The 57,671-nt window shown below is 50.7% G+C and carries 53 protein-coding genes and 2 tRNA genes (2 of these 55 only partly in view); 16 read left to right on the forward strand and 39 right to left on the reverse strand.

All coding sequences use genetic code 11. The annotated features are described in order from the left end of the window. The 5 genes from hrpA to ABWW03_RS09415 form a co-directional block, all read right to left on the reverse strand. Nucleotides 1-3,092, reverse strand: the 5' portion of a protein-coding gene (hrpA, locus tag ABWW03_RS09395; protein WP_353407875.1) for an ATP-dependent RNA helicase HrpA. Its footprint begins 841 nt before the window's first position; only the first 3,092 of its 3,933 coding nucleotides appear in the window; it begins with the start codon at nt 3,090-3,092; the stop codon falls past the left edge of the window. Nucleotides 3,093-3,212: 120 nt separating this feature from the next. Continuing rightward, on the reverse strand, nt 3,213-5,342 hold the full coding sequence (locus ABWW03_RS09400) for a TonB-dependent receptor (protein ID WP_353407876.1): 2,130 nt from the start codon (nt 5,340-5,342) through the stop codon (nt 3,213-3,215). 101 nt (nt 5,343-5,443) lie between these two features. Continuing rightward, nucleotides 5,444-6,646, reverse strand: coding sequence for a formate-dependent phosphoribosylglycinamide formyltransferase (gene purT, locus ABWW03_RS09405; RefSeq protein ID WP_353407877.1), 1,203 nt, complete (start codon nt 6,644-6,646; stop codon nt 5,444-5,446). 24 nt (nt 6,647-6,670) lie between these two features. Then, a complete protein-coding gene (locus ABWW03_RS09410) occupies nt 6,671-6,874 on the reverse strand; it encodes a DUF1289 domain-containing protein (protein ID WP_353407878.1) in 204 nt (67 codons plus the stop codon). Further along, complete coding sequence (locus tag ABWW03_RS09415; RefSeq protein WP_353407879.1) at nt 6,874-7,398, reverse strand: gamma carbonic anhydrase family protein; 525 nt, start codon at nt 7,396-7,398, stop codon at nt 6,874-6,876. The genes ABWW03_RS09410 and ABWW03_RS09415 overlap by 1 nt, the downstream gene beginning before the upstream one ends. A 200-nt stretch (nt 7,399-7,598) precedes the next feature. Here ABWW03_RS09415 and ABWW03_RS09420 point away from each other — a divergent pair, with 200 nt between their 5' ends. Then, a complete protein-coding gene (locus tag ABWW03_RS09420; RefSeq protein WP_353407880.1) occupies nt 7,599-8,345 on the forward strand; it encodes a hypothetical protein in 747 nt (248 codons plus the stop codon). Nucleotides 8,346-8,417: 72 nt separating this feature from the next. On the opposite strand, the gene ABWW03_RS09425 is transcribed toward ABWW03_RS09420, so the two are convergent. Further along, complete coding sequence (locus ABWW03_RS09425; protein WP_353407881.1) at nt 8,418-9,020, reverse strand: CoA pyrophosphatase; 603 nt, start codon at nt 9,018-9,020, stop codon at nt 8,418-8,420. A gap of 354 nt (nt 9,021-9,374) precedes the next feature. On the opposite strand from ABWW03_RS09425, the gene ABWW03_RS09430 reads away from it, so the two are divergent. Together ABWW03_RS09430 and ABWW03_RS09435 are read left to right on the forward strand one after the other, a co-directional pair. Then, nucleotides 9,375-9,722 carry a DUF3135 domain-containing protein gene (locus tag ABWW03_RS09430; protein ID WP_353407882.1) on the forward strand — a complete coding sequence of 116 codons (348 nt, stop codon included), beginning with the start codon at nt 9,375-9,377 and terminating at the stop codon, nt 9,720-9,722. 139 nt (nt 9,723-9,861) lie between these two features. Then, the gene (locus ABWW03_RS09435) at nt 9,862-10,464 is read left to right on the forward strand and encodes an NUDIX hydrolase (RefSeq protein WP_353407884.1); all 603 of its coding nucleotides are present in this window, start codon (nt 9,862-9,864) and stop codon (nt 10,462-10,464) included. Here ABWW03_RS09435 and ABWW03_RS09440 read toward each other — a convergent pair whose 3' ends face one another. Further along, nucleotides 10,465-10,785 carry an NGG1p interacting factor NIF3 gene (locus ABWW03_RS09440; protein WP_353407885.1) on the reverse strand — a complete coding sequence of 107 codons (321 nt, stop codon included), beginning with the start codon at nt 10,783-10,785 and terminating at the stop codon, nt 10,465-10,467. Between the two features lie 99 nt (nt 10,786-10,884). On the opposite strand from ABWW03_RS09440, the gene ABWW03_RS09445 reads away from it, so the two are divergent. The 4 genes from ABWW03_RS09445 (at nt 10,885) to ABWW03_RS09460 (ending at nt 15,085) form a co-directional block, all read left to right on the forward strand. Beyond that, entirely contained in the window at nt 10,885-11,721 is an 837-nt protein-coding gene (locus tag ABWW03_RS09445; protein WP_353407886.1) for a 6-carboxytetrahydropterin synthase, read from the forward strand. Nucleotides 11,722-11,799: 78 nt separating this feature from the next. Next, a complete protein-coding gene (nhaC, locus tag ABWW03_RS09450; RefSeq protein ID WP_353407888.1) occupies nt 11,800-13,296 on the forward strand; it encodes a Na+/H+ antiporter NhaC in 1,497 nt (498 codons plus the stop codon). Nucleotides 13,297-13,505: 209 nt separating this feature from the next. Then, on the forward strand, nt 13,506-13,745 hold the full coding sequence (locus ABWW03_RS09455) for a YdcH family protein (RefSeq protein WP_353407889.1): 240 nt from the start codon (nt 13,506-13,508) through the stop codon (nt 13,743-13,745). Between the two features lie 233 nt (nt 13,746-13,978). Beyond that, a complete protein-coding gene (locus ABWW03_RS09460) occupies nt 13,979-15,085 on the forward strand; it encodes a phosphoribosylaminoimidazolesuccinocarboxamide synthase (RefSeq protein ID WP_353407890.1) in 1,107 nt (368 codons plus the stop codon). A gap of 140 nt (nt 15,086-15,225) precedes the next feature. Here ABWW03_RS09460 and ABWW03_RS09465 read toward each other — a convergent pair whose 3' ends face one another. Further along, entirely contained in the window at nt 15,226-15,621 is a 396-nt protein-coding gene (locus ABWW03_RS09465) for a hypothetical protein (RefSeq protein WP_353407891.1), read from the reverse strand. Between the two features lie 157 nt (nt 15,622-15,778). Here ABWW03_RS09465 and ABWW03_RS09470 point away from each other — a divergent pair, with 157 nt between their 5' ends. Beyond that, nucleotides 15,779-16,204 carry a BlaI/MecI/CopY family transcriptional regulator gene (locus tag ABWW03_RS09470; protein WP_353407892.1) on the forward strand — a complete coding sequence of 142 codons (426 nt, stop codon included), beginning with the start codon at nt 15,779-15,781 and terminating at the stop codon, nt 16,202-16,204. Continuing rightward, on the forward strand, nt 16,194-17,750 hold the full coding sequence (locus ABWW03_RS09475; RefSeq protein ID WP_353407893.1) for a transglycosylase domain-containing protein: 1,557 nt from the start codon (nt 16,194-16,196) through the stop codon (nt 17,748-17,750). Before ABWW03_RS09470 ends, ABWW03_RS09475 begins: the two co-directional genes overlap by 11 nt. 28 nt (nt 17,751-17,778) lie before the next feature. Here ABWW03_RS09475 and ABWW03_RS09480 read toward each other — a convergent pair whose 3' ends face one another. The 6 genes from ABWW03_RS09480 to ABWW03_RS09505 form a co-directional block, all read right to left on the reverse strand. Further along, nucleotides 17,779-18,948, reverse strand: a complete 1,170-nt coding sequence (locus ABWW03_RS09480; protein WP_353407894.1) for an RDD family protein — start codon at nt 18,946-18,948, stop codon at nt 17,779-17,781. A gap of 58 nt (nt 18,949-19,006) precedes the next feature. Then, entirely contained in the window at nt 19,007-19,423 is a 417-nt protein-coding gene (locus ABWW03_RS09485) for a helix-turn-helix transcriptional regulator (protein ID WP_353407895.1), read from the reverse strand. A gap of 133 nt (nt 19,424-19,556) precedes the next feature. Next, nucleotides 19,557-19,916 carry an MmcQ/YjbR family DNA-binding protein gene (locus ABWW03_RS09490; RefSeq protein ID WP_353407897.1) on the reverse strand — a complete coding sequence of 120 codons (360 nt, stop codon included), beginning with the start codon at nt 19,914-19,916 and terminating at the stop codon, nt 19,557-19,559. Between the two features lie 19 nt (nt 19,917-19,935). Beyond that, complete coding sequence (locus ABWW03_RS09495; RefSeq protein WP_435372749.1) at nt 19,936-20,337, reverse strand: GFA family protein; 402 nt, start codon at nt 20,335-20,337, stop codon at nt 19,936-19,938. A 116-nt stretch (nt 20,338-20,453) separates the two neighbouring features. Then, complete coding sequence (locus tag ABWW03_RS09500; RefSeq protein WP_353407900.1) at nt 20,454-22,013, reverse strand: alanine/glycine:cation symporter family protein; 1,560 nt, start codon at nt 22,011-22,013, stop codon at nt 20,454-20,456. 206 nt (nt 22,014-22,219) lie between these two features. After that, a complete protein-coding gene (locus ABWW03_RS09505; protein ID WP_353407901.1) occupies nt 22,220-24,766 on the reverse strand; it encodes a TonB-dependent receptor in 2,547 nt (848 codons plus the stop codon). A 370-nt stretch (nt 24,767-25,136) separates the two neighbouring features. Between ABWW03_RS09505 and ABWW03_RS09510 the strand changes: the two genes are divergently transcribed. The 4 genes from ABWW03_RS09510 (at nt 25,137) to ABWW03_RS09525 (ending at nt 29,667) form a co-directional block, all read left to right on the forward strand. Further along, nucleotides 25,137-26,219: a helix-turn-helix domain-containing protein gene (locus ABWW03_RS09510; protein ID WP_353407902.1), complete on the forward strand. Its 1,083-nt coding sequence runs from the start codon at nt 25,137-25,139 to the stop codon at nt 26,217-26,219. A gap of 134 nt (nt 26,220-26,353) precedes the next feature. Next, complete coding sequence (locus ABWW03_RS09515; RefSeq protein WP_353407903.1) at nt 26,354-26,980, forward strand: c-type cytochrome; 627 nt, start codon at nt 26,354-26,356, stop codon at nt 26,978-26,980. 15 nt (nt 26,981-26,995) lie between these two features. Then, nucleotides 26,996-28,159, forward strand: a complete 1,164-nt coding sequence (locus ABWW03_RS09520; protein ID WP_353407904.1) for a cytochrome-c peroxidase — start codon at nt 26,996-26,998, stop codon at nt 28,157-28,159. 2 nt (nt 28,160-28,161) lie between these two features. Then, nucleotides 28,162-29,667, forward strand: a complete 1,506-nt coding sequence (locus ABWW03_RS09525; RefSeq protein WP_353407905.1) for a parallel beta-helix domain-containing protein — start codon at nt 28,162-28,164, stop codon at nt 29,665-29,667. A gap of 75 nt (nt 29,668-29,742) precedes the next feature. On the opposite strand, the gene minE is transcribed toward ABWW03_RS09525, so the two are convergent. The 6 genes from minE to dnaE all read right to left on the reverse strand — a co-directional run bounded on the left by minE (nt 29,743) and on the right by dnaE (nt 37,427). Continuing rightward, nucleotides 29,743-29,994, reverse strand: coding sequence for a cell division topological specificity factor MinE (minE, locus tag ABWW03_RS09530; RefSeq protein WP_353407906.1), 252 nt, complete (start codon nt 29,992-29,994; stop codon nt 29,743-29,745). Between the two features lies 1 nt (nt 29,995). Beyond that, nucleotides 29,996-30,802 carry a septum site-determining protein MinD gene (minD, locus tag ABWW03_RS09535; protein ID WP_353407907.1) on the reverse strand — a complete coding sequence of 269 codons (807 nt, stop codon included), beginning with the start codon at nt 30,800-30,802 and terminating at the stop codon, nt 29,996-29,998. An 8-nt stretch (nt 30,803-30,810) separates the two neighbouring features. Then, nucleotides 30,811-31,659 (reverse strand): septum site-determining protein MinC, encoded by an 849-nt coding sequence (gene minC, locus ABWW03_RS09540; RefSeq protein WP_353407908.1) that lies wholly within the window; start codon nt 31,657-31,659, stop codon nt 30,811-30,813. A 136-nt stretch (nt 31,660-31,795) separates the two neighbouring features. Further along, nucleotides 31,796-32,527: a glucose 1-dehydrogenase gene (locus ABWW03_RS09545; RefSeq protein ID WP_353407909.1), complete on the reverse strand. Its 732-nt coding sequence runs from the start codon at nt 32,525-32,527 to the stop codon at nt 31,796-31,798. Nucleotides 32,528-32,595: 68 nt separating this feature from the next. After that, the gene (locus ABWW03_RS09550) at nt 32,596-33,552 is read right to left on the reverse strand and encodes an acetyl-CoA carboxylase carboxyltransferase subunit alpha (protein WP_353407911.1); all 957 of its coding nucleotides are present in this window, start codon (nt 33,550-33,552) and stop codon (nt 32,596-32,598) included. 251 nt (nt 33,553-33,803) lie between these two features. Then, on the reverse strand, nt 33,804-37,427 hold the full coding sequence (gene dnaE, locus ABWW03_RS09555; protein ID WP_353407912.1) for a DNA polymerase III subunit alpha: 3,624 nt from the start codon (nt 37,425-37,427) through the stop codon (nt 33,804-33,806). A 222-nt stretch (nt 37,428-37,649) separates the two neighbouring features. Between dnaE and ABWW03_RS09560 the strand changes: the two genes are divergently transcribed. The 3 genes from ABWW03_RS09560 to ABWW03_RS09570 all read left to right on the forward strand — a co-directional run bounded on the left by ABWW03_RS09560 (nt 37,650) and on the right by ABWW03_RS09570 (nt 42,024). After that, nucleotides 37,650-38,762, forward strand: coding sequence for a helix-turn-helix transcriptional regulator (locus ABWW03_RS09560; protein ID WP_353407913.1), 1,113 nt, complete (start codon nt 37,650-37,652; stop codon nt 38,760-38,762). A gap of 89 nt (nt 38,763-38,851) precedes the next feature. After that, the gene (locus ABWW03_RS09565; protein ID WP_353407914.1) at nt 38,852-41,176 is read left to right on the forward strand and encodes a TonB-dependent receptor; all 2,325 of its coding nucleotides are present in this window, start codon (nt 38,852-38,854) and stop codon (nt 41,174-41,176) included. Between the two features lie 2 nt (nt 41,177-41,178). Then, the gene (locus ABWW03_RS09570; protein WP_353407915.1) at nt 41,179-42,024 is read left to right on the forward strand and encodes an alpha/beta fold hydrolase; all 846 of its coding nucleotides are present in this window, start codon (nt 41,179-41,181) and stop codon (nt 42,022-42,024) included. A 59-nt stretch (nt 42,025-42,083) separates the two neighbouring features. Here the strand turns inward: ABWW03_RS09570 and nadA are convergent, their stop codons facing one another. From nadA to aspS, 19 genes are all read right to left on the reverse strand, one after another. Next, nucleotides 42,084-43,142, reverse strand: coding sequence for a quinolinate synthase NadA (gene nadA / locus ABWW03_RS09575; RefSeq protein WP_353407916.1), 1,059 nt, complete (start codon nt 43,140-43,142; stop codon nt 42,084-42,086). 146 nt (nt 43,143-43,288) lie between these two features. Continuing rightward, entirely contained in the window at nt 43,289-44,221 is a 933-nt protein-coding gene (locus ABWW03_RS09580) for an alpha/beta fold hydrolase (protein WP_353407917.1), read from the reverse strand. Nucleotides 44,222-44,523: 302 nt separating this feature from the next. Continuing rightward, nucleotides 44,524-44,599 (reverse strand) — tRNA-Lys (locus ABWW03_RS09585). A 66-nt stretch (nt 44,600-44,665) separates the two neighbouring features. Continuing rightward, a tRNA-Lys gene (locus tag ABWW03_RS09590) sits at nt 44,666-44,741 on the reverse strand. Nucleotides 44,742-44,848: 107 nt separating this feature from the next. Then, nucleotides 44,849-45,526 carry a 7-cyano-7-deazaguanine synthase QueC gene (gene queC / locus ABWW03_RS09595; protein WP_353407918.1) on the reverse strand — a complete coding sequence of 226 codons (678 nt, stop codon included), beginning with the start codon at nt 45,524-45,526 and terminating at the stop codon, nt 44,849-44,851. Nucleotides 45,527-45,556: 30 nt separating this feature from the next. Continuing rightward, on the reverse strand, nt 45,557-46,369 hold the full coding sequence (locus ABWW03_RS09600) for a hypothetical protein (protein ID WP_353407919.1): 813 nt from the start codon (nt 46,367-46,369) through the stop codon (nt 45,557-45,559). 108 nt (nt 46,370-46,477) lie between these two features. Then, nucleotides 46,478-47,128, reverse strand: a complete 651-nt coding sequence (queE, locus tag ABWW03_RS09605; protein ID WP_353407920.1) for a 7-carboxy-7-deazaguanine synthase QueE — start codon at nt 47,126-47,128, stop codon at nt 46,478-46,480. A gap of 102 nt (nt 47,129-47,230) precedes the next feature. Further along, nucleotides 47,231-48,001, reverse strand: a complete 771-nt coding sequence (locus tag ABWW03_RS09610) for a YbgF trimerization domain-containing protein (protein WP_353407922.1) — start codon at nt 47,999-48,001, stop codon at nt 47,231-47,233. Nucleotides 48,002-48,010: 9 nt separating this feature from the next. Continuing rightward, nucleotides 48,011-48,529, reverse strand: a complete 519-nt coding sequence (locus ABWW03_RS09615) for an OmpA family protein (protein WP_353407924.1) — start codon at nt 48,527-48,529, stop codon at nt 48,011-48,013. Nucleotides 48,530-48,793: 264 nt separating this feature from the next. After that, on the reverse strand, nt 48,794-50,110 hold the full coding sequence (gene tolB / locus ABWW03_RS09620) for a Tol-Pal system beta propeller repeat protein TolB (protein ID WP_353407925.1): 1,317 nt from the start codon (nt 50,108-50,110) through the stop codon (nt 48,794-48,796). Continuing rightward, a complete protein-coding gene (gene tolA / locus ABWW03_RS09625; protein ID WP_353407927.1) occupies nt 50,110-50,943 on the reverse strand; it encodes a cell envelope integrity protein TolA in 834 nt (277 codons plus the stop codon). The genes tolB and tolA overlap by 1 nt, the downstream gene beginning before the upstream one ends. Then, nucleotides 50,933-51,373: a protein TolR gene (gene tolR / locus ABWW03_RS09630; protein ID WP_353407928.1), complete on the reverse strand. Its 441-nt coding sequence runs from the start codon at nt 51,371-51,373 to the stop codon at nt 50,933-50,935. The genes tolA and tolR overlap by 11 nt, the downstream gene beginning before the upstream one ends. Nucleotides 51,374-51,382: 9 nt before the next feature. Further along, a complete protein-coding gene (gene tolQ, locus ABWW03_RS09635) occupies nt 51,383-52,072 on the reverse strand; it encodes a protein TolQ (RefSeq protein ID WP_353407930.1) in 690 nt (229 codons plus the stop codon). 77 nt (nt 52,073-52,149) lie between these two features. Beyond that, complete coding sequence (gene ybgC / locus ABWW03_RS09640; protein ID WP_353407932.1) at nt 52,150-52,572, reverse strand: tol-pal system-associated acyl-CoA thioesterase; 423 nt, start codon at nt 52,570-52,572, stop codon at nt 52,150-52,152. A 154-nt stretch (nt 52,573-52,726) separates the two neighbouring features. Next, nucleotides 52,727-53,749: a Holliday junction branch migration DNA helicase RuvB gene (gene ruvB / locus ABWW03_RS09645; protein ID WP_353407934.1), complete on the reverse strand. Its 1,023-nt coding sequence runs from the start codon at nt 53,747-53,749 to the stop codon at nt 52,727-52,729. A 12-nt stretch (nt 53,750-53,761) separates the two neighbouring features. Continuing rightward, nucleotides 53,762-54,394 (reverse strand): Holliday junction branch migration protein RuvA, encoded by a 633-nt coding sequence (gene ruvA / locus ABWW03_RS09650; protein ID WP_353407936.1) that lies wholly within the window; start codon nt 54,392-54,394, stop codon nt 53,762-53,764. Nucleotides 54,395-54,491: 97 nt separating this feature from the next. Then, a complete protein-coding gene (gene ruvC / locus ABWW03_RS09655) occupies nt 54,492-55,022 on the reverse strand; it encodes a crossover junction endodeoxyribonuclease RuvC (RefSeq protein WP_353407939.1) in 531 nt (176 codons plus the stop codon). 93 nt (nt 55,023-55,115) lie between these two features. Then, the gene (locus ABWW03_RS09660; protein WP_353407941.1) at nt 55,116-55,859 is read right to left on the reverse strand and encodes a YebC/PmpR family DNA-binding transcriptional regulator; all 744 of its coding nucleotides are present in this window, start codon (nt 55,857-55,859) and stop codon (nt 55,116-55,118) included. Nucleotides 55,860-56,141: 282 nt separating this feature from the next. Beyond that, a protein-coding gene (aspS, locus tag ABWW03_RS09665) for an aspartate--tRNA ligase (RefSeq protein ID WP_353407942.1) crosses the window boundary here: on the reverse strand, nt 56,142-57,671 show its 3' portion. It continues 246 nt past the right edge of the window; 1,530 of the gene's 1,776 nt are visible here — the last part of the coding sequence; its start codon lies off the right edge, out of view; the stop codon is at nt 56,142-56,144.

Below are 57,671 nucleotides of genomic sequence, written 5' to 3' on the forward strand. Positions count from 1 at the left end.
AAATCCCACTGGCTAATGGATTCACGCTCGATGCTGCTACCGGCGTCGGCCAGGCGCTCTTGCACCTGATCCTTGTACCGTTCGCGTAACTCAAGCAGATCACGTCCCTGTTCAATCAGCTTGCCGCGCTCATCTTCCACCTTGATGTTCAGGCGGTAATAAGAATCGAGGGCCTCACTGTTCCAATCTTCTCTGGGGACCTCCACCGCCGTGTGGCGTTTCAGTTGCTCACCCAAAACCTCATACAAGGGACGATTCTGCGGTTCCATCCCCAATAACGCTTTATCGACAAAATTCGGAACCGGCACAAAGTGTTTACGCATTGCTTTGGGCAATGTTTTCACCAACGCAATGCATTTTTCGCGCAGCAATCCAGGGACCAACCATTCTAAGCGAGCCTCAGGGACCAGATGCAATGCCCCCACCGGCACGTGAACGCTGACGCCATCGTCCGGTGCTTTGGGGTCGAAATGATAGCTCAGTAAAAACCCCATGCCTTCCCAATTCAGCTCGTCCGGAAACTGTGCTTCGGTGATCCCTTCAGCACTGTGTCGCATGATGGTTTCTCGCACCAGAAACAAACACTCAGCCTGCTCTTTCTCAACGTCTTTACGCCAACGTTCAAATCCGGCGAGGTTTACCACGGCTTTGGGAATACGCTGTTGGTAGAAGTCGTTAATCACCTCGTCGTCTACCAGCAAATCCCGGCGACGACTTTTGGCTTCCAGATCGTGTAATTCGCTGATCAAACGTTGATTGTGTTGATAAAACCGGGCTTTATGCCCTGCTGCTTTCCGATTCTGGGGGTACTTCCCCTCGACAAGCGCTTCACGAATAAAGATATCGCGACTGAGTTCGGGGTCAATCTGGCTATAGTTGACACGCTGCTTTTCAACCAACACAAGACCATAGAGACTGACCTTCTCAAAGGCCATTACCTGGCCATTTCGTCCAACGTAATGTGGCTCAGAATGGCTGCGTTTTACCAAATGTTTGGCTGCCGCCAACACCCACTCCGGCTCAATTTTGGCAACGGTATGGGCAAATAATTGAGAGGTTTCAATCAACTCAGCAGCAAGCAACCATTTCGGGCGTTTTTTGTATTGCCCCGATCCAGGAAAAATACTGAAACGACGATTTCGAGCACCGAGGTAAACACGTTCTTCATCGTGAAAACCAACCCGCCCCAGCAAACCGCTGATCAATGCTCGGTGCACACTTTCATAGCTCGCGGCTTGCTCGCCATTACTCTTCAACTTCAGATCCTTCACCGCCAATCGCAATTGATGGTGAATATCCCGCCATTCTCGCAATCTCAAATAGGAAAGGAATTCCTTTTTACACTGCTTACGCCATTGGTTCTGCGACAACGCCTGGCGCTGCTCCTCGGCGTATTTCCAGAGATTAATGAGGCTGACGAAATCCGAATGTTCATCATGGAAGCGACGGTGCTTTTCATCGGATTGCTGTTTTTTCTCCGCCGGGCGCTCACGGGGATCTTGAATAGACAGAGCACTGACAATAATCAATACTTCTTCCAAACAATCCAATTTCCCAGCCGCCAAAACCATTCGGGCCAAACTGGGATCGACGTTAAGCTTGGCAATTTGACGTCCCATTGAATTCAAGTTGCCTTTTCCATCAATGGCCTGCAATTCCTGCAGAAGTTTAAAACCATCGTTGATCAAACGGGAATCGGGCTTGTCGACAAAGGGAAAGTGTCGAACGTCACCAATGCGCATTTGCAACATTTGCAGAATGACCGCAGCGAGATTGGTTCGCAGAATTTCGGCATCGGTAAATTCAGGACGCGACAGAAAATCTTCTTCACTGTACAAACGGATGCAGAGACCTTCACTGACACGACCGCAGCGCCCTTTGCGCTGGTTCGCACTGGCTTGCGACACCGCTTCTATCGGCAAACGCTGGACTTTGGTCTTGTAGCTGTAGCGGGAAATTCGCGCGGTTCCAGGGTCGATCACATACCGAATCCCGGGCACGGTAATCGACGTTTCTGCCACATTAGTGGCGAGCACAATTCGCCGGCCCTTATGGTTTTGAAAAACCTTATTCTGATCGGCCAGGCTCAAGCGCGCATAGAGAGGCAGTACATCAAAGTGAGGAATGTTCGCTTTTCGTATGGCCAGGGCGGCTTCCCGAATTTCCCGCTCACCACTCATGAAGACTAAAATGTCGCCACCGCGTTTTTCACCGCTGCGTTCCAGGATTTGAATCTCTTCAATGGCCTCAATTATCGCACTGTTTAAATCCTGGTCGTCGGCATCGCGCTCACCCATTGGGCGATATAGCACATCGACAGGAAAGGTGCGCCCCGAAACTTCTATAACCGGCGCATCATTAAAATGCTTACTGAATCTCTCAACATCAATCGTCGCCGAGGTGATGATCACTTTCAAATCCGGGCGTTTCGGCAAAATGGTTTTGATATAACCCAGCAAAAAATCAATGTTGAGGCTGCGCTCATGAGCCTCATCGATAATCAGCGTGTCGTATTTGTTTAAAAAGCGGTCATTCTGAATTTCGGCCAGCAGAATACCATCGGTCATCAGCTTGATGTAGGTTTCGGGCCCGGAGTGGTCATTAAAACGAACTTGATACCCCACCTTGTCACCCAGTGGGGTGTGAAGCTCTTCTGCGATACGATTCGCTACTGTTCGCGCAGCAATTCGGCGGGGTTGTGTGTGACCAATTAATCCTCCAATGCCGCGACCCAACTCAAGACAAATTTTCGGCAATTGGGTGGTTTTACCTGAACCGGTTTCACCGGCCACCACCACCACTTGATGCTCAGCAATGGCCTTGGCGATGTCGGCGCGTTTATCCGCAATGGGCAGGTTTTCAGGAAACTCGATCAACGGAACGGATGCTTGGCGTCGCTGACGCAATTCGCAGGATCCGATCAGCGCCTTCTGCAGTTTTTCCAAGCCCTGATCAATCGATTTTCCATCCCCCTGGCGCGATTGAAGATCGCGTATCTGTCGGCGCAGGCGATGCACATCTCGCCCCATGGCATTGGGTAACTGTTCAAATAGGGATTGCAGCTCAGAATTCTGGCTGGGGGACTGACTCATAGCGGAAACTGGCAAAACCGGAAGTATACTACAGCTGCGCCCGGCCGCGCAGCTCAATAGCATAACCGTCAAGTCGGCCCAAGTGACCCTTCAATCATAAAGTTTCCCGGGCTCACCGTTTTACCAACGATAGGCCGCACTCAGATACAAACCTCGGCCTTGGCCAACAAAGTAGCGATAGTTCCCAAAGGCAAAATCGGCGCGCTCGGCATAATCCCGATCCGTCAAATTGCTCATACGCGCCGCCAATCGCCAATGGTCTTGTTGCCAGGCAAGGCGCAAGTTAAGCAAAGAATGACCGCTGTATTTATGCAGGTTTTGTGGATCCAGATAATAGTCATCCAAATACTGCCACTCCAACTCAGCCAACCAGGGTTCACTTGGCTGCCAACGCAGGCGGGTATTTGCTTGTATATTCGGAGCGGTATCGATGTCATTGCCATCAATGTTCCCCAAACTCGGATCCGGATTATTGTCGTAAAGGTGCTCCGCCCAGGTTGCGGCCACCGCCAGCTGCCATTGTTCGTTGAATGTATAATTAGCGTCCAGCTCGATACCACGATGTTTGGTTTTGCCTTCATCAATGTAAAAGCCATCGCCATCGCGGAAAATAAAATCGTCCTTTTTCATTGCAAATGCAGCTAACTGAACACTGAACGATTCTGAGAAATAGCGCAGGCCAGCTTCGAGGCTTTGCAAAGATTCGGAATCCAAATCCGCCTGAACCTGCCCTTTTTGCAAACGGTATAACTCGGAGGTTTGCGGTGCGCGGAAACTGTTGGCCAGGCGCACATAGGCGCTGAGCTGTTCACTGAAACTGTGCTGTAAACCCAATTGATAGCTGACATTGTCGAAGCTGTCTTCGCGATCTGCCGGTCGGGCATGACGGCAGGTTCTAACATTGCCGAATAACGTACACGGAGTCCCATCGACCTGTAAGGTCCCATCTGTCGTCCGGTTATCATAGTCGTATTCCAGACGTTCATAGCGTAGACCCGCATCGACCAAGCTCGATTCACTCAACTGCCAACGCCACTGACTGAATAACGCCAGCATCGTGCTGTCGACTTGATAATCATAATGCAACCCCGCCGGAATAGTGGCTCTTAAAAAAGCACTGGGGCTATCAGTTTCATTTTCCTGAAACTCTCGCAGCTCCATATCAGCCACTTCCAACTCGCCCCCCATAGTCCACGCCAGGGTGTCACTGATTTTCTGCTGCCATTTACTTTGTACACCGAAGCTGCGTTGCTGGTTTTCCTCTAGCGCCTGCCCAGGTAAAAAGTGTTGAATAAAATCCATTTCGCTGTGGCGCGCATAAGGTGTGATGCTCAGCTTAGCGTCGCCTCCAAAATCCCGGCGCCATTCACTGCTCAAGCGCCAGGAACTGGCATCACGATAGGCTTCCGGGTTCGGGTTATGGCGTTTTAATGCAGAATCTTTAAAACTGTCTTTGCCCAGGATAAACCCAGCGGTCTCCTGATTGAGATTACTCGCCGAAAACAAGGTTTTTGATGACCACTGAACACCAGAGTAATCATGGCGCAATCCCAGCTTTTGCTGGTCATAGCCAGAATCATCTTTATACCCACCGTCATGGCTGCCACTCACACGCAATTCGGTTGCGTGCTGTTCAGAACGATGCCCAATACGCCACTGGGCCCGACTGAAATCATCTGGACCGGCTTCGAGCTTAAACTCTCCGCCCTGCCTCGGCTCGGGTGACAGCACATTGATTACACCGTGCAAGGCATTACCGCCGTAATAAACGCTACCTGGCCCCTTAATAACTTCGATGGCACCGGCTTGCTCAGTGTTCAACTCAAACAGCTGATTCACATTACAAAAGCCACTGGGCCGGCTCGCTATGCCATCTTCCGCAATAAAAAACTCACCGCAGCTTCCTGCGCCGGTTAGTACCGGAGAACGCAGTGACGTTAATTGTTCCTGTCCATTACCCCGGCTTATCCAGGCGCCAGGGACTCTCGCCAATGCTTCATTGAGGTGAACCGCATCAATAAGTTGCAATTGTTGCTGGTCCACCTGGCTGACCGTTAAAGGCAGTTCAGAAACCCGGCGAGGTGTCTTTTCAGCCGTCACAATAATCTGCTCAATGCTTTCATTATTGGCCTGGGCGTGAACAGCCACCGCAAGAGACAAACCCGAAAATGCGAAAACTCCCGTGGTTTTCAATGCGGTTAAAACATGGAGGGCTGAACAGCGTACTGAACGTTTGCAGGATATCGACATAGTATTAGGCTTAGGATAAATGTTTATTATGTTGGCAGGATTATTTGTATCCCCCTGCCAACATGCAAGAGACAAAAACAATCAGGCGTATTTAGTCAAATTTAAAGTTGAACATGAACCGCAGCACTGGCACGCAGTGCTTTCTCAACCGCCGTCTCGGTATCTTTATCACGGGCAAGCGCCACCCCCATACGGCGCTGCCCGGACACTTCAGGTTTACCAAACAAACGAAAATCCGTACCGGGTTCCGCCAAGGCTTGCTGCAGATTATGGAAACGACAGTTTTGCGACTCACCTTCGACCAGGAGAACTGCGGAGGCCGACGGCCCATAAAACTCGATCTCGGGAATCGGTAAGCCCAAAATAGCCCGGGCGTGCAGAGCAAACTCCGACAAATTTTGAGAGATCAAAGTCACCATGCCCGTATCATGAGGACGCGGGGACACTTCACTGAAATAGACCTCATCACCTTTAACAAATAACTCCACACCGAACAAACCCCAGCCTCCCAGAGCATCGGTCACAGCAGCTGCCACCTGTTTGGATTTGCTAAGCGCCACGTCTGACATAGATTGTGGCTGCCAGGACTCGCGATAATCGCCATCTTCCTGACGATGACCAATTGGCTGACAGAAACTGGTGCCGCCTCGATGGCGCACGGTCAGCAGCGTGATTTCATAATCGAAATCCACAAACCCTTCCACGATCACCCGACCGGCGCCAGCACGTCCGCCCTCTTGGGCATACTCCCAGGCATGGGTAATATCTGCTTCGGTTTTCACCAGGCTCTGTCCCTTGCCAGAAGAACTCATGATCGGTTTCACCACGCAAGGCAAGCCGACCTCTTCGACCGCGGCCTGGTAGGCTTCCAGAGTGTCAGCAAAGCGGAAACTCGATGTGGGAAGCCCCAAAGTCTCTGCCGCCAAGCAGCGAATGCCTTCACGATTCATCGTCAATTGAGCAGCTTTGGCTGTCGGCACAACCGTAAAACCTTCGCTTTCCAACTCAATGAGAGTCTCGGTAGCAATGGCTTCGATTTCGGGAACAATATAATCTGGCTTTTCCAACTCGATGACGCGGCGCAAAGCCACACTGTCCAACATTGAAAAGCAGTGGCTGCGATCGGCCACTTGCATGGCAGGCGCATTAGGATAGCGATCACAAGCAATCACTTCACAGCCCAAACGTTGCAATTCGATGGCGACTTCCTTGCCTAACTCGCCGCTGCCACACAATAACACCTTGGTGGCCGCACTGGAAAAAGGGGTTCCAAAAACCGTTGCTTGTTGATTCGTCGAACTCATACATGTACCCGGAGAAATAACAACTTATAAAAATGGGTTTAGCTTTTTGGCTCGCTCTTGCATAGCCTCATAAACGGCGCGTTTCTGCTCATTGTTGTAACGTCCCCAGCGGCTGATTTCGTCACCGCTGCGGTAACAGCCCACGCAGATATCATCGTCGTTCAATACACAGATAGAAACACACGGAGAAGGCAGTGGCGTTTCCGTTTCACTGATAATATTCACCATCAGTCAATCGGCTCCAGCTGTTCATTAAAACGCTCCAGATTATCGACATACACTTGCGCATTAAGCTTGAGGAACTCGGCGGTGGCATCATCAATCTGCTTAACCACTTTGGCCGGGGAACCCAAAACCATCGAGTTATCAGGGATAACCGTTCCTTCGGTTACCAGGGCATTGGCCCCGATAATGCAATTTTTACCGATAACCACGCGGTTCAGCACCACGGCACCAATACCAATCAAACTGTTGTCACCCACTTCACAGCCATGAAGCATAACGTTGTGTCCAACAATCACGCCATTCCCCAATGTCAATTTAACCCCAGGATCGGTGTGCAATACGGCACCATCCTGAACATTGCTGTTTTCCCCGATGGTAATCGTGTCGTTGTCACCACGCAGTACCGCGTTAAACCAAACACTGCTGTTGTTCTCTAAAATAACATCACCAATGACGTCGGCGCTGTGCGCAATAAAGTGCTTCTCGCCACGCAGCTGGGGGGCTTTATCACCTAATCGGTATTTCATTGTTTACTTATCCGCTGATTCACAGTCCATCACCTCGGTATTATGAGCCTTTCCAGATTTCAGCACCACAGATTGAGCGTATGTTGAACAAATAACCGCTATTCATAGACGAGATGGGCCAGCTTCTTTAAGCTGCGACGGTTTGCCACAGCCCCATAACAATAACGCTGTGATGTAATTGATCAAAACCGGGGGACAGGATGGGACAAAAAACGCTTCAAAGCTTTATGCGCCGCTGGCATCGACGGCTGGCTATAGTCATAGGCTTGCAGTTTCTGGCCTGGACATTGGGTGGTGCATACTTCGCCTGGTTCCATATCGACAATGTGCGTGGCCAATATGAACGCAACGTCTCCCCCGCCAAAGCCTCACTCCGCAGTGGTTCTTTGGCGGGCAAGTCACTGTTACCGATCGATGAACTGAGCAACAAAGTCCAACTCAAAGCAATTCATACGGTAGAGCTTATTCATTGGCGTGGCCAATGGGCGTATTGGTTCAAACAGGATCGTGACCAAAGCCGATTGATCAACGCCCAGACAGGGGCGCAACTGAGTCCTGTGAGCGAAGACACCGCTGTCGCCATTGCCCAAGACGATTTCGCCCATGCCAGCCCGGTACTGGCCGTAACTCGCCTGGAAGCACACAATAATGAGTACAAAGGCCCCCTGCCTGCCTACCAAGTTACCTTCGACCATCCGAAAAAGACCAACCTCTATGTGCACGAAAACAGCGGCCGGGTCACTGCGAGACGCAATTGGGTTTGGCGAGGTTTTGATTTTTTGTGGATGTTGCACATCCTGGATTTTAATGCGCGTGAAGACTTCAATAACTGGGCGCTGAGGATTCTGTCTATTCTGGGTTTGATTACCCTGTTCTCAGGCTATGGACTGTGGTTTTTAACCTCGATGCGCTGGCGAAATCTGCGCATGAAGATTTTGGGGCCATAGGGAACTGGACGGGCAGGGTGTCTATTCTTGGAAAGCGTTAGGGTGCAGCGTTATTGGAAACTCTGGCGGCTATCAGGCAAAAATTTTCACCGGCGCCTGACTCTCTTCTCCTAAACCCGCGTTCAAGGTTTGATTCAGGAAATTGGCCAGAATGCCCGCCGTGAAACCCCAGATTTCAAACCCTTCGTAATGCCAAACGGGGGCCCAAAAGCGGCCCATAGACCCTTCAAAAATATCCGTGCGACTGCGATTGTCATCGTCGAGAAAATAGCTCACTGGTACATTGAAAATCGCATCCAACTCATCGTAATTGGGTTCGAGCTGAAGATCTTTAGGAACCACTCCGACAAACGGAGTAACGTGGATGCCAAAGCGCGTCTCGGCCGACGGCAAACTGGCCAGTACTTCTACCCGCTCGGGAGGCAAACCGATTTCTTCGTGGCTTTCGCGCAATGCGGTTTCCATAAGACTTTTATCGGTTTCATCCCACTTACCACCGGGAAAGGCCACTTGGCCCGAGTGACTATTGAGATGCTCTGCACGCTTGGTCAACACGATTTCTGGCTCGCTGGGGTGGTCAGTGAGCGCCAACAAAACCGCCGCTTGTCGGTTAGTTGTCCCCGTTTCCTGGCTAATGGGGCTTTGTTGAAGGCCAGACCGCAGGCGCGTAAGCATAGTGTCCTCATGGATAAATCAGTGTCTTTGAGTATAAACCCATTTAACTGAATATGCTCTAAATCCGCGCCATTTCGGGCTTTGAGAGAAAAATCTGTGACATTACCGCAGGTCGGGACGAGGGATTTTTTCCTTACGCCTTAGTTCAAAATGACTGAAAATCAACTAAGAGAGGCATATTTTTATAAAAAGAAGATATAGGCGCCAGGCTACACAGCCCAAAATGGCCTTGTTACCATGCAGCCAGCGTCAAAAAAACAACAATATCAAAAACACCCAAGACCATTGGTTTGCAAACGCGATTTTTTGACGGAGTACGAGCGATCTGCAAACGCTTAGCACAGGAGTTAGCTTATGAGTAGTCAACCTAAAGCAACGAGCACGGAGCTCAGCTTCGACGAATTGAAAGATCTGGCTGTTAACGATCCTGCCGCGTTTGAGGCTTACCGCAGCCGTCAGATTGAAGCCACTATCAGCAATGCGCCGAGTCATATGCAGCGCCGCCTCCGAGGCATTCAGTTTCAGGTCGATGCACAGCGTGAACTGCACAGTAATCCAATGGGTTCCTGCGTGAAAGTGTACGAAATGATGCAAAAGTCCTTGGGTGAATTAAGCCAGGTCTTAAATGAGCAAACCGGCAAAGTGGATGTCAGCCCTGCACCGGCGGTTGAGAACGCCAAAGTCCTGAGCTTCACGCGCTAATTTCTGTTTTCCTCCGGTGATCGGGATTCCTCGATCACCGAACTCCATACGCCGCCCACCCAATAATCGCCCTTTTCAACCCTAAACTTGGTGCAACTCTTCGGTATAATCTCTCCATTCGAGTTATTGAGAGTCCCTTATGAACTATTGCAGCCACTGCGGCGAAAAAGTCACCTTGATCGTCCCACCCGGCGATGATCGCGAACGCTTTGTGTGCAACAGTTGTGAAACGATTCATTACAGCAACCCCAGAATTATTGCGGGCTGCCTCCCCATCCACGAAGACAAAGTCTTGCTGTGCCGCAGAGCCATTGAACCGCGCTACGACAAATGGACACTGCCAGCGGGTTTTATGGAAAACGGTGAAACCACCGAGGAAGGCGCCCTGCGTGAGGCCTGGGAAGAAGCCCGCGCGAATATCGCAGTCGATGGCCTGTACACCCTGTTTAGCCTGCCCCAGATCAATCAGGTCCACTTGTTTTATCGTGGCCACTTGAATTCACTGGATTTCGAACCTGGCCCCGAGTCACTGGAAGTGCGCCTGTTCCGTGAAGACGAAATCCCCTGGGATGATCTTGCCTTTATGGTGGTAGGCAAAACACTGAAGCACTATTTCGCGGATAGACAAAACGGAACCTTTCCAATGCGCAGCGAAGATCTGGTGCACCCTAAAGGCCGGGATTGGAAACCACCACGTCCCGCTCGTTATACCCTGGGCAACACCGGGCCAGTTGACAGCTGACTATATGTCGAGCAGGGAGATCACATCGTAGGCCGGCTCCTCATAAGGGTGAGCCGCCTTTAGTGCGGCAATAGCATTGGCTATACGCCCCGCTTCACACAACAGCTCAACCTTGTATTCCGCCACCTGACTGAGTTCATCAGCCAGGCCAATAAATGGGCGAGCCTCTTTGCTGGGGCGAAATTGCCCTTGCCCTCGGGTTTGCCAGCAACAATGCTCATAATCCCCCTGCCGTCCCGCACCGCTTGCAAACACCGCCGCTTTCACCGTATCGAGATGAGTTTCGGGCACATAAAAACTGAGTTTATAGTTCTCGCTCATAAAGATTCCATCAATTGTGCTGAACATCTGCCGGGCCATAGCTCACCCGCATCGGCTGTTATATCATAGGCGGCCTTTTGATCGAGCCCTAAACCCCTTATGTTGTTATTTGTCGACGAACTGACCAATGTAGATTTCAGTTTTCTTCACCCTGATCGCGGCCTGTTAGGCGAAACCTGGTTGGCCAGCACCGAGCTGGACGGCGCCCTGGATGAACAAGGCATGGTTTGCGACTTTGGCATCGTCAAGAAAACCCTGCGTAACTGGTTGGACGAGACTCTGGACCATTGCCTATTGGTGCCCCGTCACAGTCCAAACCTGACCTTGCTGGAAGAAGGCGATTACATCAGTTTGCGCTGGCGCTTTGGCGATCAGGAAATGAGCTGCCGTTCACCCGCCGAGGCCATTACCCTGATTGATGCCGAATACATTGATGCCGCCAGTGTGGCCCAATGGAGCATTGATCAATTGCGCGCCCTGCTGCCCGACACCATTGAGCGCCTGAGCCTGGACTTCAGCACGGAATCGCTTGGGGACGATGCCTTCTACCATTACAGTCACGGTCTGAAAAAGCATGCGGGCAATTGTCAGCGTATCGCCCATGGCCACCGTTCCCGTATTCAGATTTGGCGCGACGGAGAGCGCGATAAGGCCTTGGAACAACAGTGGGCCAAACGCTGGGGTGATATTTACCTGGGCAGTGATTTTGATTTGACAGAAAGCCATCAAGGGCAACTCAGCTTTGCCTACCAGAGCGCACAGGGGAGATTTGACATCAGCTTACCGGCGAGCGGCTGCGAGTTGCTGCCCACCGACACCACCGTCGAATGGATCGCCTGCTACATTGCCGGACAACTCAAAGAAATCCACCCGAATTCCCAGTTTAAGGTTCGTGCCTTTGAGGGCATCGGCAAGGGTGCCGTCTATCAAGTATAAGTCGCTGGGGCTCGCACCCAGGTTGACGGGCCTCAGCAATGACTGAGCCCACACAATAAAAACAAAGAGTTCCAAATTATGAGCGAATTGAGCGATTCTCGAGAAGAGACCATTATCAGCAGCGACGACAGTCGCACCCCAAGCTTGCTTGACGCCTTGATCCCCGCCGTAGTTCTGATGGGTTTGCTATCGGCCTCGGTGTATTTTTACGGCGACAGCTCTTCCAGTGGCGCCAACCAAATGGCGTTGGTTCTAACCGCCGCCGTCGCCGCCATCATTGGTATAAAAAACGGCTTTAGTTGGGATGAAATCGAGGAAGGGATTAAATCCGGTATTGTCATCGCCCTGAAAGCGATCATGATTTTATTTTCTGTGGGCAGTTTGATCGGCGCCTGGATCATGTCGGGCACCGTGCCATCGATGATCTATTACGCCGTGCAACTGCTCGATCCCTCCTGGTTCTATCCTGCGGCCTGTCTAATCTGCGCCATCGTTGCATTGTGTATCGGGAGCTCCTGGACAGTAGCAGGCACGATTGGTATCGGCTTTATCGGAGCCGCCACCGTTTTGGACCTGTCTCTGGCGGCGACCGCTGGCGCGGTGATTTCGGGGGCGTACTTCGGCGATAAAATGTCGCCCTTGTCAGATACCACCAATCTGGCCTCTGCGGCCGCCAACACCGACTTGTTCACCCATATTCGACATATGCTGTGGACCACGACGCCGAGCTTTATCATTGCCCTGATTCTGTTTACCTGGGTGGGCATTCAGCACAGCAGCAGCGGCGAACTCAATACCCTGAACAACACCCTGCACGCGCTGCAAGGTCAATTTGATATTGGTGTTTACCTGCTGCTGCCATTGGTGGTGGTGTTTGTCATGGCGTACAAACAGTTCCCGGTGCTGCCCAGCATTTGGGCGGGCATTATGCTCGGCCTGGTCTTCGCGGTTATCTTTCAACCCAATAGCGTTATCGGTATGGGTGCATCGGAAGATCTGGGCAGCGCCCTGCAAATGATCAAAGGCAGCTGGACAGTCTTGTTTGATGGCTATAAGTCCAGCACGGGGGACAGCAATATTGATGACCTGTTGTCCCGCGGTGGCATGAGCTCCATGCTCAATACCGTTTGGCTGATCATATGCGCCATGATCTTCTCCGCAATTATGGAGAAAACCGGCATCCTGGCGCGCTTGGTCGGCGGCCTAATCAATCTCGCGTCCAGCACAGGCAGCCTGATTTTCACCACGGTGTGTACAGGTATTGGGGTTAACCTGGTGTCTTCGGATCAATATATCGCGGTGGTGATTCCAGGGCGCATGTATCAACTGGAGTTTGAAAAGCGCGGACTGGCCCCGCAAAATCTGTCACGCGCTATCGAAGACAGCGCAACCATCACCTCTCCTCTGGTACCTTGGAATACCTGCGGTGTCTTTATGGCCGGAACATTGGGTGTCGCGACATTTGCCTATCTGCCGTTCTGCTTCTTCAACCTGATCACGCCACTGATGACCACCCTGTATGGTTTCACCAATTTCAAGATCACCCCGCTGGAAGACGCTCAACCCCAAGCCTGAAGCGCCTGATCTCGCCTTTTAAAAAAGCCGCTGTTTTTCAGCGGCTTTTCTGTTTTAGAGGTGGCCGCATTTCAGTGTTAACAACCCGAGTAACTTCTCGGTTTTATCCGTTTCACTTGTTGACCCACATCAATACCTCAGCGCCTGACAGACCGATAATAAAAACAAACAAAGCCTGTTCTTTTTTACCCACTAGCTGAGGAAATATCATGAATATTGAGAAGCACGACCTGGTCCACGAGCTGCCCGAATTTCGCGAACAGATTCATACCCTGAAGATGAACGATCGCCACTTCGCCAAACTGTTCAAGGAGTACCACGAGTTGGATCATAACGTTCGCAATCTTGAGCAAAATGATTCGCCCACAAGCGATGAACATATGGAAGAACTGAAGAAGCAACGTCTGCATTTGAAAGATGAAATGTTCGCCATGCTGCAAAAAGCCTGATTTCCCCTAGGGGCTTTCTGCTCCTGCAGTGAAGCTCCACCGGCCGGGATTACCCGGCCACCTCTTTTGACCTGCCTGGCGATCCCCAGCCTCCAGAAACTCTGGAAACTGCCTAAAGTTCTGGTAGAATCCCCTTTCTAGAAACCCCGCCCATTTGCCTTTGGCGCTTCTAGACCGGCAGCAGCCGACCATATGTTTAATTTGAATTCGCTAGCAAAGCACAGGACAACGCCATGAGTCTTGCCGATAAAGTATTGGCCGTAAATAACGACCTTCCTATCCGTACCGATGCCCCTGTACACAGCGGTAAAGTTCGCTCTGTATACTGGTTAACCGAAGCCGACAGCCGTCGCCTGATTGAAGAAAAAGGCTACGATGTCGCACCGGATTCTCCTCTGGCCATTATGGTCATCAGCGATCGCATCTCTGCATTTGAATGCGTATGGCATGGTGAAGGCGGCATGAACGGTGTACCTGGAAAGGGCGCGGCGTTGAATGCCATTTCCAATCACTGGTTTAAACTGTTTAAAGAACAAGGTCTGGCCGACAGCCATATCCTTGATATTCCTCACCCTTTCGTGTGGATTGTACAAAAAGCCAAGCCCGTCATGATTGAAGCCATTTGCCGTCAATATATTACAGGCTCCATGTGGCGCAGCTACGCCAAAGGCGAACGTGAATTCTGCGGCATTCAGATCGCCGACGATTTGCAGAAAGACAGCAAATTACCCGAATTGCTGATCACACCGTCAACCAAAGGTATTCTTAAAGGCATTCCAGGTGTCCCTGAGCAGGATGATGTGAACATCACTCGCCAGAACATCGATGACAATGTTGAAGCGTTTAACTTCAAGAGCAAAGATGACATCGATCTGTACGAAAAACTGTTGCGCGAAGGCTTTGATGTGATCAGTGCTGAACTGGAAAAGCTGGATCAAATCTTTGTCGACACCAAGTTTGAATTTGGCTATGTCACGGACAAAGAAGGCCAAGAAAAACTGATTTATATGGATGAAGTTGGCACACCAGATTCCTCTCGCATTTGGGACGGTCCTTCCTATCGCGACGGTAAAGTGGTCGAAAACTCAAAAGAAGAGTTTCGCCAGCTGTTGCTGAACCACTTCCCTAACCCAGACATTCTGCTGAACAAGGATCGCATGGACGAGCGCAACGCTTTGGCCCGCGACAACGCTCTGCCAGAAGCTATCTTGATGCAGGTATCAGAAACCTACTGTGGTATCGCTGAAAAAATTACGGGTGAAAAAATCGAACTGTCTGCCAACCCTAAGGCCGAGATTATCGACATCCTACGCGATAACTATGGTCTGATCGACGCGTAATCGCCGATCGACCCCATGCTGGCGCTGTGAATCATAGCGCCAGTATTCTTTTTATCTCTTGTTTTCAGCTCGATTTTTTTCAAGCTCTCAAGCCGCAACAATCTTCGAATTCCTCGAATCTTGCCCGTTAACTCCCCAATTTATTCAATGGCGCTTGGGTGCAAATAAGCATCCACAGGCTCACTTGCAGTGATAAAACCACTGTAGACCGATTCCCAGCCCATTACGGCGCTCAATAAAGCAAAAACAAACGCGGTAAGTGCAATCCACAACGCGGTATTGGATGCTGCCTGCCAACGCATTTCCCGCAAAGGGTGGCGACTCAACGCCGCCAACATATTGGCCGCTAACATGGCGCCCAAGCCCGCTAAACAAGCACCTGAAAATAAGGCGGTCAAGCCGGTGATCTGAATAAATCGGCCGTTCTCCACTCCGCTGAAAGTGGGCACAATCAGTTCGGCGGCCAGCATGGCAAACGCCCCATAGCCCACCAACCCAAGGGAAACGACGAATAAAACCAAACGCACTAACAACATAATTCAGTCACATATTTAAACCTATTCTATTACTGAGGGCGAAAAGAGGCTTTTCAAGGCTTGCTAATAACGAACAAAAACTTGATGTACGACAACTGTCGTACTAAGATTGGTGAAATACGACAATTATCGTAGTGAAACTCAAAGCACCGATACCATGAATGATGAAATTAAAGTGACCGAATTGGAGCTGCGCATTTTGCAATGCATTTGGCAGCTGGATAACTTATCCACAGTGAATAGTATTATTGAAAACTGGCCAGAACCTGACGCCCCGGGCTACACCACGGTCCTGAAAACCCTGCAAAAAATGGAAGGCAAATCCCTAGTGGACCACCAGAAGCAAGGCAAGCAACATGCCTACTTCTCACTCGTGGACAAAGATGAGATTACGGCCGGCAGACTCGGCACTATCATCAAGCGCTTGTTTTCAGGGAACAAACTTTCGTTTGCCGAGTATTTTCTGCAGGAAAATGAATTCAGTCAAAGCGAACTGAATGAGCTCAAAGCTCTGATTGAAGAGAAAGAAGACGATAGCAAAAGCGGCCGCCAGCACAGGTCAGGGACCAACAATGCCACTTGATATCACTGAGCGGCTGTTTCAGATCTATACCTTACTCAGTTTCGGACAACTCTTTTTTCTTCCGTTACTGATCTCGGTCTTGCTGATCGATCCAGCCCGCCTGCCCTTAAATTGGAATTTGAGTATTCATAAAGCCCTTCTGATTGGCATGTTGCTCGCCCCTTTAGTTCTGCTGGAATGGAACACTCTCCACACGACTCAAAGCCTCGCAACCCACACTGATGCTGAGCAAGCGGCGACAGAGCTTAAGCTCTCCACCACACAGGAATCAGAGCAGGGCCCTGGTTTCCGGGCTCATCAGGATTTCCATTTACAGCTGGGCGATATTTTCTATTTCTTAAGCGGGGCGTTGCTATTCGCCAGCAGTTTGGGCTTGATACTATTTGCCACTCGCCTGCTCATCAATCATGGCTATCTCTACCACCTTTCCCGAAACGCCGGCTCATCGGTCATACAGAATCGTTTTCACATTATTCGATCAAACTCGGTTCATTCCGCTTTTTCCATTGGGTTTATTAGGAAAAAAATCTTTCTTCCAAACAAGCTGTTAACGGGCAGTGAAGAAGAAACGCTGATCATTGAACATGAAAAAAACCATTTTAACTGCCGGCATCACTACTGGACTTTAGCCGAACAATGTCTGCGGCATATCTTCTGGTTCAACCCTCTCATACACGGCTTCTACCGCCGCGGAGAATTACTCAGAGAACTGCAATGCGATCAACTGACCGCACGCCAAAGCAGTCCGCTTCACTATAGCAAGCTGCTACTCAGCAGCGCTGAGCGAGCACAAAGGGAAGCAAAGCGCAGCCTGGGCACTCAACATTGGCTGCACAAAAAAACACTTAAGCGGAGACTTCAAATGTTACTCAAAGTGCAATCGTTTAATAGACGCCTTATTTTCATTCCCGGCAGTGTCCTACTGCTCACCCTAGTATTGCTGGCAACCGCCCAATGGAAAAATCAAGATCATTACCTCACAGAACTGGCCTTGAATCACATCAAACAGGAATATCAGATCAGTCTGGAGAAGCACCCTGCGGTCAAGTATGCCGACGTTCCACAAGTGGTAACTCAAGCCTTGTTAAAACACGAAGATCAGGACTTTTTTAATCACGGAGGCATCAGTTTGAAAGCGAGCAGCCGCGCCATGGTGAACAACGTCTCAGCTTGGATAAACGGTGAAGGGCGATGGGTATCGGGCGGTTCTACCATTACTCAACAGCTCGCAAAGTCCTTTCTGAAGGAAAAGCGCTCTCTGTCCAGGAAGATGAGAGAAGCAAAGCTGGCTCGTATTATTGAAGCGAACTACCGCAAGGAAGACATTTTAGAGATGTATCTCAACCGGGTGTATTTCGGAAATAATGCCTGGGGGTTGGCCACTGCCTCTCACACCTATTTCTCTAAGCCCTATCAAGAGTTGAATCTCTCGGAAGCAGCTATGTTAATACCGTTTTTGGAAGCGCCAACAAAATACAATATGATTCATAATCCTCAGCTGGCGAGCTCTCGCCAATTAAATCTATTGCGCAAGCTGACACAGTAAACCGCATTCGCCAAGCCAAATACCACGTCTACTCAACAGGCCATTGGTATTTCGGCTTGCGCTGATCAATCACCAATGTTTCAGAAATCTTATCTTGAATGGCCTGGCGATTCGGGTCCCAAAAAATTTGAACAAAACCCATCAAGCCTGTGGCTATTCCAGCACCGTAACCACCATATCGTCCAAAGCTTTCCCACAAACCCATTGGATCGCCGTTCAGTTTGATCACTTTCAGACCCAATACATATTTACCGACGGTTTGGCCGGTAAAACGGGCGTTCATAACGCTGAAATAAAATGCAGCCCAGCCAAAACCCAAGCCAAGATCAGCCAGCAACGCATGGATAAAACCCATAATGGAATTTCCCTCATATACGGCAGCGTTGTCACCTGAGCTTTGGACTTCATCAATTCCGGCCGTATTAACGTCAATACCCTGATCAACATTCCCATGGGGAACTGTAGCCTCTCCGCTTGGCGCTTCAGAGGTTTTGCTGGTTGATTCCACGCCGGATTTTTCATCTAAGAAAGACTGATATGGAATAGGCAGATTATTACGAAGCGTTTCAGCCTGCCCAGCGTTGACGCCCGTTTCTTCTATAACAACATCCATAAGTTGTTCTGAAACGGCGGCAGGCGCATCCATCTCGACGAGCTGCAAAGCAAACTGATCGAGAAACGGTTGCCAGCAGTCAATCAAGGAAGGGCAGTTTTCGGCATTCATGGTTTCACGCTTTTCCCTGATGCGCTGGCTCTGCTGTATGACAACGCCTGTATAAGCCGCACTTTCCACCAGCGAAAGATCACCTACATCAGCATCTCCGAGTTCGACATTCCAAGTTCGATCAGAAATACGCTTCTGTAGATCGGCTTCAGCAAAATACAACAGCGCCATACCGAACAAAATCAGGCTCGCCAGCATGCGCAGAAAAACCCTCAACACCGGGCGTTCACCCGCCAGTGTAAAACGCCGACTGATCTGCCAAAACAGCACAGCCATTAGGCCCGCCAACAGCATACTGCTGAGCTCCGCAAGCAAGAGCACCACGATTAAATCAATAAGAATCGCCAACAAACGCTTTACCGGCGAAGCCAATGCGGTACCGTATAACTCCGGTGACACACTGAAGGCATAGGGGGTAATGAATTTTTTGGGGTCTTTCGAACGTTGTGTTTCTGCGGCAAGATCTTGAATCATTCACCCCTACCTGATGCGAATAAAACTAAAATAGTGTTTTGATTTGAATGAATACGAATTAGCGGTTTCGGCGGGAATAGGCACCTATTGCCGCACAGCATAAGCCGCTGACAGCCCCCAGTAAACCCAGGGTTGTTCCCGCCACGGTCGGGCTTATACCACCAGCGCTCATGTCGAGGAAAACGGCAAGCACGGCACAGACAAACCCCAGTAAAATACCGGCATAACCCCAGGTAGCACCTTTCACGTTTCCAGAAACGGGGGTATCTGCAGGCTCTTTAACTCTCAACTGCTCAAGTTCTATCTCAAAGGCGGCAGCAATCGCTTTTTGGGTTTCCAACGAAGCTCGACCATCGCGCTCCACACGCTGAACCGTGCGATAGCTCACCCCCGCAATGCTGGACAGTTGTTCCTGCGACCAGGCTTTTTGTTGGCGCAGGGTTTTTATCAGCTGATGATTAATCATATCTTCCATCGTTGGATCCCTTCTTCTTTTGAAAAACAAAAGCTTCCCAGGATTGTGGTTATTTGAACACGTCAAAGCGGCGACACCGCACGACAAAGGGGCGACAGTGGCTGCTGTCGTGCCCGCCAGGAGCCCATACGGCCTAGAGCAACCCCAATTCCCGCTGTTTTTTCTTCGACAAGGCAGTAGAAATCATTTTGTAGGATTCACTGATGTAATAACGCAGCTCTTCATCTTCGCTGTCGTCGGCATCGAACTGCTGAATCCACTTCATACCGCGAGAAGCTAAATAGGGTGCTGGGCGATATCCTGCTTTGTTTTCCAAAAAAAGGTAGTTGTTGTCGGATGTTTTAAAGGTAAAGCCGGTTTGCTTTTCTTTTGTCCAACCGCCGATGGCAAACACTTTCCCCCCCACTTTCCAGACATCGGCTCCGCCCCATTGGACCACATGCTCTGTAGCCTTGAACGACGCACAATATTGATTAAATTCCTCATGGGTCATTGTTGGCGACCTCCCTTATTTATCGTTTGCCAACGGTTGTATGTATCTCGGCCTCATCGCTGAGAGGTTCCCAGCGGGCTTTGGAGTCGGTATACAAATGTTGGCGCAGAGTCATCTGCTCGGCACCTTCGCTGATCAAGCCTACCGGAATATACAAACTGTTGGAATCGTTTGGCCCAGGCAAATTGGAACCACAAATATCGCAAAACGACGTTTGCCAGTCGTGGCCGGGCTTGTGCCAGGTGTTAATGTGCGCTTCACCGCTGAGCCATTGAAAACGATCACGCGGTACGATCGCAACCGCAATGCCACCACTTGCCGTACCGCGCCGACACATTGAACAGTGACACATATAAACATCTTGTGTGGAATCCTCCACCTCAAAACGGACAGATTCACAATTGCAGTGCCCTTTTATCATTGTCTACACCACTCCCCTTCTGTAATTGCCTTCGCAATAGGTCAAGACAGCGTATTTTAATCCTGCACAGACAAAAACGGCCACGCTAAGGTGGCCGTTTTCGATGAATCAGAATTTTAAGATTCTGATTGTTTCTTTTCCCACAGATCCGCGTTTTTGATCTCCAAGGCTTTCGGATCAAAGTCGTACTCTTCAACACCCGCCTTGCGCTGGGCTTCATAGTCACGTAGGGCTTTGATCGCCGGCTTGGCAATAAAGAAGATGATGATGATACCCACAATGTTTAACCAGGCCATCAAGCCTACACCGATATCACCCAACCCCCAGGCCAGGGTCGCGGCTTTGACACTGCCGTAAAATACCGCAAACATCATGATAACTTTCAAAATAAAGAAAGCACCGGGAATTTTGATGGTGCGTAAAACATAAGACACATTGGTTTCGGCAATATAGTAGTACGCCAAAATGGTCGTGAACGCGAAGAAGAACAGGGCCACAGCCACAAACGGCTCACCGACACCAGGGAACACAGACTCGATGGCATGCTGGGTAAATGCAGGGCTATTGGCATCCACCGTCGCGGCCAAATTTTGAACCAGGAAACCACCCTCACCGTGGACGTTATAGGCACCGCTAATCAAAATCATAAAGGCTGTGGCTGAACAGACAAACAACGTGTCGATATACACCGAGAAGGCCTGCACCAAACCCTGCTGAGCAGGATGCTGAACTTCGGCGGCGGCCGCTGCGTGTGGCCCTGTACCCTGGCCGGCCTCATTAGAGTACACGCCGCGCTTAACACCCCAGCCGATAGCTGCACCGACACCCGCCATTGGGCTGAAGGCATCACCAAGAATCATTGAGATGACGGCAGGCACTTGATCAATGTTCAGAACCAACACAACGCAAGCCACGATGATGTAGGACAGCGCCATAAACGGCACAACAAATTCTGCGAATTTCGCGATACGCTTCAAACCACCAAAGATGATAAAGCCCAGAATCATGACGACTACTGCACCCGTAATGATTTTAGCAGAGCTGATGGTACCCAGCGCCGTATCAATCATGTCGCCGCTACCAAAGGCCAGATCCACCGCATTACCAATCGCGTTCGACTGAACCGTTGGCAACAAAACACCACAGGCCAGAATTGTCGCAACGGCAAAGAGAATACCGTACCACTTTTGCCCCGTGGCTTTTTCTATATAAAAAGCCGGACCACCTCGGTACTGACCTTCGTGCTCTTCTTTATAAATCTGAGCCAGGGTGGATTCAACATACGCCGTTGAAGCGCCCAGGAAGGCCACCACCCACATCCAGAATACAGCTCCCGGACCACCAAAACCGATAGCCGCCGCGACACCGGCGATATTGCCGGTACCCACTCGACCAGACAGAGAAACGGCCAACGCCTGGAACGAGGAAACACCTCGATCGGAAGCGCCCCCAGAAAACAATAAACGGATCATTTCCTTGAACAAACGCAGTTGAACAAAGCGCGTCATGATGCTGAAAAACAACCCTGCCGCCAGGCAGGTGTAAATCAGGGCGGGGCTCCAGACCACGCCATTAATGGCATCAACAATGGTCTGCAGGGAAGTGCCGGAATCAGCCGTGACGGCTGCAGCGACTTCAGCCGCCTGCTCGGCGACAGTTTCTGGGGTCTCTGACATGAGAAAACCTTTCTTATGATTTATAGGGAATTGCGGGTGGTCAGGGTAACGGCTCTAACCACAAATATCACTATAAAGAACGATTGGGCTCGGAAAAACCCGAAAAAAGAGGGGCTGGGGCCCCGTAATCAAAGGAGATAGAGGATATGAAATTGAAAAAATGATCAGCACCCCATGACCGGGCGCTGATCGGGTCTTGCTCTCGCTTAGAAGCGGTATTCCAGGTCAATGCCGTAGGTTCTTGGTTCACTCAAAGACACCGTTGGCGTCTGCAGGCTCGATGCCGCCAAACCGCCGGGAATGTTGGTATAGCGGTTATCCAGAAGGTTTTGCCCCCACAGAGCAATTCCGTAACGATCATCCTGACTGCGCCAGGCTATTCTGGCGTTCAGGATTTTCTGGTCATCACCAAAGTTCTCGATGATCTCATATTCCGGCAAATAACCGGGATCATCGGCATCAAACTGCTGCTCTTTGAAGACGTAGTCGACATGCAAATTCATTTGACCTGCGGCGATGTCCCAAGCCCAATCGAACGTGAGGGTATACTCATCCAGGGTGTCCGCGGTTTCCTGATCACCACCACGAGTATTGCCGTTGGCGTCGATATACTCAGCATATTGGCTGCTGGTTTCACGTTGAGTCGTTACCAGCCCCAACTGAATGTTGTCGGTCGGCAACCACTGCATCACCAACTCCCAACCATCAATGTCTTCATCACCCGAAATAATGATCGGAGCGGAGAAGCCCGGAATGTTGGGGTCCGCGGAAAACACCGAACGCTGACGATTATCAAAGCTCATGTCGAAGAAATTCAAACGGGTGCGCAGTCGATCATTCAACCAGTCCGCTTTCACACCTAACTCAATATTGCTCACCTCTTCCGGCGCCAATGGCGTCGTCGCGGAATTGACCACAAAGCTGTCAAAGCCACCTGAGGTGTACCCTGTTGAGTAGGAAGCGAACACCATCGCTTTATCAGTCAAACGGTATTGCGCGATCGCACGCCCAGTGGTCTTGCTCCAACTGTCTTTCGCTTGCACCAGGCGATCGGTGACCAAACCAACCCCCTGCTGGCTCAAGGGGCTCAGGAAGTTGGTCGACGGTGGAATCAACGCTGCAACCGACAGGCCCGCAGCAGCTAAAGCCGCCCGCTCTTGATTCAGTGTCGTTGCCAGCGGTGCGGTGCCATTAAACCAACTGAAGTCTTTTTCATCTTTACTGTAGCGCAGACCAAAAATCATATTGAAGTTGTCAGTCACACTAATATCGATATCACTGTAGATGCCCCAGTTCACAAATTCACCGGTGTTGCGAACTTCCTCAGTGAACAGCTGGCCTGAGTAACTCGGCGCGACGAAACCCGCAGCCAGTACCGGATTAAACGACTGAATCTGGGACGCAAATGGGCTGGCGTATAAAAACCCAAGTACCCCATTATAGGATGCGGAAGACTGATCTAATGGTGTTCCGAGCGCACCGCCGGCAATCTGGTCCAACGCCCCCGTCAACATTGCCCAACCTTGAGGGTCCCAAATACTATCGATGCTGAAACCGGCACCGGCAGCCGCCAGTAAGCCATTGGACACCTGAGTGGCCAGATTGGCCGCGGTATCGGCGGTGGTATTAATTTGGGTCACTTGGCTCTTATCTTCGCTGGAATACGTGAAACCACCCACATACTTAAAGCGGTCATTGGCGAAGTTCACCTGCAGTTCGGTATAGAGCAGCTCACTGGTTTCGATATTATCGGTATCCAGATAACGATTGATGAGATTGGTGCCGTCCTCATCCTGACGATTGGTGGTATCCAGGTCACGGTAATTGGTCCACCAGGCCAAGGACCACTCGTCGTTGATGTCGTGCTCCAGGCGATACCCCACGGAATACATATCGCGGGTTTCCTGGCCATTGATCACATCATTGGCAATTACACCGCTGGTGGGCTGACGGTTGTGAGAGAAATCACTGTAGCCAATTGACGGCGCCGGGCCATTATCGGAATCATCAAAATCCGCATTCAATTGCAAACGGGTATCTTCGTTGACTTCCCAGAGCAGGGCTACTCGACCGGTCAGCATGTCTTTGGCATCAACATCCGCCCCACCGGTCTGAACATTATCGATATAGCCATCGCGCTTGTTCAGCATCAAATTCGCTCGCAGCGCGACCTTGTCGGACAGCGGCTGGTTAATCATCGCTTCCCAACGCTGAAAATCGTAGTTACCGGCTTTCAGCTTGATAAAGCCTTCCTGCTCATCCAGTTGAGGGCGATTGGGGACGATATTCACCGCACCCGCGGCCGCATTTCGACCAGCCAGCGTCCCTTGAGGGCCTTTTAAGACCTCGATTCGGGCCATATCGGAAAAGGAAATTGTAGTGGCCGAACGCGGCAGATAAACGCCGTCGTAAAACGTGGCCACAGAGGCATCGCCACCCGAACTGATATTCGAGCTGGCCACACCACGGATGGTTAAGGTGCTTTGAGTTAAAGCACCACCAGCTTCGAATCCGGGGATATAGTCAGCGATATCTTCAAGCAGAAGTGCGCCGGTGTTTTCGATGTCCTTGGAAGAATAGTTGTCGATGGCGATTGGGACATCCATCACATTCTGCTCGCGCTTCTGGGCAGTAACGACAATTTCTTCCAGGGCAAACTTAGGCTCACTGCTCTGCGCGGTGGCGTTGGAAATTAATATCTGACTGATAGCCAGACTGAGAATAGCTGGCTTGTATGGTGAGTATTGCGACATAACGCTCTCCGTCTGATGACATTTATTATTGTTATCACTTGCTGTTATAGCTTTGAGAGCGCAATCTGCCAGATTCTTAAATCACATGCTTAGCGTTTTCAAAAATCGTCATTGATTGTTGGAAAATTCCTTCTCTAAAAGCCCTCATCGGCTCTAGCGCGCCATCCAATATTGAGCCTTTTCGAAATTCGGAAGCCGCCGTCGCAAAATTTCTGAATAATAGTGAGATCTGGCGCCATACGAGGCAAGCCGGTAGACTAGCCTGAAAGGTCGAACCGACGACCTGCACAGCCTGGCCACGAGACGTGTCCAGCTCGAACAAAAATAAACACCGACATGCAAAGATCGGTGTGAGGACACCGTTTTAGCCGTGAATAATCTGATTGATATTTTTATCAGCTTTTCCCTTTCCCAGTTACTACTGTGTACCGTGTTACTCCTTCGCCGCCCCCAGGCGCACTCCATCAGTGAAAAGCTCTTTGTTGCCCTGCTGTTGGCCGATGCCGCTTATCTCATTATTCCCTGGGTCAGTGCGGAATGGGCCAAAGCCATTTTGTACCCAGCGCAAACCATGGTGCCCGGATTATTCTGGTTGTTCAGCTACAGCCTTTTTGATGATCATTTCCGTCTGCGTCCCTGGCAGGCTATCCCTTTCCTTATTACGGTGCTGTTGCCTACTCTGGGCTCGGCCTTAGGCGCTGAGAAATCAGGCCTGGAGGGATGGTTCTGGTTTAACATCCCCCAATTAAGCGAGTTTGTGCTCCTGACTTGGGCCCTGCGAATCATTCTGCTCCATTGGCGAGATGATCTATTGGAAAACCGGCGTAATCTGAGGATTTGGTTCTCAGCTTTTATTGGCTTTTATATTTTTGCGCTCATTGCCGCGCAACAACTGCTCTTTCCCAGCGCCGAATGGTTGGATATTTGGCAGTACGCCCCCGCTGGCTTGATGTTATTCCTGTGCAACTGTGTGTTACTGGAATTTAAGCCGGATATTTTTTTACAACCGACCCGCCCAGTTAGCGAAGACCATCAACAAGAGGTCCGCCCCGAAGGCAACGAGGAACCCATTGCTGCCGTCAAGGAGCAAGAAGAGATTCCCGATGAGGTGCTGGAAACCATTTCCGACCTGATGGAAAATGAAAAAATCTACCGGGAAATGGGACTGACCATCGGTCAACTGGCCGAAAAAGTCGACATTCAGGAATATCGCCTGCGTCGGATTATTAACGCGGGCCTGGGACATAGAAATTTTAATGACTTCCTCAATCGCTACCGTGTCAGGGAAGCCTGCGAACGACTTTCCGACCCGGCCGAGCAGGAAACCGCCGTTCTGAACATCGCTCTGGATGCCGGATTCCGCTCGTTAAGCTCTTTCAATAAAGCCTTTAAAGACAGTCAAAACCTGACACCTACCGCTTTTCGCAAAAGCCAGCTGGAAAAGTCGCAATAAGAGCAAGCTGACATTTGCCGTGAGACGTTATCCATAAAAGCTTTCGCTGCCGAATTTTAAAATCACTGAGATTTAGTCGTTTAATGGCGGCATCCTCAAGCTGTAACAACAATAACAGCAGTGAGTGATCAGCCATGATAAAGCGTCTTTTCCTGAGCGGCCTTGTCGCCAGCCTGATGAGTGGGCCAGTATATGCCCAAGACTCAACTCAAAACGCCAAATCAATCGAACAGGGCAAACAGCTTTTCCAGACTTGCGCCAGCTGCCACGGCACTGAAGCACAAGGGCAGAAAGCCCTGGGCGCGCCCCCTCTGGCCGGCCAATTGCCTTCCTATCTGGAACGCGCCATGGCGGAATTTGCCAATGGGCAACGCGGCCAGGAAGACCAACATGCCCAGCAGATGTCTGCCATGTCCGGGCTGTTGCAGAACAGCGATCAACGTAAGGCCATTATTGATTATCTCGGCAGCCTGAGCACCCGAGATATCCAGGTGCCCAACCGCAGCAGCGATGCCGCCTACCGACTCTACCAAGCGAATTGCGGTGGTTGCCACGGGGTCAAGGCCGAGGGTAATAAAGCGCTTAACTCTCCGCGCCTCGCCGGTATGGACGCCAGCTACCTGCAGCGCCAATTGGAGCACTTTAAAAGTGGCAAACGCGGAGCCAGCAGCCGCTACGGCAAGCAAATGCAGATGATGGCCAACACGCTGAAAAGTGCCGACGACATTGCTTTGGTAAGCAAATTCATTTCAACACTGTAGAGTTTTGAAGCTACGATGATTAGCAGTCTTATTTTAGCCGCAGGAATCACCCTGAGCGCCGAGTGCCCAAGAGGCTTTGAACTCGTCAGCGGCAACCGCTGCGAGCTGCGAACGGTGTATCAATTTTACGATTCCCTGCAAAACCGAGGCGTCGGGGGCACACAAACCAGCCTACCCAAGCACGTTGACGGCTATAGTCCCCAACAAATTGACTTGGGGCGTTATCTGTTTTTTGACCCCATTCTGTCCGCCAATCAGGTCCAGTCTTGCGCCAGCTGTCATCAACCCGATAAGGGGTTCAGTGATGGCCACGGACGTTCGGTCGGTTTCGATGGCGAGTTACTGCCCCGCTCCGCTCCCACCTTGTGGAACAGCGCATTTCTCGATCGCTTCTTTTGGGACGGTCGCGCTAAAACCTTGGAAGAGCAAGCCAAAGGGCCGCTTTACGCGGCTGGAGAAATGAACAACAAACCGGAAGTTTTGCTGCAAAGACTGAACGCCAACAGTGATTACCGACGCTTATTTACCGAAGCGTTTCCTGGCAGTGACAACATTAGCGAAGATCATATTTTAACCGTCCTGGCTGCGTTTCAAGCTTCATTGATTTCTTTGAATAGCCGTTACGACCGCTACGCCCACGGTGATCACAGTGCGTTGAATGAAGAAGAAATTGCGGGCATGAATGTGTTCCGTTCTTTCGTCGCCCGTTGCAGCGAATGCCATACGCCCCCCTTGTTCACCAACAACCAAATTGCGGTAATCGGCACACCGGAACCGGAGGGAATGGAACTGGATATCGGTGCCGAAAAAACATTTGGCACGTCAGTTCTCAAGGGTGGATTCAAAGTACCGACGTTGAGAAACATTGAATTTACCGGGCCATATATGCACTCAGGTGTGTTTCCAACACTGCGAGAAGCAACTGAATTTTACAATAAAGGCCGCGGGCACGCGGTTCCCAACGGTGTGGAAATGCAAATCCACTGGCATATCTGGGAACCCGACCTGAAGGAAGAAGAACTCGACTTGATTGTCAGTTTTATGAAAACCCTCAGCGATGAAACCTTTAAACCCGAAACGCCCAAGCAAGTGCCCTCCGGCCTTGCTGTGCTTGCCGATGTTAAAGACACAAGCAGTACATCTAATCAAACCATCCCAAAGACAGCCATGAGACGATAACAATGAACAAAAGCCTTTTACTTGCGGCCATCACCCTAGCGGTAGGCTTTGGACTCGGCCAATATCTGGCCAAGGACAACGCTCCAGTTATTAAAGCCAACAAACCCGACAAAAGTTTCGCCGGTGGATACGAAGCCAAACAAGACGATGCGCTGAAGAGCAATGCCGATATCGTCTTGCCAGGAAGCGGGGACACAATCACCGTTAATCCAGGCGAAAAGATTCAGGATGCCGTTATTGCCGCTAAACCCGGCGACACCATCATGGTGATGCCCGGCAAATACGAAGAAACCATTTATATTGATAAAGACAGCATTCGCCTGATCGGTGTGATTCAAGAAGGCCAACGTGCCGAACTGAACGGCCGAGGAGAGTTGAATGATGCCATCTTGTACTCTGGGAATAACATTACCGTTGAAAACTTCCTGATCACAAAATACAAAGGCAACGGCATTATGGGCCAGGCTGGGAATAATTTTGAGATTCGTGGCAACGTCATCGTTGATACCGGTGTGTATGGAATTTTCCCGCAACTGGGTAAGAACGGCATTGTGTCCCACAATATCATTTCAGGTATCGAAGACGCCGCCATCTATGTCGGTATGAGTGACAATGTTCACGTCGCACACAATGAAGTCTTCGATTCTGTTGCGGGCATTGAAATTGAAAACAGTCGCCACTGTATTGTTGAAAACAACTATGTGCACAATAATACCGGCGGCATTCTGGCTTTCATCACACCGGGTCTACCGATTAAAACCACTTTCGATGTGATCATCCGCAATAACTTTGTCGTGGGTAACAACCACAAAAACTTTGGTGCACCGGGCTCCACTGTTGCTGGTATTCCACCAGGCACGGGTATTTTGGTTATGGCCGCCGATGAGGTGGTAATTGAAAACAATATCATCAGCGACCACAAAACCGCAGGCATCATGATCACTGATCATTACAATGCCCCGAACACCACCATCGATGAAGGCTCAGATCCCTACCCTGATCAGGTGGCTATTCTGGACAACCTCATGCTCCGCAACGGTTATGACACCATCGATGAAGTCAAAGCCCTGATGTTGACTGAGTTGAAAACAGGTAACCCAGATATTGTGCGCGCCGGTAAAAGTAATGACAGCTGTATTTATAACCGTCATCGTTACATTACCGTAGGTGTGAACGACTTTAAAGATTGTGAATTTAACAATACGAAAGACGTCGTAACCTACACACTGGATGAGCCGGTTCCACCGAGAGAGATCACTGCAGAAAACAAGGGCAAAATCGCCTACCTCGGTATTTGCACGGGCTGCCACAGCTACACAGGCCGTATCGTTGGCCCACCCGTTCAATTGATTCAAGCGCTGTACATGGATAACCCTCAAGGCTTAGCTGATTACATTGCAGCGCCAGTGAAGAAGCGTGATGATTACCCGGAAATGCCTCCACAGAATTATCTGGATGAAGACACGCGTCTGGCCGTCGCCGAATACATGCTCAGCCGTACTAACTGATCACTCTGAGAGTAGAAACAAAAAAAGGGCCGAGTTCTCACTCGGCCCTTTTTTCTTGTCTGGCGACAATACCAATTAATCGGGCAGTGTGACATTGAGCTCCAGAATAGAGCACTCATCATTATTGTCCAGATTCACTTTCACCTGCTCATCATCGATTTCTACGTATTTACGAATGACGGCAAGAATCTCCTGCTGCATTTTTTCGATGTATTCAGGTTGCTCGCGTTTGTTGCGTTCGTGAGCAACAATAATTTGCAAGCGTTCCTTCGCAACGGATGCCGAGCTGGTTTTCTTCTGAGACCTGAAATAACTAAAAATACTCATCTTAGGCTCCCATTAAACGCTTGAAGAATCCTTTCTTCTCAACATCCAGGAAACGGTGCTCTATTTCCTCACCAAACAAGCGACCAACAGCATCTGTGTACGCTTGCCCGGAGTTGGAATCGGCGTCCAGAATCACAGGGCTACCCTGGTTAGAGGCTTTCAATACCGCTTCGCTTTCAGGGATCACACCGAGAAGATCGATAGCCAAGATCTCTTTTACATCTTCGACGCTGAGCATTTCACCTTCGACGACTCGCTCAGGGTTGTAACGGGTGACCAGCAACTTCTCTTCGACCACTTCGCCTTTTTCCGCTTTACGGGATTTGCTCTGCAAAATACCCAGAATGCGGTCTGAATCGCGTACGGAAGACACTTCAGGGTTGGTAACAACAATCGCCATATCGGCAAAGTACAACGCCATTTGGGCACCGCGTTCGATACCAGCAGGGGAGTCACAAACAATAAAGTCGAAATCTTCACTGAGTTCATCAAGAACTTTTTCAACGCCTTCTTGAGTTAGAGCATCTTTGTCGCGAGTCTGTGAGGCCGGCAGGATATACAGATTGTCAACGCGTTTATCTTTAATCAAGGTTTGCTTCAAGTTAGCTTCACCATTGATGACGTTAACAAAATCGTAAACCACACGACGCTCACAGCCCATAATCAAATCAAGATTACGCAGGCCTACATCAAAATCGATAATAACGGTTTTGTGGCCGCGTTGTGCAAGGCCCGTTCCGATGGAAGCACTGGTGGTGGTTTTGCCCACACCGCCTTTTCCTGAAGTTACTACGATAATTTTTGCCACTCGTTCACCTACTTGTCATTGATCTGAGCGATGGTCAATCGCTCGTCTTTTAATTGAATATGAGCTGCCTGCTTCCAGGCTTTATCTTTCAACTCATCACTTAAAATAAAAATGCCTGCGACGGACACCAGCTCGGCTTCCAGTTGCTGACAAAAAATACGGGCATTGCTGTCCCCTTTCACTCCGGCCAACGCTCGACCACGCAGAGGGGCATAAATATGAATATTGCCATCCGCCAGCACTTCGGCCCCTTCACTGACCTGCGCCAACACGATTAGATCACAGCCTTCGGCGTAGATTTGCTGACCACCACGTACAGGACGCTCGATAATTTTGGCCTTGCGGTGAACCAGTTTTTCCTGGATTTCCACTCGGGTTTCAATCACCGTTTTTACCTGCACCTCACGGGACTCAGAAACATCTGTCTCGCTTTCTGCCGGCGTATCGAGAGGCATTTCCACTTGTTCGCCATCTCCCGAGGGCGTTACATCAGCGACGGGCGTATTATCTTCTTCATGCGCCTGAACAGACCCTGAGCGCGCAGCCCCTGGCAAGGCCGGTAAACCCGTTGTTCTTACCGAATCCAACAGGGTCTCGCCGACCGAACGAAATGCCATCGGGTGCAAACCCGCCTCAAAGCAATCGGCAATAAGAGGTTTGAAATCCACCGGGGTATTTTCCGAGGTGAATTTTTCAAGACTGATCACCACCGCTGAATCCGCAAATAATTGTGGAGCCTGCGATACTTTGTCCTGCAATTGGGATAAAAATTCCGTGGAGGGATACTGCTTCACCTCCAACACAATGGAGGTGATATTGCTTCCTTTCAGTTGGAAGCATACTTCAGATGAACTCATTATTGCCAAAGGGCCTTATATAAAAACTCGCCAAAGTGCCTAGTTTACCGCCTTTGTGAGGAAAAGGTAGGGATAAATAGTGGGCAAGCTGACCGCCACCCAAAACGCTTAATTTTCAACCAAATCAAGATGGGTTTTATTTTCCGCCCGCAACATCAATAAAGCTTCCAGTGACAAATGACGCTTCCTCCGACAATAGCCAAGCAATGGCATGTGCGACCTCTTCCGGCTGCCCTCCACGCTGCAAGGGGATCTGATTTGCCAGACGATCAACCCGATCAGGCTCGCCACCATCGGCGTGCATCTGGGTATAAATCAACCCTGGGCGCACGCCGTTAACTCGAATATTCTTGGCAGCCAGCTCTTTGGCTAGACCTACGGTCATCGTATCCAACGCACCTTTCGAGGCCGCGTAGTCAATATATTCAAAAGGTGAACCCGTTACCGCCGCCAGGGAGGACACGTTCACAATTGCAGAGCCTGATTCCATACGAGTAATCGCTTCCTGCAAACAGTAAAAGCTGCCCAGCACATTGGTATCCAAAATACGTCTGAAGCGTTCAGCTTCAATATCGTCAAAACGGCATTGCGCAAACAGAATCCCCGCATTGTTCACCAGATGCGTGAGCTGGCCATAGGCCTGATCGATGGTTTCAAACATACGCCGCACCTGAGACTGATCGGCGATATCAGCCTGAACGGTGTGCGCCTCTCCACCCTGCGAGAGAATGTTTTCCTTCAGCGTTTCAGCACTTGCACTGTCTTGGCGATAGTTAATCAACACCTTATAGCCCAAGCTGGCTAAATGCTTTGCGGTCGCTGCACCGATGCCTCGGCCGGCACCCGTGATTAAAACCCATTTTTTCATCGTCACTGCATCCTCAGTCGCAGATATTTTCCAGGCATAAAAAAACCCGCTTGCGCGGGCTTTTTGGGTTAGGCTTCCGGGTTGCCGTAGCTCATCAAACGCTCATAGCGTTTTTCCAGAAGCTCTTCGATGGGTACCTCAGCAAGGCGATCCACCTGTTCCACCAGATGCGTTTTTAAGCTCGCCGCCATCGTATCGATATCGCGGTGGGCGCCACCCAATGGCTCAGGAATGGTCGTATCCACAATGCCCAGGTTTTCCAGATTGTCGGAGGTCACCCCCATGGCTTCAGCCGCCAAGGGCGCTTTCTCAACGGTCTTCCAGATAATGTTGGCACAACCTTCCGGAGAAATCACAAAGTAGGTGGAGTACTGCAACATGTTGAGCTGATCGCCCACTCCGATTGCCAACGCTCCACCGGAAGACCCTTCACCAATCACGGTGCAGATAATCGGCGTACGCAGGCGAGACATCACGGCCAAATTCTGAGCGATGGCTTCCGAAATTCCACGCTCTTCAGAATCGATACCCGGATAAGCCCCGGGGGTGTCGATCAAGGTCAGTACCGGCATTTTGAAACGTTCGGCCATTTCCATCAAACGCAGGGCTTTGCGATACCCCTCCGGACGAGGCATACCAAAGTTACGGCTTACCTTTTCTGTGACACTGCGGCCTTTTTCTTCACCAATTACCATAACTGGCTTGCCTTCCAGACGGGCAACACCACCAATGATGGCTTTGTCATCACCGAAGTGACGATCACCGTGCAGCTCATCCCAGTCATCAAAGATACGAGCAATGTAATCTGAACTGTAAGGACGCTGCGGATGACGGGCGACCTTAACAATGTCCCAAGGACTCAAATTGGAATACAGACTCTCGGTCAGCTTGTTGCTCTTTTCACGGAGCTTGCTGATTTCTTCAGTAATATTGAGATCATTATCCGCACTGACCAACTGAAGCTCTTCAATCTTGGCTTCCAGGTCGGCAATGGGCTGCTCAAAATCCAGGTAATTTGGGTTCATAGGTGCTTGGGCGCCTTTGTTCTTTAATGGGGATCCGAACGGAGAGGTGTACAAAAAACCAGCAAATATTCAGCGCCTGTACAGCTAGCTTAAGCGCGCAAATGCCGGTGACTCCGCTACCATTTAAATAGGCGTAACGATACGCGAAAGCGCACTCCGAGTCGACTATAAATCAGCCTTGGGGGACGGACAAACTCGCCACTTAAGGCGACAATTTGCCCGGTCTGATCCTGCTCTCGCCCGACCTATCCTCAATAAACCAGGCTGACTCGTTCACTCCCCAGACTCGCCTTCAGCTCATCAATCAATTCGTCATTGGGTGCAACCCGCCAACGTGGCCCCAGAACCAGTTCGGCTTGTGCATCCTGACGGCTGTATTCCACCAGAAGCGGGCAACCTTGCTCATTCAGGTGGGGATTGAATACGCCAGCAAGTTGGGCCATAAAATCCTTTGGCAGGCTGATATTGTCGATTTGCAGTTTCAAACCACGGGCTCGTTGTTGACGCGCCTGGGTCAAGCTCGATACCGCATCTGTGCTCATCTTCAAGCCACCGGAGTAATCATCGTGACTGACCTTCCCGGTGAGAATAAGCAAATTGTCTTTGGCCAGCAGGTCTTTGAATTTCTCAAAAGCTTCCGGGAAGATGGCCACATCGATTCGCCCGGTGCGGTCATCCAGCGACACAATGGCCATAGAGGCCCCTTTCTTGGTTTTCATTACGCGCATATCTACCACCAAGCCACCCACTTGCTGGGATTCTTTGTCGGCACGTAATTCGCTGATGCGTGAGCTTACCAAGTGTTTCATCTCAGCGTGGTATTCATCGATCGGGTGACCGGTGAGATACAACCCCAGAGTCGAACGCTCACCTTCAAGACGCTCTTTCAAACTCCAACGGCGGGTGCGCTCAACAAATTCTTCATAGACATCACCCGCTGATGCCTGCGGCACGACTTCACCAAATAAATCCACCATACCGGCATTTGCATTCGCCGTGGCTTGTTCGGCGGCCTTTACAGCTTCAGGAATCGCATCCATCAAAATAGCACGAGACAAATCCAAATCATTTTGCGGGCCAATGCTGTCCAAAGCACCACAACTGACCAGCGCCTCTAAAGCCCGCTTGTTCACCTTGCGGGAGTCCACTCGAGCACAGAAGTCGAACAAATCCGTAAAGGGACCTTCCTCGCGAGCTTTTAAAATCGCTTCCACCGGGCCTTCACCTAAACCTTTAATGGCCCCCAGGCCGTAAACCACAGCATCTTCATCGTTAACCGAAAACTGAAACTCACCCAGATTGACATCGGGAGGCAGAAGCTTCAGTTTCATCTCCCGACACTCTTCGATAAAGGTCACTACCTTTTCAGTTTTATCCATATCCGACGACATAGTCGCCGCCATAAACTGGGCAGGATAATGAGCCTTCAGCCAGGCCGTTTGATAGGACACCACCGCGTAAGCGGCTGAGTGGGATTTGTTAAATCCGTAACCGGCGAACTTTTCCACCAAGTCGAAAATTTTCATCGCCAAGGTGCCATCGATACCTTGGCTGATCGCACCGGCTTCAAAGGTTGAACGCTGCTTCGCCATTTCTTCGGGTTTTTTCTTACCCATCGCTCGACGCAGCATGTCTGCGCCACCGAGGGTATAACCCGCCAACTCCTGGGCGATCTGCATAACCTGTTCCTGGTATACGATAACTCCGTAAGTCGGTTTCAGGATTGGTTCCAGCTTCTCATGCTGATATTTGGCATCCGGATAAGCCACTTCGGCACGCCCGTGTTTACGGTTTACAAAGTCGTCTACCATGCCCGAATCCAGAGGTCCCGGACGGAACAGCGCCACCAATGCGATCATGTCTTCAATATTATCGGGCTGAAGACGCTTGATCAGATCCTTCATGCCTCGGGATTCCAGCTGAAACACCGCCGTGGTTTCGGCTTTTTTCAGCAGTTTAAAGGTGTCATCGTCATCCAGCGGAATGGCCGCGATATCAAGCTCCGGCTCGCCTTTGGCCAGCAGTCGCTTGTCGATCATTTTTTTCGCCCAGTCGATGATGGTCAAGGTACGCAGACCCAGGAAGTCGAACTTCACCAAGCCCGCAGATTCCACATCGTTTTTATCGTACTGGGTCACCAGACCGGCACCGCTTTCATCACAATACAGCGGAGCGAAATCGGTCAGCTTGGTCGGTGCGATAACCACACCCCCGGCATGTTTACCCACGTTTCGGGCCACACCTTCGAGTTGCTTCGCCATATCCCAGATTTCCTGGCCGTCAGCATCGTCAGCCAGAAATTCACGCAGAGCTTCCTCACCATCGTAGGCTTTGGCAAGTGTCATGCCCGGGTCGGCGGGAATCAATTTCGATAATTTATCGGCTAAACCATATGACTTGCCTTGCGCGCGAGCCACATCGCGCACCACCGCCTTCGCCGCCATGGTACCGAAGGTGATAATCTGGCTAACCGCGTCACGACCGTAGGTGTCGGCCACATAGCTGATCACCTGGTCGCGATTATCCATACAGAAATCAACGTCGAAGTCGGGCATGGAAACCCGCTCCGGGTTCAGGAATCGCTCGAAGAGCAAATCGTATTCCAGAGGATCAAGATCGGTAATTTTCTGGGCATACGCCACCAAAGATCCCGCACCGGAACCCCGCCCCGGGCCGACCGGGATATCGTGATCTTTGGCCCACTGAATAAAGTCCATCACGATCAGGAAGTAACCTGGGAACCCCATCTGCATGATGATATCGAGTTCAAACTGCAGGCGGTCGGTATATTCTTTTAAACGCGCTTGGTAATCCGCCGCGTGGGTATCCGGCAGAATAATGTCCAGGCGCTCAAACAAGCCTTCATAGGAAATTTTCTGGAAGAACACATTGGTTTGCAGCATCGCCGCGTAATCGTCTTCTTGCTCCCGGCCTTCCCATTTTTCCAACATGGCTTTGGCAGCCCACTGCTGCAACGTGTCATAGGGGATGCGCTCTTTAAAGAAGGGATCGGATTCAAAATCGTCGGGAATCGGATAATCCGGCAAGTAATAGGTGCCCAACTCGATATCCACACTGCAGCGCTTGGCAATCTCGACAGAGTTTCGCAACGCTTCCGGAATATCGCTGAACAGTTCTTCCATCTCGGCGGGGCTACGCAGATACTGCTGATCGGAATATTTCCGCTCGCGACGCTTGTCATCAAGCGCCATCCCTTCACCAATACAGACGCGGGCTTCGTGTACCTCAAATTCATCGGCACCTAAAAAGCGGACATCATTGGTTGCCACCACCGGGCATTGGGCCGCGGTCGCCAGATCAATAGCCGAGTGTAAATAATCTTCTTCGTTTTCCCTTCCTGTGCGTTGCAATTCGAGGTAAAAACGATCGGGAAACTCCTGCATCCAGCGTTGCAAAGAAGCTTCTGCCAGGGCTCGACGTCCAGCAAGCAGAGACAAGCCGATATCACCGACACGACCACCGGACAGCGCGATAATGTCATCGCTTTTTTCTCGCAACCAATCGCGCTTCAAGTAGGGGTGCGCATGCACCTGCCCCTCTTGGTAAGCTCGCGAGATCAATTCAGTAATATTGCGATACCCTTTTGGCCCCATCGCCAACAAGGTCAGCAAGGTCGGCTTGCCTTCACTGTCCTCCGGCGCCACCCAAAAGTCCGCTCCGGCAATGGGTTTTACACCCGCCCCATGACAAGCGTTGTAAAATTTGATTAAACCGTAGAAGTTACAGTGATCCGTCACAGCGACGGCGGGCATCCCCATTTCGGCGACTTTCGCCACCAGAGGTTTGATGCGAACAATACTGTCGACCAGTGAGTATTCGGTATGTAATCTTAAGTGGATAAATGAGCTTGTCATCGAAAGGCTTAGTGTCGGAAAAAACAATATTGTAGGGTGCCGAGGTAGGCTCGTCTAGCGAACATTTCACCCAGGTAAAACACCGAGACAATAATTCAGGCTCTACACAAACTGCCTAAAAATCAGCGGCTTAGTCTATGCCACCCGGCCCCTGTCGTTCACTTCTTGACCAGCACCTCTGTTGGGCGTAGGGTTCAATTTCACCCATGCCAGAATTCGCCCATGACCCAGCTTTCCAATAGAGATGTAGATTCTATAATCCAGCTCTGTGATATTGCTTCCGACAGCCGCAAGGAACCCCAGCTGCCAGACCGTTTCTTTCAACGTATCACCCAACTGTTTGAATCTCGAAGTGCGGTCTACTATTGCATGGGAGACGACGTCGCCGGACAAGGTGTCTGGGATGGACTAGGGTACGAGCTTAACCCCCAGTGCGTGACAGCGTATGAGCAGAACTATCGCCAATATGATCCCTGCTACCTTGCTCTCACACAAAAAGCCCGGCAAGGCGAAGCCCTCATCGTATCAACCGACGAAGTCATCAGCTCCCGCCACCATTACATTAACAGTGAGTATTACAACGATTTTTTGAAACCCCAGGGCATTGATCGCAGCTTAATTTTTGGCATTCAGGATTCGGAAGGCACACTCGGTCTGGTAGGTTTCCATCGTCAAGGTGGTAGCCAACCCTATCAACCAAAACACTACCTAATGGCCCGCCTGCTTTCTACTCAACTGGCACAAGTCATGAGGCGCCAACGGCTTGAAGAGGATCTGGCATCTCAGCAGCAACAAAGCCACTTTTTAATGCGCCAAGCCTCCGTTGACGCCTGCCTGACCATTGACCAAGACGGCCTGATTCATGCCATCTTTGGTACGCCGGCAAACCTCTCGGATTGGCAGGCAGGTAATTCAATTGTGGGGGATTCCGTTAAAGAATGGCTTCACCCGGACGCCTGCCACCATATCGAAACCGTCCTGTCTCCCACAACACAGTCGATGCAAGCCCCCAAACCGCAAGCCGTCTTCGACAACCTATCGCAAAACCATGGATTGCGAATTCGGCCATTCAAAAATCAACGAGGCGAACAGCGCTTCCACTTGCTGTTTCTGAAGAAAACCGCCAGCCTGCTTTCCCAGGCGAGACTAGAAGAATTTTCTCTCACCCCTCGGGAACAAGACGTGGTTCAAAAAATCAGTCAGGGTTACACCACCGCTCAATGCGCCAAAGCCCTCGACATCAGCCCCAAAACCGTCGAAAGGCATTTGGGGCATATTTATCAGAAAACTATGGTCAGTAATCGTGCTGAGCTGATCAAACAACTGTCCCACTAGCACCTTCTCCCTATGGGGGGTTTCCCCCATGCCAATCGGCGTACCCAAGCGTTATTCTGGCAAAAAAGAATAATCATTGAGGATAAGCCATGAAACACATGAAAACCCCCATCGCCGCCTTCATCCTGCTGCACCATGCCACTGTGGCTATCGCCGAAAGCACTTTGGAAGAAGTGGTCGTCACGGCCACCAAACGAGCCGAGTCCACTCAGTCGATTGCATTGAGCGTATCCGCCATATCCGGAGACGATTTGAAAGCGCGCGGCGCCACTGAGTTTTTTGACTACGCCAATACCATTCCCAATCTGTCATTCGGTGCCGCCACCGATGGTGTCTTGTCCAATCGCTCAATTTCTTTACGTGGTATTCAGGGCAGAAACACCACCGGCTTTTACATTGACGACACGCCCATCAGTGAAACCATTGACCCTCGCATTCTGGAATTGGAGCGAATTGAAGTGTTACGCGGCCCAAGCGGCACACTCTACGGTGGCCGCTCACTGGGCGGCACGATTCGCCAAATTACCAAAGCACCGGAGTTTGATAACCTCAGCGGCAACCTGAAAGCGTCTTTGTCCAGTACCGACGAATCCGATGATTTAAACCATCAACTTTACGGCTCAATTAATCTGCCTTTCAGTGAACAAGCTGCCGGGATTTTTTCGATCCTGTATGAACAGGAAGCTGGAGTATTTGATCGTCATGTGGGTGAAATCAGCAATCACTTGAACAGCCCGGCAACCTTAAACGGCCCGGCCGGGACGACACTGAATGATGTCGACAGCAAAGATACCCTGGCGCTGCAAGCGTCACTGCTGTTTGAGCCCAGCGATGCTCTGTCTATTGCACCGAGAATTATGTACCAAAAAACCGAACTCGACGGCTTCCCTCTCGCTGACATCCAACCGGGAAATTTTCAACAGAATCGGGATTTCAATTCTGAGGAAGGAGGTGAAGATGAATGGAAGTTGGTGAATTTGAATGTCAATTATCAAACCGCAGCGGGCACCTTCACCTCAGCCAGTTCTTATTTTGAAAGAGACACCTTTGAATTCGAAGACAGCGCGTCATTCATTAACTTCCTGCAGGCTTTGCCATCATCGGCAGGCGGTTTTGGTTTATTCGATGTCATTGGTGTACGTCCTGTACCCTCGCCTATCTTTCAAACCTTGAGTTTTGAGAGCACGACCCAGGAACTGCGTTTCAGCTCGGAACTCGATGGTGCCATCAATTTTGTTATCGGCGCTTTTTATCAGAACACGGAAGAACTTGAAGCCTTTCAGCCGAGAAACTTTGCAACCGGCCTTGGGAATAACTTCGCACTCCTTCAGGAAACACTCGGTATTCCCGGTCCTCTGGAAGCCATATGGCCGTTTGGGGATTTGGTGTTTACCTCGTCAAGGCCTTCCGAAGTAACCGAAAAAGGTGTATTCGGAGAAATGAATTACGATGTTAACGACAAGCTGTCTGTCATTCTCGGTGCCCGTTGGTACGATACCGAAGTAAATTTCAGCGAGACACAAGCCGGGCTGGCCGCTGGCGTGCCGCTCGCCAACGATCAAAACCTCAATACCGTTGAGGCCACGGTGGGCTCACAAAACGAGGATGGATTCATATTCAAAGCGGCCATCGAATACCAGGCTACTGATGATCTGTTCTATTATGCGTCGGTAGCCGAAGGCTTCCGGATTGGCGGTGCAAACGGCAGCATTCCAAACTCACTCGGCTGCCCCGAAGATCTTCAGGAGTTAGGACTTGCAGGCACAGACACATCAAGTTTCAACTCAGATGATCTAACCAGTTACGAAGCAGGCATGAAGGCCGATCTCAACGATTTCAATCGCCTGAATGCCACTTTGTTTTATATCGATTTCCAAGGCATACAACAGAGCGTTCAACTCGCCTGCGGTTTTCAATTCATCGGTAATTTTGGTGCGGCCAGAAGCATGGGTGCTGAACTTGAATACACCGTACAGGCCAGCGATGAATTGCAGTTCATTTTAAATGCCGGATACACCGATGCTGAGTTCACCGAAACATTGGCCGGCATCAATCAGAAAGGCGATCCTCTGCAATTTGTTCCGGACATTACTGCCGCCTTGAGTGCCGATTATTATCAGGCCGACGCATTTGATGGCTGGGATTTTTTCCTCCGTGCCGATGTGAGCTACGTTGGGGAAAGCACCAGCCGGGTGAATTCAGCCACGCGGGTTCGTGATGCTTACGAACAGATCAATCTTCGCGTTGGTATTCGTGATGAACGTTACCGCCTGACGTTGTTTGCCAACAATCTGAGCAATGAAATCGCAAACCTAGCAGACAATCGCTCGCTCGCAGCGGAAACACCCGGGCGCCCGCGATTTGTTGTCAGCCGCCCACGAACACTGGGCCTGGAATTCGCGTTGGAGTTTTAAACATGACGGAACAGCATTCGCGAATTCAGCTGAGAGATGGCAATACACTGTATACCCATAGGTTCGGCCCCATTGACGATTCCAAACCGACAATCGTCCTGGTACCCGGTTGGGCGTATAGCTGCGAAGTATTTCAACCGCTGCAGGCCATGCTGGGAGAAAACTACGACACGGTGAGTTTTGATCCAAGAGGTCACGGCCGCTCCAGTAATGATAGAACCGGCCACACTTACGCCCAACATGGGCGTGATCTGGCCGAACTCATTGAGCAATTGGGTTTACAACGCATCGTGTTACTGGGCTGGTCACTCGGGTGTTATGACTGTCTCTGTTATCTGCACCAATCTGAAATCCACCCCGCCGGCAGTCAGGTTGAGGCCCTCATATTGGCCGACGAATCGCCCACTATCATCAAAGAAAAAAGCAGTGACTGGGGAGAAGGCGATACGGAAGAGGTCGAGGGACTGATTGAATTAGTGAACAGCAACGCCTATCTCGACTTTTTTTCGGACTATATGAAAGAAGGCTATGTAGACTCTCAACCGAGTGAGTCTTTGTTAACGCTGTATCGAAAATTGGCAGCCCAGTTGCTGCCAGAAGACGCATCGCAGTTGCTGAATGATGCCACTCGATACGATTTTCGAGAGGCGCTTGAACAACTGGATTCACACATTGCTCTGCAGTTTATCGTCCGAGAGCATTGGGCGAAGGAGGCGCAACAGTGGGTTTCGGAACACTGCCCGAACTCGGACTTTCAGGTATTGGGTGGGCATCTGGCACTGCTGGAAATGCCCGAGCAGTTTCACAGCATCACTTCGGTTTTTCTGTCCCAGCTCTCCTCAAGGTGAACCGAAGCCTGTGATTGGCGCGGCCACTATCAGCCGCGCATTTTTAACGTGCCAGGGATTTACGCATTTGCCTTGGCAAAATCCAGCATGCGTTGCAGTGGTTTCATGGCGGCAGGAATCAACGCTTCATCCACAAAGATTTCATTTTCTGGCTTGTCAAAGACGGAGGCCAGTGATTCCAACTCATTCATTGCCATCCATGGACAATTCGCGCAACTGCGACAGGTCGCACCTGAGCCTGCTGTTGGAGCAATATAAAACGCCTTTTCAGGACTCAGTTGCTGCATCTTGTAAAAGATGCCTTGATCCGTGGCGACGATAAACTGCTTGTTTGGCAGCGTTTGCGAAGCATTGATCAGCTGCGACGTCGAACCGGCAACATCAGCCAGCTCCACAACCGCTTTCGGGGATTCAGGGTGCACCAGTACCGCCGCTTCAGGATACAGAGCTTTCAGATCTTGAATACCTTTAGCCTTGAACTCTTCGTGCACAATACAAGCACTGTCCCACAGAATGATGTCGGCACCGGTTTGATCCGCAACATAGGTACCTAAATGCTTATCCGGTGCCCAGATGATTTTCTCACCCTCAGCATCCAGATGATCAACAACATCCAAGGCTATCGACGAGGTAACAACCCAATCGGCACGCGCTTTCACGGCTGCTGAAGTATTGGCGTACACAACCACCGTGCGATCAGGGTGCTGATCACAGAATTCGGAAAACTCATCAATCGGACACCCCAGATCCAGCGAACAGGTTGCTTCTAGATTCGGCATTAAGACGCGCTTGTGGGGCGTGAGGATTTTTGCCGTCTCACCCATAAACTTAACGCCAGCCACAATCAGAGTGTCAGCATCATGGTCGCGACCAAAACGGGCCATCTCCAGAGAATCCGATACACAGCCGCCAGTTTCCTCCGCCAGGGCCTGCACTATTGGGTCGGTATAATAGTGGGCCACCAGAACCGCATTGTGCTCCTTTAGCTTGGCTTTGATTTTGTCTTTATAGGCCGCTTGCTGCTCGGGAGTGAACTTTGGGGTCTGGCTGAGGTTGGCGATATGGTCTTTTACTAAGTCATAGACATCTTTTGAATGTCTATCGCTCACAATGGTCATGCATTTATCCAACTGGCTAATCGGAGGGCGATTCTACCATAAATCACCTAAAGCCCAGCAAAACTGTCTGACTTCGAAGTGGAAGAATCCCAAAGCCATATGTACCAAAGCCCAGGAAAATAGCGTGCGCTTACAAACTTAAAGCTTTAAGCGCCAGTTTTCGCGTCTAACCAGGACAAAATGTCGCGATAAACCTGCTCAGAATTGGTTTCATTGAGCATTTCATGGCGCCCACCACGATAGAGGGTATAGTCCGGTTCAAGTCCATGCTGTTCGTAGGCTAGGCGCATCGTCCGCAAGTTACTCGTGTCTTCATGAACCGGATCGGCACTGCCCGATAAGATCAGCATCGCCATATCTCTGGGAATAGCACTCACCGCCTCCGCTTTCTGCCCTTCCAGCAGACCATTGAAGAAGTCCGCCATGCTGCCATTGCTCAACACAAAACCACAAGCCGGATCGTCCATATAGGCCTGCACCTGCTCAGCGTCTCGGCTGAGCCATTCATAACCAGTTTCGCCATCCTTCTTAAAGGCTTTGTTATTGCCATCGAAAACCAGGGCTTTCAGCAAGCCACTGTAGCCAGCCTCGGTGCGACGCCAGCTTTCAAAACGTGAAACGGTCCGTCCGAGCTTGGCCAAAAACGGGCTGACAAAACCCGGCGAGCCGGACAGAATGACCCCATCGTAGGGCGTCTCGATATCGGTAATCAGCTGCTGAGAAAGCACGGCTCCCATACTGTGACCAAACAGAAACAGAGGCAGGCTCGGATTTTGCTCTCGTGCGAGCTCAGCCACTTCGGCCATATCGTCAAGACAGCCTTCCCACCCCTTTCGCCCCATATGGCCATAGCTGCTCGGAATGGAACTCTTCCCGTGGCCGCGGTGATCAGCGCCGTACACACTATAACCATGCGCGTTGAGAAAACGGGCAAAGGTATCGTAGCGAGCAATATGCTCACCCATACCATGGGCCAGCTGAACCAACGCTTTGGGCGCATCGATACGCCAGCTGCAACGGTAAAGCTTGTCGCCGGGGATTTCCTTTTGCCATTCTTCGAAATGAGTAGCTTGGCTCACAGATCTGCCTTTTATTGTGATTACGGACGAATTTAAGAGGCTTACTATAAAGGGCTGTTGCAAACGGGGGAAGTGGGGAATTCTCGATATCGGCTTTCGATGATGGTGAGTCGGAATGACATCGCTTTGAACCAAGACCCGAAGTTTTGGCTGGAGAGAATCACTGGGCAACCCAAGCCAACGGAAACGGTGCTCTGCGCAAAAGATCTATAGGGAATTGACCGCGTTCCCAAATCAACGCTTTGAAACAGCACCCACCATATACGAAAAAAGCCACCCAATTGGGTGGCTTTTTTCGTATATGGTGGGTCGTACTGGATTCGAACCAGTGACCAATTGGTTAAAAGCCAACTGCTCTACCAACTGAGCTAACGACCCGTAAACTCGTGGTATATATGTTCTGTTTGATTCAAAGCCGCTCAGTTAAAACTTCAAATCTGAATATGGTGGGTCGTACTGGATTCGAACCAGTGACCAATTGGTTAAAAGCCAACTGCTCTACCAACTGAGCTAACGACCCAAAAGAGGCGCATATCTTAATGATTTAATGGCAAAAGACAAGGCCTTTTTTTGAGAAATACGAGATTTTTTTCACCACAAAACAACTGCTTATACAAAATCTCGCCTCTAGGCCTGATAGAGCGTCGCGTCATCAACGCCGGCGTCGGTAAAGCCCTGCCGACGAAGCCGGCAACTGTCACATACTCCGCAAGCGTGACCCTGCTCATCGGCCTGGTAACAGGACACTGTAGAACGATAATCCACGCCCAGGGTAGTACCCTGTTGAATGATTTCAGCCTTGGTCAGTTCCAACAGTGGCGTTTGGATGCGTACCTGCTGCCCTTCGACGGCTGCTTTGGTTGCCAGGTTAGCCATGGTTTCAAAAGCCTGAATATATTCCCCACGGCAATCCGGGTAGCCTGAATAGTCAACCGCGTTCACGCCAATGAAAATATCCTGGGCACCCAGCACCTCGGCCCAGCCTAACGCAATAGATAGAAACACGGTGTTGCGGGCCGGCACATAGGTCACCGGAATCCCCTCGCTTTCATCCTCGGGCACATCAATGGAAGTATCGGTTAACGCCGAGCCTCCAATCGTCCCCAAGTCCAGACTGACCACCTTGTGTTCTTCCGCACCCATCAATTGAGAAGTACGCTCAGCCGCCTGCAACTCAGCGCGGTGTCGCTGGCCATAATCAAAACTCAGGGTATAGCACGCATACCCTTGGCTTTTGGCGATTGCCAAAACCGTTGTGGAATCCAAACCACCGGATACGAGAATCACGGCTTTTTTCGTCGTCATAACAAACCTTAGTTCTTTCAATCAATTGGCTTAACGTCCAGCCAATGTCGGTGCCACAGACTCCAGCGCGGCATCATGCAAAACATTGCTGGCGTTGTGTAACTGGCTAATTGCCTGCAACTCATCCCAATGCCGAACCATTGCGCGCTTTGCCGCTGCTTTCACCTGCTCAACGGGCAATTCGCTTAAGCGAGACAAAAACAGGGAGCCTCGCACACTATCTACATGCTCAGCTCGCACACCTTCAACACTGTCAATGTTCAATTGCTGCAAGGCGTATTTATAAGCCGGCGCTGTCGTTACCAACATATGAAGCCGCTTACGCTCCAACATACCAACGCCTTGGGCAATGGAGTTAATACTTAGCCATTGCTCATCTTTCACAGGCAACGCTTTTTTGCCGTAAAAACCCAGGCGCAAACGACCAATTTTAATTTCGGGCCGGGTTTCCAAGTCTTTCAGCTCCAGATCATCGCGCATAACCACGATCACATCGACCGGAGGCAAAGGCAGGATTCGGTGTGCAGCGGCTGACGCCCCTGGCGAATCGAACAGCACACTGAGATCGGCCTTACCCATCTCAATATCGCGCACAACACGTGCGTACGGCATTACTTTCAGCTGGTAGGCTTTACCCCACTCCCGCCCAATATCCTGCAACAGGTTCACGTACAAACCTTCCGGCACCCCTTTATTCAAGGACCCCCAAGGGGCGATATTGGTCACCACCATCTGCAGCAGTTCATGGCCTTCAGGTGCATCTTTAGGGTCCAAAGACCAAGCCCTCGCGGCCACGAGCAGGAAACAACTGATAACGATGATTCGAGAAAGATTAATCTTCATACTACCTTCAACCTGAAGCGGGTGTGTCGACGCGCTCACACATCCATGTTCAATACGGCGAGACAGCCCGGTAAACATGTCGTCTGGTCATCCGGCATAGGGGCGGGCTTAAAACCCTGGCTGATCCCCCCACAAAATCTTATGCAATTGCATTTGAAAACGTACAGGTAATCGATCGGCCACGATCCAATCGGCCAAATCCCGATGCGGTAACTCTTCATGGCTCGCCGAAAACAGCACTTCGGCGACCTTCTGGGTTAAATTATACTCTTCTAATTTAAATCTGGCCCACTCATAATCTGCACGGCTACAAATCACAAACTTGATTTGGTCATGTTGATTGAGTAAATCGATGTTTTCATAGCGATTGCGGTGAGCCTCTCCGGAATCCGGGGTTTTGAGGTCCATCACTCTCGAAACGCGAGCATCTACACTATCTATCGGCATCGCTCCACTGGTCTCCAGTGAAACGGCAAAACCTTCATCACATAAATCACTCAACAGCGGCAGGCAATTGGGTTGAGACAGCGGCTCTCCCCCCGTAACGCATACATGCTCTGCGTCGTAGGACTTCACCTTTTCAACAATCTCTTTGAGGCTCATCTTTTCGCCGCCAAAGAAGGCGTACTCAGAATCGCAGTATTTACAACGCAGGGGGCAGCCGGTCAGGCGCACAAACACGGTGCGTAAACCCGCACTGATCGCCTCTCCCTGCAGGGAGTGGAAGATTTCGGTGATTCTTAACTGCTTGGATTCCATACTTTAAGTGTGCAAATTTTGGCCAGATAAACAAAGGGCGCCGATTCTACAGAAATCGACGCCCCTATTCCAGAGCCGCTTGGCCAATATAAAGATCAGGTCTTAGCGAAAGTTTTTATCGAGGTAAGACTTCGCCAGCCCGCCTACAGAACCGGGGTCTTTAGCCGCCTGTTGCAGATTAGGCATAGCGTTGGCATTGTCACCCAGCAAGTGATAAGCCTTACCCAATTTAAACACGGCATCGATGTACTTATCGTGATCAGGAAACTGATCTTTTACGATCAGGAAACGTTGCTTGGCCTGTTCGTAATCACGCTTGATCAGATAAATCTGTCCCAGCCAATATTGTGAATTTGGCAGGAACTTGCTATTGGGGTAATTACTGATGTGTTGCAACAGGAGTTTTTCGCCCTGATCATAATCCTGCTTGTGCAAAACCAGATCAATCGCTGTGCGGTAATCCTGCAAATCTCCTGCGGAAACAGCTTGAGCCGTGGACGATACCGTATTGGCTACCGTGGCCGCTGGATTAACCGCTGCACCGGGTGAGGCACTGGGTGCCGTTTTCGATAGAGTTGCCAGACGACGGTCGAGATCAAGGTAATCGTCCATGCGTTGCTGCTTCAGGCGTTTGATTTCGAAAGCCTGCTCTTCCACTAAACCTCTGAGCTGCAATACTTCTTCTTGCAGTTGCTGAAGTTGATAGAACTGCTGAGCTTGGCTGTTCGCGGACGCTGGAGCGGCCTGGGAAATCGCTGGGCTGCGATTATCAACAATCGGCTGGGTATCAACCACTTGGGCCTGGGCAAAAGCCCACTGAGAAGCCGATAAAGAAACCGCTGCAAAAGCAGCGGTATAAAATGGAGCTTTCATTGAAACAACTTACTTCAATTCAACACGACGGTTCTGGCTACGAGCGTAGTCGCTAGTGCCATCTTGAGCAGGACGCTCTTCACCGTAGCTGACGGTTTCCAGCTGGCTGGAGCTTACACCTTGCAGCAACAGGAAGTCGCGTACGGCATTGGCACGACGCTCACCCAGAGCCATGTTGTATTCGCGAGTACCCGTGTCATCCGCGTGGCCTTCCAAACGAACGTTGTCGCCAGAGGCTTTCAAACGAGCAGCGTGACCCGTCAAAGCGGTGCGAGACTCGGGACGCAGCAGGCTCTGATCGAAGTCGAAGTAAAATACGGTGTCTAGCTCAGCGTAAGCATCGCTGTTGTCGCCACTGCTTACGCCGCTATTGTCAGCAGTACCTGTGGCTACGCCAGAATCGGCACCATTGGCAGAGCCGTTTGCATTGGCGTCAGCGTCCTCGCTGGTGCCTGTGCTGCTACAGCCAGCCATAGCGGCCAGAATAAAGGCCAAGCCCAAGCTATTTTTAATTGTTTTAAGTGTCATAGTTAACTCCCAATAATCTTTATACGCTCGCTGCGCAAAAATCAGTCAATTTAGGTACCGCAAAATGCTACAAAATATTGTCTTGCAATCGGGCTCAAGCCGCTAAAAGTTGGCAGGCTACCTCAATTGTCAGATATCAGACAATTGGATATTAAACCCTACCACTATTACGATTCGATTATAGCTCCCAAATCTTCCTATGAATACCGGCTTAGCGGGCTTAGGTCAAGGTCTGGGCCATAAAGCGACTATAAAGAGTCCATATTAATTAAAATAAGGTGACCAAGCCGGCTCTCGTACATCACCACGCTGCGAAGGCAGTCTGAATTTCACGCCGGCATCCAGAGAAACAGCCGCCAAAATTCCTTTGCCACGATGGCGGGTGGCGTACATCAACATCGCCCCATTTGGGGCAATAGTAGGGGACTCATCCAATCGGGTTTCCGTCAGGATTCTCAAATCACCGGTTTCCAGATCCTGGGCGGCGATATGGAACACACCATTCTGACGATTCACTACCACCAGAGTTTTGCCGTCGGGAGACAAGCGCGCGCGGGCATTGTAATCCCCCAGGAAGGTCAAACGCTCAACGCGACCGGACGCCAGGGTCTTTTGATAAATCTGGGGCTTGCCACCACGATTGGAGGTAAAGATCACGCCCTTGCCATCGGCGGTCCAACTAGGTTCCGTATCGATTGCGAAATGGTTGGTCACACGCGTCAGGCGGCGGCTGGCAATTTCCAGAATATAAATCTCAGGGTTGCCATCTTTAGACAGAGTAATGGCCAGTTTCTTGCCATCTGGCGACCAAGCGGGCGCACCGTTCAAACCCTTGAAATTGGTTAGCTGTTCGCGCTTAGAGGTGGCCAACTCCTGACGGAAAATCGCTGGGCGTCCAGTTTCAAAAGACACATAAGCCACTTGTTTACCATCGGGCGACCAGGCCGGAGACAACAAAGGATCGTCAGATTCCAGCAATAAACTCGGGCGAGCACCGTCGACATCGGCACGATTTAAACGATAGATCAGTTTGCCCTGACTGTTGCGATTCGCTTCCACATAAATCATCTTGGTGGAGAAAGCACCACGAATACCGGTGACTGCTTGGTAAACCTCATCGCTGGCAAAGTGTGCCATATCGCGCAGCCCTTTAGAGGTCACGACCACATTTTTGTTCAACATGCGGCGTTGCCCAAGCACATCGAACAATTGAAAGTCGAGGCGATAGCCATTGGTTCCCATCGCAGACAAGCTCGGCTTGATCGAACCAATCAACAGAAATTCCGTACCCAGGCGCGCCCAGTCCCGAAACAAGACTTCCGACTCATCCTGCGGAAAAGACAGCATATCTTCTTCAGGAATCGGCTCGAATTGACCACTGCGCAGTAAATCGGCCGCAACTATTCCCGCCACATTTTCCGGCAAGGGGCCACTGCCCGACCAGGAAAACGGCACGATGGCGATCTTTGCGGGGTTATCTACCCCCTGGGTAATTTCAATGGTTAACTCGGCTTTAACTAATGCGCTCAAACTCAGCAACAACAGTACAGCCAGTGATTTAATGTGTTGATGGATGGTCATCACAATCTCAAGTCCTTAGGGTTAAACACCAACCTCAGCTGGCGAAAATTTCGTTCGAACACTGCAGGTGGCAATTGTTTCAATTCCGGAAACTGCTCCGCCTTTTTTACGGCTTGTTCTGCGGAGCGGTCAAAAGCCGCATTTCCGCTGGATTTCACGACGGTGACATTAATCACCCGCCCCGTTGGCACCAGCTGAATACGTAATTCAACCTGCATACCTTTACGAGCTGACGCGGGGCGCGACCAGTTATTTTCAATACGCTGAGCAATTAAACCAATAAAGCTTTGCGCAACCATTTGATCTTCTTCGGCCTGCTGCTCGGCCAATAAGGCTTCGCGCTCGGCTTGCATTTCCTGATCAATTTGACGTTGCAGATCTTGCTCACGCTCGAGACGCTCAGCTTTCTCTCTGGCCGCTTTGTCTCGAGCAGCCTTCTCTTTGGCCGCTTTTTCCCGTGCCGCTTTATCCTTGGCGGCCTTTTCTCGGGCAGCTTTGGCCTTGCGTTCTTTTTCCGCTTTCTCGCGTGCGAGCCTTTTCGCTTTCTCCTGCTCTCTGCGCTTGCGGCGCTCAGCCTCTTTCCGCTTTTTGGTCAGATCGATAACTTTTTGCTTGGGTTTCGCGGCGGGCTTGGGTTTAGTTTTGGGTTTAATTTCAACCAATTTAGCCTGAACGTATTTCGGTGTGACTCGGCGTTTTTGAGGTTCTTCACTACTCTCCCAGCCCCAAAGTATGGCCACCAACAAAAGAGCATGCAAAACCACGCTCACCAGAATTCCAATGCCGCCAAAACCTGCCTGGCGATTGTCCAAGCCCTTTTGATTAGCGCGCATTGCTCTCCCTTGGGGCTTCTGTCACTAATCCAACGGAAGGTGCACCTGCGGCTTGCAGTTGAGTCATCAAGCCCACAACCAATCCGTAATCGACACTGTGGTCTCCCCACACCAAGACCGGCGTATTCGGTTTCTGGCGCAGAACCTTGGCGACGGTCTCGGTGATCTCGGTCATCGGTTTAGCCACCTTATCGTCCTTACCAAGGTTCAGATAATACAAACCGGCTTTATCCACCGATACAATAAGAGGCTCATCCTGCTTTTCATCCAGTGGCGCCGAAGGTGCTTGTGGTAAATCCACTTTCACGCCTTGCATCAACAAAGGCGCCGTCACCATAAATACCACCAACAAGACCAACATCACATCGATGTATGGCACCACGTTGATTTCCGCCATAGGTTTCTTTTTTACCCTGCGTTTCCAACTCATGGGCAATACCTACTTGGCGTGTACTTGGCGGTGCAGGATGGAAGAAAACTCTTCCGCAAAAGTTTCATAGCTATTGCTCAAGGTTTCAGCACGAGCGGAATAGCGGTTATAGGCCAGAACCGCTGGGATGGCTGCAAATAAACCCATGGCAGTGGCGACCAACGCTTCGGAGATGCCCGGCGCAACCGTTGCCAAGGTCGCCTGGTGGACATTTGCCAACCCACGAAAGGAGTTCATAATGCCCCACACGGTACCAAACAAACCCACGTAAGGACTTACCGAGGCAACACTGGCCAGAAATGGCAGGCTCTGTTCAAGCTTTTCCTCTTCTCGTGCCAATGCCACACGCATGGCACGCTGGGTACCTTCCATCACAGCATCCGGATCAGCGCTGACTTGTTGACGTAAGCGTGTGAATTCCTTGAACCCAGCACGGAAAATACTTTCGACTCCGTCCACTTTACCACTTGCAGAACGGCTGTTGCTTTGACGGAATAATTGATTGAGGTCGACACCCGACCAAAACTCACGCTCAAACTGAACCAGAGCTTTTTTGGCCTTGCTTTGATAAAGACCACGTTGAACAATCATGGCCCAGGACACTACAGAGGCTAAAAACAATAGCGCCATGACTAGCTGAACCAATAAACTGGCATTGGCGATCAGGCCCCAAATAGATAAGGGTTCGGCATTATGCATCTTGTTTCAGTTTCCTTATTTCTTATTAAAACGTGCGATAGTTTGAGCACAAGAGATTGCAATCATAAGACTCGCAATCACTCATCGATTTTCAACGCTTCACTGATGGCCTTTGGCATGGCTTTGGGCTTCATTGTCAGCCCATCGACACAGGCGACTTTTATATCACCTTCACAGAGTAATTCTTCATCCCCCACGCGTCGAACCTCCTGGCGAAAGACCAGATAACTGCGGCGACACTGGACCACTGTCGCGCTTACCCGAAGCTCGTCGTCCAGACGCGCTGGCTTGCGATAGTTGACCGCCGCCGAGTGTACCACCATTAACTGGCCATCACCCCCGACAGCGGCTTTGTCAAAACCCAGCGAACGCATCATTTCAGTCCGCGCACGCTCCATAAATTTCAGATAATTGACGTAATAGACAATGCCGCCAGCGTCGGTGTCTTCGATATAGACGCGTACAGCCAGGGAAAATTCCCCATTTTGAGCTTCTTTCAAAATGCCTCCACATCGTCCGGCAAGGGCTTAAGCAAAAGGCCGCAGTGTAGCCCAACCTGAGGGTTCTGAGTAGGGGATAACCGTGTAAATAAGGCGTAGTGGAAGATTGAACGGGCAGCCGGCAAGCGCTGCCCGACGTCTTTGTGAAGAGGGTTTAACGCTCTGGAGGCGCGATAGAAAAGTGCTTATAGGCGAGATCGGTCACCATCCGACCACGAGGAGTGCGCACCATATAACCCTGCTGAATCAAATAAGGCTCGAGAACATCCTCAATCGTATCGCGCTCTTCACTGATGGCCGCAGCCAGATTGTCCACCCCCACCGGCCCACCGGTGAATTTTTCAATCATGGTGAGCAGCAATCGTCGATCCATATGATCGAAGCCATGGTGATCAACATTCAGCATGTTCAAGGCCTGATCAGCCATATCCTTACTGACTCGCCCGTCACCACGCACCTCGGCATAATCCCGCACCCGACGCAGCAGGCGGTTGGCGATACGCGGAGTGCCGCGACTGCGGCGAGCAACTTCATGGGCACCTTCCGCCGCCATGTCGATCCCCATCAAGCGCGCGGAACGCGCCACAATACTGCTGAGATCTTCCACACTGTAAAACTCGAGGCGCTGCACAATACCAAAACGATCACGTAAGGGAGAAGTAAGCAAGCCCGCTCGTGTGGTTGCACCCACCAAGGTAAAAGGCGGCAAATCCAGTTTAATGGACCGCGCCGCCGGCCCCTCACCGATCATGATGTCCAACTGATAGTCTTCCATGGCTGGATACAACACCTCTTCCACCATAGGACTCAGGCGGTGAATTTCATCAATAAAGAGAACATCACCAGGCTCCAGATTGGTCATCAGGGCTGCCAGATCACCTGCTTTTTCCAGCACGGGTCCAGAAGTAGTTTTCAAATCCACCTGCATTTCATTGGCAATGATATTGGCGAGAGTCGTTTTACCCAGCCCAGGCGGACCAAAGACCAATGTATGATCCAGAGCTTCGCCGCGTTTTTTCGCAGCACCGATAAAGATTTCCATCTGCTCTCGAACCACCGGCTGTCCGACATAATCCCCCAGGGATTTCGGACGCACGGCTCGGTCCACCACTTCTTCCTGCACTTTGGCCTGAGGAGCGATGATACGTTCAGCCTGTAAGTCATCTTTTTCAATCATAGCTACAACCTGTTAGGCCGCCGGTAGGTTCAAGGTTCGCTTCAGGGCCAGACGAATCAAGTCCTCAGCGCCGGCAATTTCTTCAGCAAATTGTTTGCTGGTCGCCAACACCATTTTACTGGCATCAGCGGGTTTGTAACCCAAGGCAACGAGCGCGCTTTCTGCTTCTTCCTGGGCAGCATTGGAAACCTTCGCCGCACTGGCGGCTTCCAGTTCGGCCAGCGGCATACTGGGCAATTCCCAATCTTTCAACTTGTCTCGCAATTCGATAATCAAACGCTCAGCGGTTTTCTTGCCCACGCCCGGCACTTTCACCAGAGCGCTGACATTATCGGTCATCACGCAATTCACCAGATCACTGGCTTCCATACCGGAAAGAATGGCCAATGCCATCTTGGGGCCAACACCATTAATTTTAATCAGAATTCGAAACAACTCTCGGTCTTTTTTCTCCGCAAAGCCAAACAGCTGCTGCGCAGTTTCACTGACCGACAAATGAGTATGCAGCACTGCTGCATCACCCACGGCGCCCAGTCGATAGATGCTGGTCATGGGAACCTGGACCTCATACGCGACACCCTGCACATCAAGCAGAACGATAGGCAACTGCTTTTCCAGAATTCGCCCACTCAAGCGACCAATCATAATCTTTCCTTACTGTGTGTCTTTTTCAGTTCTTTCTTAAAAATCGTTTTAGGTAACGTCTTTTCATATTCGCTCTGGGCTTATGTGCATGAGCACACTACACAACGCGACCTCGTCGATACTGCCGCACATTGCCCAACTGGGAAAAATGTCGGCGGGAATTAATGTGGCACAACGCCACCGCCAGCGCATCGGCGGCATCTTCCTGGGGAACATCCGATAGTTTTAGCAGGGTCTTGGTCATATGCTGCATTTGCTGTTTATCAGCCGCACCGCTGCCTACCACAGACTGCTTGACCTTTTTGGCCTCATATTCCGCAATAGGGATATCCCGAAAAGTGCCGGCAACAATCGCGGCTCCACGAGCTTGGCCAAGCTTCAGCGCCGACCCGGCACTCTTGGACATAAAGACCTGTTCAACCGCAATCTCATGGGGGCGATACTCATCAATGACCTCCAGCATGGAGTCAAAAATGATTTTTAAGCGCTCAGGCAAAGGGCGGTCAGATGGCAGGCGAATCACACCAGAAGCCACATAAGCATTACGGGAACGATGCACATCAATGACGCCAAAGCCTGTTTTTAGTGAGCCGGGATCGATCCCCAGCACCCGTAGTGTGTCGGTCATAGCCAGCCCATATATCGAGCAAATCAAACAACTGTTAATTTATCCAGTAGTTTGGCCGATGCCAGCGCCAGGGTCAAGGGCCTGGGCTGTCGCCTAAGCCAGAGACGCCATCACTTCCGCTGAGAACTCGGCATTTGAATAGACATTCTGCACATCATCCAGCTCTTCCAACATGTCGATCAAAGCCAAGGTCTTTTCGGCCGCGTCTTTATCAAGGGGCACAGTCGTAGAGGGAACCATAGCAACTTCAGCGTGCTCGGGCTCAAAACCGGCGGCCAGTAAGCTGTCTTTGACCTGGAGATAATCTTCGAAAGCCGTGAGCACCTCGTAGGAACCATCTTCGTGGGTATACACATCATCCGCTCCCGCGTCCAAGGCGGCATCGATCAAATCCTCTTCATCCACGCCCGACGGAAAATGAATTTGCCCAGTGCGGGAAAACAGATAAGCCACAGAACCGTCGGTACCCAATGTGCCGCCGCGCTTGGTAAAGGCATGACGTACCTCTGCCACTGTACGATTTTTGTTATCGGTCATGCATTCAACGAGGATGGCCACCCCCGACACACCATAACCTTCATAGGTCAGTTCTTCGTAGTTGTCGCCTTCCGCATTGCCTGCTCCGCGCGCGATGGCCTTATCAATGGTGTCGCGTTTCATATTCGCGCCCAAAGCTTTATCCATTGCTGCTCGCAATCGGGGATTGTCTTCAGGATTTGGCCCGCCCTTGGCCGCTACCACCAACTCTCGAATGAGCTTGGTAAATACTTTGCCCCGCTTGGCATCCTGAGCCGCTTTGCGATGACGAATATTCGCCCATTTACTGTGGCCGGCCATAAACACTCCGATGTCGATAGAAAAAGAAAGATCACAAGGTTTCGCCAGACAGACTATACCATAGCGCCCAAAGGGCAGAATTTGAGCCAGGTAGTGAAACGATTATAAAGAGACGAAGAATCCAGCACGCAAAAAGGCAGGCATCGACAGGGAGTGTCAATGTAGTATCAGAAAACAGCCGCTGGGGTGAAAAAGCGTTAGCGATGCAAAGTGCTGACGAAAGAAGCTATAACAAGGAAGAAGGAAACAGCCCATGGCAAAAGCCATGGGCGCAATATCGAATTACTCTTCAGCAGGCTTTTCTTTCTGCTTCAAACGAATATTCAATTCGTTAAGCTGCAGGGTATTGACGGCACCCGGCGCGTCGGTCATCACACAGGCCGCAGTCTGAGTTTTCGGGAAAGCAATCACGTCACGGATTGAACTGGCACCAGTCATCAACATGATCAAACGATCCAGACCGAAGGCCAAACCGCCATGCGGTGGCGCACCGTATTTCAAGGCATCCAGCAAGAAGCCAAACTTCTCTTGCTGTTCAGCTTCATCAATGCCCAGAATTTCAAACACAGTCTGCTGCATGTCTTGACGGTGGATACGAACCGAACCACCACCCAACTCAGTACCGTTCAATACCATGTCGTAGGCTTGAGACAAGGCTGTACCCGGGTTGGCTTTCAGCTCTTCGGGGCTGCAAGATGGCGCGGTAAACGGATGGTGCAAGGCTGTCCAGCCGCCCTCAATCTCTTCAAACATTGGGAAATCAACAACCCAAAGCGGCGCCCACTCGCTGGTGTACAGATCCAGATCTTCACCCAGCTTACAACGTAGGGCACCCAGCGCTTCGCTGACTACCTTGGCTTTGTCTGCACCGAAGAATACGATGTCGCCATTCTTCGCACCGGTACGCTCCATAACCGCCATGGTTACGTCGTCACCCAAGAATTTGATGATTGGAGACTGCAGGCCTTCAATGCCCTTTTCAATCTCATTCACTTTAATCCAGGCCAGACCTTTCGCGCCATAGATGCTGACAAACTTGGTGTATTCGTCGATCTGTTTACGGGATAACTGGGCACCGCCGTCCACTTTCAACGCGGTAACACGGCAGCTAGGATCATTGGCTGGGCCAGCAAAGACTTTAAACTCGATGTCTTTCAGCAGGTCTTTAATCTCAACCAACTGCTGAGGCAAACGCAGGTCTGGCTTATCGGAGCCGTACTTTTCCATGGCCTCAGAAAATGGCATGCGCGGGAAGTCGCCCAGATCAACCCCTTGAATGTCCTTGAACAATTTGCGAATCATGCCTTCGGTGACCGACATGATTTCCTCTTCGCTCATGAAAGAGGTTTCCAAATCGATCTGGGTAAATTCCGGCTGGCGATCTGCACGCAGATCTTCATCGCGGAAGCACTTGGCGATCTGATAATAACGGTCAAAACCGGACACCATCAGCAACTGCTTGAACAACTGAGGTGATTGCGGCAGTGCAAAGAACTTACCGTCATGAGTACGTGATGGCACCAGATAATCGCGTGCGCCTTCAGGCGTTGCACGAGTCAGAATTGGGGTTTCAATATCCAGAAAGCCGTTGTCGTCCAGGTAGTTACGAATCGCATTGGTCACCTTGGAACGCAAACGCAGATTGTTCTGCATCTCGTCGCGACGCAAATCCAGATAGCGGTACTTCAAACGAACGTCTTCACCCACATTGGTGTACTCGTCCATTTGGAAAGGAACCGGCGCAGACTCATTGAGAATTTCCAGCTCGGTACCGTAGATTTCAATCTCACCGGTCGCCATATTGCTGTTTAC

The organism is Pseudoteredinibacter isoporae (genome assembly GCF_040372805.1).
Lineage (GTDB): Bacteria > Pseudomonadota > Gammaproteobacteria > Pseudomonadales > Cellvibrionaceae > Pseudoteredinibacter > Pseudoteredinibacter isoporae_A.

What these genes read in the sequence shown, in the direction of transcription:
- ABWW03_RS09480 (WP_353407894.1), bottom strand. Translation starts at nt 18,948, where the DNA reads ATGATTCAAGATCTTGCCGCAGAAACACAACGTTCGAAAGACCCCAAA.
- ABWW03_RS09435 (WP_353407884.1), top strand. Translation starts at nt 9,862, where the DNA reads ATGAACTATTGCAGCCACTGCGGCGAAAAAGTCACCTTGATCGTCCCA.
- ruvB (WP_353407934.1), bottom strand. Translation starts at nt 53,749, where the DNA reads ATGATTGAAAAAGATGACTTACAGGCTGAACGTATCATCGCTCCTCAG.
- ABWW03_RS09425 (WP_353407881.1), bottom strand. Translation starts at nt 9,020, where the DNA reads ATGCTTACGCGCCTGCGGTCTGGCCTTCAACAAAGCCCCATTAGCCAG.
- ABWW03_RS09560 (WP_353407913.1), top strand. Translation starts at nt 37,650, where the DNA reads ATGACCCAGCTTTCCAATAGAGATGTAGATTCTATAATCCAGCTCTGT.
- ABWW03_RS09415 (WP_353407879.1), bottom strand. Translation starts at nt 7,398, where the DNA reads ATGAAATACCGATTAGGTGATAAAGCCCCCCAGCTGCGTGGCGAGAAG.
- ABWW03_RS09465 (WP_353407891.1), bottom strand. Translation starts at nt 15,621, where the DNA reads ATGTTGTTAGTGCGTTTGGTTTTATTCGTCGTTTCCCTTGGGTTGGTG.
- ABWW03_RS09570 (WP_353407915.1), top strand. Translation starts at nt 41,179, where the DNA reads ATGACGGAACAGCATTCGCGAATTCAGCTGAGAGATGGCAATACACTG.
- dnaE (WP_353407912.1), bottom strand. Translation starts at nt 37,427, where the DNA reads ATGACAAGCTCATTTATCCACTTAAGATTACATACCGAATACTCACTG.
- ABWW03_RS09430 (WP_353407882.1), top strand. Translation starts at nt 9,375, where the DNA reads ATGAGTAGTCAACCTAAAGCAACGAGCACGGAGCTCAGCTTCGACGAA.
- ABWW03_RS09445 (WP_353407886.1), top strand. Translation starts at nt 10,885, where the DNA reads ATGTTGTTATTTGTCGACGAACTGACCAATGTAGATTTCAGTTTTCTT.
- tolB (WP_353407925.1), bottom strand. Translation starts at nt 50,110, where the DNA reads ATGACCATCCATCAACACATTAAATCACTGGCTGTACTGTTGTTGCTG.
- ruvA (WP_353407936.1), bottom strand. Translation starts at nt 54,394, where the DNA reads ATGATTGGTCGCTTGAGTGGGCGAATTCTGGAAAAGCAGTTGCCTATC.
- ABWW03_RS09475 (WP_353407893.1), top strand. Translation starts at nt 16,194, where the DNA reads ATGCCACTTGATATCACTGAGCGGCTGTTTCAGATCTATACCTTACTC.
- ABWW03_RS09660 (WP_353407941.1), bottom strand. Translation starts at nt 55,859, where the DNA reads ATGGCCGGCCACAGTAAATGGGCGAATATTCGTCATCGCAAAGCGGCT.
- ABWW03_RS09460 (WP_353407890.1), top strand. Translation starts at nt 13,979, where the DNA reads ATGAGTCTTGCCGATAAAGTATTGGCCGTAAATAACGACCTTCCTATC.
- ABWW03_RS09485 (WP_353407895.1), bottom strand. Translation starts at nt 19,423, where the DNA reads ATGGAAGATATGATTAATCATCAGCTGATAAAAACCCTGCGCCAACAA.
- ABWW03_RS09615 (WP_353407924.1), bottom strand. Translation starts at nt 48,529, where the DNA reads ATGACACTTAAAACAATTAAAAATAGCTTGGGCTTGGCCTTTATTCTG.
- nadA (WP_353407916.1), bottom strand. Translation starts at nt 43,142, where the DNA reads ATGACCATTGTGAGCGATAGACATTCAAAAGATGTCTATGACTTAGTA.
- nhaC (WP_353407888.1), top strand. Translation starts at nt 11,800, where the DNA reads ATGAGCGAATTGAGCGATTCTCGAGAAGAGACCATTATCAGCAGCGAC.
- ruvC (WP_353407939.1), bottom strand. Translation starts at nt 55,022, where the DNA reads ATGACCGACACACTACGGGTGCTGGGGATCGATCCCGGCTCACTAAAA.
- purT (WP_353407877.1), bottom strand. Translation starts at nt 6,646, where the DNA reads ATGAGTTCGACGAATCAACAAGCAACGGTTTTTGGAACCCCTTTTTCC.
- queE (WP_353407920.1), bottom strand. Translation starts at nt 47,128, where the DNA reads ATGGAATCCAAGCAGTTAAGAATCACCGAAATCTTCCACTCCCTGCAG.
- ABWW03_RS09520 (WP_353407904.1), top strand. Translation starts at nt 26,996, where the DNA reads ATGATTAGCAGTCTTATTTTAGCCGCAGGAATCACCCTGAGCGCCGAG.
- queC (WP_353407918.1), bottom strand. Translation starts at nt 45,526, where the DNA reads ATGACGACGAAAAAAGCCGTGATTCTCGTATCCGGTGGTTTGGATTCC.
- ABWW03_RS09525 (WP_353407905.1), top strand. Translation starts at nt 28,162, where the DNA reads ATGAACAAAAGCCTTTTACTTGCGGCCATCACCCTAGCGGTAGGCTTT.
- minC (WP_353407908.1), bottom strand. Translation starts at nt 31,659, where the DNA reads ATGAGTTCATCTGAAGTATGCTTCCAACTGAAAGGAAGCAATATCACC.
- ABWW03_RS09515 (WP_353407903.1), top strand. Translation starts at nt 26,354, where the DNA reads ATGATAAAGCGTCTTTTCCTGAGCGGCCTTGTCGCCAGCCTGATGAGT.
- ABWW03_RS09420 (WP_353407880.1), top strand. Translation starts at nt 7,599, where the DNA reads ATGGGACAAAAAACGCTTCAAAGCTTTATGCGCCGCTGGCATCGACGG.
- ABWW03_RS09400 (WP_353407876.1), bottom strand. Translation starts at nt 5,342, where the DNA reads ATGTCGATATCCTGCAAACGTTCAGTACGCTGTTCAGCCCTCCATGTT.
- minE (WP_353407906.1), bottom strand. Translation starts at nt 29,994, where the DNA reads ATGAGTATTTTTAGTTATTTCAGGTCTCAGAAGAAAACCAGCTCGGCA.
- tolR (WP_353407928.1), bottom strand. Translation starts at nt 51,373, where the DNA reads ATGAGTTGGAAACGCAGGGTAAAAAAGAAACCTATGGCGGAAATCAAC.
- tolA (WP_353407927.1), bottom strand. Translation starts at nt 50,943, where the DNA reads ATGCGCGCTAATCAAAAGGGCTTGGACAATCGCCAGGCAGGTTTTGGC.
- tolQ (WP_353407930.1), bottom strand. Translation starts at nt 52,072, where the DNA reads ATGCATAATGCCGAACCCTTATCTATTTGGGGCCTGATCGCCAATGCC.
- ABWW03_RS09600 (WP_353407919.1), bottom strand. Translation starts at nt 46,369, where the DNA reads ATGAAGATTAATCTTTCTCGAATCATCGTTATCAGTTGTTTCCTGCTC.
- ABWW03_RS09500 (WP_353407900.1), bottom strand. Translation starts at nt 22,013, where the DNA reads ATGTCAGAGACCCCAGAAACTGTCGCCGAGCAGGCGGCTGAAGTCGCT.
- ABWW03_RS09505 (WP_353407901.1), bottom strand. Translation starts at nt 24,766, where the DNA reads ATGTCGCAATACTCACCATACAAGCCAGCTATTCTCAGTCTGGCTATC.
- ABWW03_RS09565 (WP_353407914.1), top strand. Translation starts at nt 38,852, where the DNA reads ATGAAACACATGAAAACCCCCATCGCCGCCTTCATCCTGCTGCACCAT.
- ABWW03_RS09440 (WP_353407885.1), bottom strand. Translation starts at nt 10,785, where the DNA reads ATGAGCGAGAACTATAAACTCAGTTTTTATGTGCCCGAAACTCATCTC.
- ABWW03_RS09610 (WP_353407922.1), bottom strand. Translation starts at nt 48,001, where the DNA reads ATGAAAGCTCCATTTTATACCGCTGCTTTTGCAGCGGTTTCTTTATCG.
- ABWW03_RS09495 (WP_435372749.1), bottom strand. Translation starts at nt 20,337, where the DNA reads ATGATAAAAGGGCACTGCAATTGTGAATCTGTCCGTTTTGAGGTGGAG.
- ABWW03_RS09490 (WP_353407897.1), bottom strand. Translation starts at nt 19,916, where the DNA reads ATGACCCATGAGGAATTTAATCAATATTGTGCGTCGTTCAAGGCTACA.
- ABWW03_RS09550 (WP_353407911.1), bottom strand. Translation starts at nt 33,552, where the DNA reads ATGAACCCAAATTACCTGGATTTTGAGCAGCCCATTGCCGACCTGGAA.
- ABWW03_RS09455 (WP_353407889.1), top strand. Translation starts at nt 13,506, where the DNA reads ATGAATATTGAGAAGCACGACCTGGTCCACGAGCTGCCCGAATTTCGC.
- ABWW03_RS09545 (WP_353407909.1), bottom strand. Translation starts at nt 32,527, where the DNA reads ATGAAAAAATGGGTTTTAATCACGGGTGCCGGCCGAGGCATCGGTGCA.
- ABWW03_RS09470 (WP_353407892.1), top strand. Translation starts at nt 15,779, where the DNA reads ATGAATGATGAAATTAAAGTGACCGAATTGGAGCTGCGCATTTTGCAA.
- ABWW03_RS09410 (WP_353407878.1), bottom strand. Translation starts at nt 6,874, where the DNA reads ATGGTGAATATTATCAGTGAAACGGAAACGCCACTGCCTTCTCCGTGT.